Source organism: Pseudomonas sp. 20P_3.2_Bac5, from assembly GCF_025466035.1.
In the GTDB taxonomy this organism is placed as follows: Bacteria; Pseudomonadota; Gammaproteobacteria; order Pseudomonadales; family Pseudomonadaceae; genus Aquipseudomonas.
On sequence record NZ_JANLOA010000063.1, the window covers coordinates 1 to 57,671 of the forward strand.

Annotated in this window: 44 protein-coding genes and 1 pseudogene (1 of these 45 running past the window's edge); 24 read left to right on the top strand and 21 right to left on the bottom strand. The window is 64.9% G+C overall.

The window, feature by feature from the left end:
* The 5 genes and pseudogenes from NTD88_RS10575 to cpaB all read right to left on the bottom strand — a co-directional run.
* A pseudogene (locus NTD88_RS10575) lies at nucleotides 1-222 on the bottom strand (type II secretion system protein F); the annotation flags it as partial.
* A complete protein-coding gene (locus tag NTD88_RS10580; RefSeq protein ID WP_095156058.1) occupies nucleotides 219-1,487 on the bottom strand; it encodes a CpaF family protein in 1,269 nt (422 codons plus the stop codon). The pseudogene NTD88_RS10575 and the gene NTD88_RS10580, both read right to left, overlap by 4 nt.
* Nucleotides 1,477-2,676 carry a pilus assembly protein gene (locus NTD88_RS10585; RefSeq protein ID WP_262156530.1) on the bottom strand — a complete coding sequence of 400 codons (1,200 nt, stop codon included), beginning with the start codon at nucleotides 2,674-2,676 and terminating at the stop codon, nucleotides 1,477-1,479. The genes NTD88_RS10580 and NTD88_RS10585 overlap by 11 nt, the downstream gene beginning before the upstream one ends.
* Nucleotides 2,673-3,923 carry a type II and III secretion system protein family protein gene (locus NTD88_RS10590; RefSeq protein WP_410017270.1) on the bottom strand — a complete coding sequence of 417 codons (1,251 nt, stop codon included), beginning with the start codon at nucleotides 3,921-3,923 and terminating at the stop codon, nucleotides 2,673-2,675. The genes NTD88_RS10585 and NTD88_RS10590 overlap by 4 nt, the downstream gene beginning before the upstream one ends.
* A gap of 21 nt (nucleotides 3,924-3,944) precedes the next feature.
* Nucleotides 3,945-4,874 (bottom strand): Flp pilus assembly protein CpaB, encoded by a 930-nt coding sequence (gene cpaB, locus NTD88_RS10595; RefSeq protein WP_262156531.1) that lies wholly within the window; start codon nucleotides 4,872-4,874, stop codon nucleotides 3,945-3,947.
* A 322-nt stretch (nucleotides 4,875-5,196) separates the two neighbouring features.
* Here cpaB and NTD88_RS10600 point away from each other — a divergent pair, with 322 nt between their 5' ends.
* Together NTD88_RS10600 and NTD88_RS10605 are read left to right on the top strand one after the other, a co-directional pair.
* Entirely contained in the window at nucleotides 5,197-5,382 is a 186-nt protein-coding gene (locus NTD88_RS10600) for a Flp family type IVb pilin (RefSeq protein ID WP_095156054.1), read from the top strand.
* A gap of 70 nt (nucleotides 5,383-5,452) precedes the next feature.
* Nucleotides 5,453-5,872, top strand: a complete 420-nt coding sequence (locus NTD88_RS10605; RefSeq protein ID WP_095156053.1) for a response regulator — start codon at nucleotides 5,453-5,455, stop codon at nucleotides 5,870-5,872.
* A 60-nt stretch (nucleotides 5,873-5,932) separates the two neighbouring features.
* On the opposite strand, the gene NTD88_RS10610 is transcribed toward NTD88_RS10605, so the two are convergent.
* Complete coding sequence (locus NTD88_RS10610) at nucleotides 5,933-7,603, bottom strand: ShlB/FhaC/HecB family hemolysin secretion/activation protein (protein ID WP_262156532.1); 1,671 nt, start codon at nucleotides 7,601-7,603, stop codon at nucleotides 5,933-5,935.
* Between the two features lie 106 nt (nucleotides 7,604-7,709).
* Entirely contained in the window at nucleotides 7,710-9,569 is a 1,860-nt protein-coding gene (locus NTD88_RS10615; RefSeq protein WP_315975153.1) for a collagen-like triple helix repeat-containing protein, read from the bottom strand.
* Between the two features lie 417 nt (nucleotides 9,570-9,986).
* Between NTD88_RS10615 and NTD88_RS10620 the strand changes: the two genes are divergently transcribed.
* On the top strand, nucleotides 9,987-10,436 hold the full coding sequence (locus NTD88_RS10620; RefSeq protein ID WP_262156533.1) for a DMT family transporter: 450 nt from the start codon (nucleotides 9,987-9,989) through the stop codon (nucleotides 10,434-10,436).
* On the opposite strand, the gene pbpC is transcribed toward NTD88_RS10620, so the two are convergent.
* Nucleotides 10,430-12,784 (bottom strand): peptidoglycan glycosyltransferase PbpC, encoded by a 2,355-nt coding sequence (gene pbpC / locus NTD88_RS10625; protein ID WP_262156534.1) that lies wholly within the window; start codon nucleotides 12,782-12,784, stop codon nucleotides 10,430-10,432. The two genes, NTD88_RS10620 and pbpC, sit on opposite strands and share 7 nt — an antisense overlap.
* Before the next feature lie 92 nt (nucleotides 12,785-12,876).
* Here pbpC and NTD88_RS10630 point away from each other — a divergent pair, with 92 nt between their 5' ends.
* Nucleotides 12,877-13,170 (top strand): hypothetical protein, encoded by a 294-nt coding sequence (locus NTD88_RS10630; RefSeq protein ID WP_262130213.1) that lies wholly within the window; start codon nucleotides 12,877-12,879, stop codon nucleotides 13,168-13,170.
* A gap of 34 nt (nucleotides 13,171-13,204) precedes the next feature.
* On the opposite strand, the gene NTD88_RS10635 is transcribed toward NTD88_RS10630, so the two are convergent.
* A complete protein-coding gene (locus tag NTD88_RS10635; protein ID WP_262156535.1) occupies nucleotides 13,205-18,100 on the bottom strand; it encodes an alpha-2-macroglobulin family protein in 4,896 nt (1,631 codons plus the stop codon).
* A gap of 212 nt (nucleotides 18,101-18,312) precedes the next feature.
* Between NTD88_RS10635 and NTD88_RS10640 the strand changes: the two genes are divergently transcribed.
* Both NTD88_RS10640 and NTD88_RS10645 read left to right on the top strand, forming a co-directional pair.
* Nucleotides 18,313-19,650 carry an MATE family efflux transporter gene (locus tag NTD88_RS10640; protein ID WP_262156536.1) on the top strand — a complete coding sequence of 446 codons (1,338 nt, stop codon included), beginning with the start codon at nucleotides 18,313-18,315 and terminating at the stop codon, nucleotides 19,648-19,650.
* A 163-nt stretch (nucleotides 19,651-19,813) separates the two neighbouring features.
* A complete protein-coding gene (locus tag NTD88_RS10645; protein ID WP_262156537.1) occupies nucleotides 19,814-20,242 on the top strand; it encodes a hypothetical protein in 429 nt (142 codons plus the stop codon).
* Between the two features lie 50 nt (nucleotides 20,243-20,292).
* On the opposite strand, the gene speA is transcribed toward NTD88_RS10645, so the two are convergent.
* The 4 genes from speA to NTD88_RS10665 form a co-directional block, all read right to left on the bottom strand.
* The gene (speA, locus tag NTD88_RS10650) at nucleotides 20,293-22,206 is read right to left on the bottom strand and encodes an arginine decarboxylase (RefSeq protein WP_262156538.1); all 1,914 of its coding nucleotides are present in this window, start codon (nucleotides 22,204-22,206) and stop codon (nucleotides 20,293-20,295) included.
* A 201-nt stretch (nucleotides 22,207-22,407) separates the two neighbouring features.
* Nucleotides 22,408-22,779, bottom strand: a complete 372-nt coding sequence (locus NTD88_RS10655) for a translation initiation factor Sui1 (protein WP_095156044.1) — start codon at nucleotides 22,777-22,779, stop codon at nucleotides 22,408-22,410.
* A gap of 195 nt (nucleotides 22,780-22,974) precedes the next feature.
* Complete coding sequence (locus tag NTD88_RS10660; protein WP_262156539.1) at nucleotides 22,975-23,511, bottom strand: NUDIX hydrolase; 537 nt, start codon at nucleotides 23,509-23,511, stop codon at nucleotides 22,975-22,977.
* Nucleotides 23,511-24,581, bottom strand: a complete 1,071-nt coding sequence (locus tag NTD88_RS10665) for a DUF2333 family protein (protein WP_095156119.1) — start codon at nucleotides 24,579-24,581, stop codon at nucleotides 23,511-23,513. Before NTD88_RS10665 ends, NTD88_RS10660 begins: the two co-directional genes overlap by 1 nt.
* 281 nt (nucleotides 24,582-24,862) lie before the next feature.
* Between NTD88_RS10665 and NTD88_RS10670 the strand changes: the two genes are divergently transcribed.
* The 6 genes from NTD88_RS10670 to accC all read left to right on the top strand — a co-directional run bounded on the left by NTD88_RS10670 (nucleotide 24,863) and on the right by accC (nucleotide 32,967).
* Nucleotides 24,863-26,479 (top strand): diguanylate cyclase, encoded by a 1,617-nt coding sequence (locus NTD88_RS10670; RefSeq protein ID WP_095156042.1) that lies wholly within the window; start codon nucleotides 24,863-24,865, stop codon nucleotides 26,477-26,479.
* A gap of 1,289 nt (nucleotides 26,480-27,768) precedes the next feature.
* Complete coding sequence (locus tag NTD88_RS29200; protein ID WP_410017271.1) at nucleotides 27,769-28,548, top strand: methyl-accepting chemotaxis protein; 780 nt, start codon at nucleotides 27,769-27,771, stop codon at nucleotides 28,546-28,548.
* 98 nt (nucleotides 28,549-28,646) lie between these two features.
* Nucleotides 28,647-30,425 (top strand): protein-disulfide reductase DsbD, encoded by a 1,779-nt coding sequence (locus NTD88_RS10680; RefSeq protein ID WP_262156541.1) that lies wholly within the window; start codon nucleotides 28,647-28,649, stop codon nucleotides 30,423-30,425.
* Nucleotides 30,426-30,600: 175 nt separating this feature from the next.
* On the top strand, nucleotides 30,601-31,053 hold the full coding sequence (aroQ, locus tag NTD88_RS10685; protein WP_095156039.1) for a type II 3-dehydroquinate dehydratase: 453 nt from the start codon (nucleotides 30,601-30,603) through the stop codon (nucleotides 31,051-31,053).
* An 88-nt stretch (nucleotides 31,054-31,141) separates the two neighbouring features.
* Nucleotides 31,142-31,606, top strand: coding sequence for an acetyl-CoA carboxylase biotin carboxyl carrier protein (gene accB / locus NTD88_RS10690; protein WP_095156038.1), 465 nt, complete (start codon nucleotides 31,142-31,144; stop codon nucleotides 31,604-31,606).
* A 17-nt stretch (nucleotides 31,607-31,623) separates the two neighbouring features.
* Nucleotides 31,624-32,967, top strand: coding sequence for an acetyl-CoA carboxylase biotin carboxylase subunit (accC, locus tag NTD88_RS10695; RefSeq protein WP_095156037.1), 1,344 nt, complete (start codon nucleotides 31,624-31,626; stop codon nucleotides 32,965-32,967).
* Nucleotides 32,968-33,036: 69 nt separating this feature from the next.
* Here accC and NTD88_RS10700 read toward each other — a convergent pair whose 3' ends face one another.
* Complete coding sequence (locus NTD88_RS10700; RefSeq protein ID WP_262156542.1) at nucleotides 33,037-36,942, bottom strand: dermonecrotic toxin domain-containing protein; 3,906 nt, start codon at nucleotides 36,940-36,942, stop codon at nucleotides 33,037-33,039.
* 183 nt (nucleotides 36,943-37,125) lie between these two features.
* On the opposite strand from NTD88_RS10700, the gene prmA reads away from it, so the two are divergent.
* From prmA to NTD88_RS10740, 8 genes are all read left to right on the top strand, one after another.
* A complete protein-coding gene (prmA, locus tag NTD88_RS10705; RefSeq protein WP_262156543.1) occupies nucleotides 37,126-38,004 on the top strand; it encodes a 50S ribosomal protein L11 methyltransferase in 879 nt (292 codons plus the stop codon).
* A 39-nt stretch (nucleotides 38,005-38,043) separates the two neighbouring features.
* Complete coding sequence (locus NTD88_RS10710; RefSeq protein ID WP_262156544.1) at nucleotides 38,044-39,405, top strand: DUF3426 domain-containing protein; 1,362 nt, start codon at nucleotides 38,044-38,046, stop codon at nucleotides 39,403-39,405.
* Between the two features lie 220 nt (nucleotides 39,406-39,625).
* Nucleotides 39,626-40,639, top strand: coding sequence for a tRNA dihydrouridine synthase DusB (dusB, locus tag NTD88_RS10715; RefSeq protein WP_095156033.1), 1,014 nt, complete (start codon nucleotides 39,626-39,628; stop codon nucleotides 40,637-40,639).
* The gene (fis, locus tag NTD88_RS10720) at nucleotides 40,636-40,956 is read left to right on the top strand and encodes a DNA-binding transcriptional regulator Fis (protein ID WP_003186237.1); all 321 of its coding nucleotides are present in this window, start codon (nucleotides 40,636-40,638) and stop codon (nucleotides 40,954-40,956) included. The genes dusB and fis overlap by 4 nt, the downstream gene beginning before the upstream one ends.
* A 79-nt stretch (nucleotides 40,957-41,035) precedes the next feature.
* On the top strand, nucleotides 41,036-42,637 hold the full coding sequence (gene purH, locus NTD88_RS10725; protein WP_095156032.1) for a bifunctional phosphoribosylaminoimidazolecarboxamide formyltransferase/IMP cyclohydrolase: 1,602 nt from the start codon (nucleotides 41,036-41,038) through the stop codon (nucleotides 42,635-42,637).
* Nucleotides 42,638-42,741: 104 nt separating this feature from the next.
* Complete coding sequence (gene purD / locus NTD88_RS10730) at nucleotides 42,742-44,037, top strand: phosphoribosylamine--glycine ligase (protein ID WP_110971371.1); 1,296 nt, start codon at nucleotides 42,742-42,744, stop codon at nucleotides 44,035-44,037.
* Between the two features lie 135 nt (nucleotides 44,038-44,172).
* Nucleotides 44,173-46,950: a hybrid sensor histidine kinase/response regulator gene (locus tag NTD88_RS10735; protein ID WP_095156030.1), complete on the top strand. Its 2,778-nt coding sequence runs from the start codon at nucleotides 44,173-44,175 to the stop codon at nucleotides 46,948-46,950.
* A 40-nt stretch (nucleotides 46,951-46,990) separates the two neighbouring features.
* Entirely contained in the window at nucleotides 46,991-47,587 is a 597-nt protein-coding gene (locus NTD88_RS10740) for a MarC family protein (protein ID WP_110971373.1), read from the top strand.
* 9 nt (nucleotides 47,588-47,596) lie between these two features.
* Here the strand turns inward: NTD88_RS10740 and NTD88_RS10745 are convergent, their stop codons facing one another.
* From NTD88_RS10745 to cobG, 7 genes are all read right to left on the bottom strand, one after another.
* Nucleotides 47,597-48,217, bottom strand: a complete 621-nt coding sequence (locus NTD88_RS10745; protein ID WP_262156545.1) for a hypothetical protein — start codon at nucleotides 48,215-48,217, stop codon at nucleotides 47,597-47,599.
* A 12-nt stretch (nucleotides 48,218-48,229) separates the two neighbouring features.
* Nucleotides 48,230-48,895, bottom strand: coding sequence for a hypothetical protein (locus NTD88_RS10750; RefSeq protein ID WP_262156546.1), 666 nt, complete (start codon nucleotides 48,893-48,895; stop codon nucleotides 48,230-48,232).
* Between the two features lie 38 nt (nucleotides 48,896-48,933).
* Nucleotides 48,934-49,629: a hypothetical protein gene (locus NTD88_RS10755; RefSeq protein ID WP_262156547.1), complete on the bottom strand. Its 696-nt coding sequence runs from the start codon at nucleotides 49,627-49,629 to the stop codon at nucleotides 48,934-48,936.
* Nucleotides 49,630-49,727: 98 nt separating this feature from the next.
* Nucleotides 49,728-51,428 carry a precorrin-3B C(17)-methyltransferase gene (gene cobJ / locus NTD88_RS10760; protein WP_262156548.1) on the bottom strand — a complete coding sequence of 567 codons (1,701 nt, stop codon included), beginning with the start codon at nucleotides 51,426-51,428 and terminating at the stop codon, nucleotides 49,728-49,730.
* Nucleotides 51,428-52,159, bottom strand: a complete 732-nt coding sequence (locus NTD88_RS10765; RefSeq protein ID WP_262156562.1) for a precorrin-2 C(20)-methyltransferase — start codon at nucleotides 52,157-52,159, stop codon at nucleotides 51,428-51,430. Before NTD88_RS10765 ends, cobJ begins: the two co-directional genes overlap by 1 nt.
* The gene (locus NTD88_RS10770; RefSeq protein ID WP_095156023.1) at nucleotides 52,159-52,785 is read right to left on the bottom strand and encodes a precorrin-8X methylmutase; all 627 of its coding nucleotides are present in this window, start codon (nucleotides 52,783-52,785) and stop codon (nucleotides 52,159-52,161) included. The genes NTD88_RS10765 and NTD88_RS10770 overlap by 1 nt, the downstream gene beginning before the upstream one ends.
* Nucleotides 52,782-54,122: a precorrin-3B synthase gene (cobG, locus tag NTD88_RS10775; protein WP_315975154.1), complete on the bottom strand. Its 1,341-nt coding sequence runs from the start codon at nucleotides 54,120-54,122 to the stop codon at nucleotides 52,782-52,784. The genes NTD88_RS10770 and cobG overlap by 4 nt, the downstream gene beginning before the upstream one ends.
* A 102-nt stretch (nucleotides 54,123-54,224) precedes the next feature.
* On the opposite strand from cobG, the gene cbiE reads away from it, so the two are divergent.
* The 4 genes from cbiE to NTD88_RS10795 all read left to right on the top strand — a co-directional run.
* Nucleotides 54,225-55,430, top strand: a complete 1,206-nt coding sequence (cbiE, locus tag NTD88_RS10780; RefSeq protein ID WP_262156549.1) for a precorrin-6y C5,15-methyltransferase (decarboxylating) subunit CbiE — start codon at nucleotides 54,225-54,227, stop codon at nucleotides 55,428-55,430.
* Nucleotides 55,423-56,517, top strand: a complete 1,095-nt coding sequence (locus tag NTD88_RS10785) for a cobalt-precorrin-5B (C(1))-methyltransferase (protein WP_262156550.1) — start codon at nucleotides 55,423-55,425, stop codon at nucleotides 56,515-56,517. The genes cbiE and NTD88_RS10785 overlap by 8 nt, the downstream gene beginning before the upstream one ends.
* Nucleotides 56,514-57,245, top strand: a complete 732-nt coding sequence (locus NTD88_RS10790) for a cobalt-precorrin-6A reductase (protein WP_262156551.1) — start codon at nucleotides 56,514-56,516, stop codon at nucleotides 57,243-57,245. Before NTD88_RS10785 ends, NTD88_RS10790 begins: the two co-directional genes overlap by 4 nt.
* Nucleotides 57,246-57,330: 85 nt before the next feature.
* Nucleotides 57,331-57,671, top strand: partial view of an NfeD family protein gene (locus NTD88_RS10795; RefSeq protein WP_095156018.1) — the 5' portion only. Its footprint extends 97 nt past the window's final position; 341 of the gene's 438 nt are visible here — the first part of the coding sequence; the start codon lies at nucleotides 57,331-57,333; its stop codon lies off the right edge, out of view.

Genomic DNA, 57,671 nt, shown 5'->3' on the forward strand with positions numbered 1-57,671 from the left:
CCCCCAGACCAGCGGGGGGGCGGCGCGCGGGTCGAAGCCGGCGCGCAACAGCAGCAATTCCAGCCAGCCGCGGGTCGGCGCCTCGACCGCCACTGGCTCCGGCAATTGGCCCAGCCGCTGCAAGGTGCGCTCTTGCGCCGACTTGCGCACGCCGCTGTAGAACAGGCTGACAGAAGCGCTCAGCAACAGCAGGCCGAACAGCCCCAAGACCAGGGCGATCATGGCGCGGACTCCAGCGGGTCGTGACGCAGCTTATCTCCGGCCGGGTTGACCGCGTCGCGCACGAAGGCCGTGCCGCCTCGCCGATCAAGGCGGAACAGAGTGTTGGTGACGTACACGTCATCGCGCAGGCCAACCACTTCCAGCACCTCGCTGACACAACGGCGCCCATCGGGCAGGCGGGTCAACTGGATCACCACATCAAGGGCGGCGCAGATCATCTGCCGCAGGGTCTTCTCCGCCACCTGGAGCCCGGTCAGGCCGACCAGGGTTTCCAGACGCAACAGCGCGTCCTGCGCGGTGTTGGCGTGGACGGTGCTCATGGAGCCGTCGTGGCCGGTGTTCATTGCGGTCAGCACGTCGATGACCTCCACCCCGCGAATCTCCCCGAGCAGGATGCGGTCCGGGCGCATCCGCAGGGCGTTGCGGATCAGTTCGCTGGCCTTGATCTCGCCATGGCCTTCGGCATTCGGCGGCCGGGTTTCCAGACGCACGACGTGAGGGTGGTCCAATTGCAGCTCGGCCACGTCCTCGATGGTCACCAGTCGCTCGTGCGGGCTGATCAACTGGCTGAGGATGTTCAGCAACGTGGTCTTGCCGGTGCCGGTGCCGCCGCTGACCAGCACGTTGCAACGCTTGCTCACCGCCAGTTCGAAGAACGCCATGATCCCCGGATCGATGGCGCGGGTCGCCAGCAGATCGGCGCTCTTGAGCATGTCCTTGCGGAATTTGCGGATCGACAGGCAAGGCCCGTCCAGCGCCACCGGCGGAATGATCGCGTTGACCCGGCTGCCGTCGGGCATGCGCGCATCGACCATCGGCGACGACTCATCCAGACGCCGGCCAAGCGGCGCGAGGATGCGTTGCATCACCCGCTCGACATGGTGCGAGTCGATGAAGCGCAGGTCGGTCTGATGCAACACCCCGGCGCGCTCGACGAACACGCGGTACGGGCCGTTGACGAGGATTTCGGTGACGCTGGTGTCGCGCAGCAGAACTTCCAGCGGGCCGAAGCCGGTGAGTTCGTCCACCAGTTCCTCGGCCAGCCGCTCCATTTCATAGCGCGACAGCGCCAGGTGCAGGCGGGCGATGTAATCGCCGACCTGCTCGGTGACGAATTGCGCCAGCGCCGGTCGCGAGCCTTCCAGCAGGTTGCGGCCGGAGTCTTCGATGGCATCGATGATGTGTCGGTGCAGCGCACGCTTGAGTGCCTGGGGATCACTGCCGAGGTTGGCCCGGGGTCCGCCGAACAGCTCGTCACTGCTCATTTTTGTTGCCCCAGAGCCGGGTCAGCCAGTTGTTGGCCTTGGGCTTGAGGTTTTCCGAACGGCGCGCGAGGCGCTCGCCCAGGGTTTTGAGGGCATGGGTGAGGTTGTCGCGCGGGGCCAGCTCGAACAGGCTCAGGCCCTGGTTCCGCGAGTTGAGCCGCACTTCGGGGCTGGAGGGCAATTCAGTCAGCACCGGCAAGGCGAAGCGTTTGCCGAGGGCCTCGGCATCCGGCACCACGCCGCGCAGATAACGATCGACCAGCAGTTTGGCGTGCTCCAGGTTCATGCCCTTTTCGCGCCAGGTGTTCAGCACTTCCAGGTTGCGCCGGCACTCGATGACATTCTGGTCGGTGTACCAGATCAGCTTGTCGCAGTGGCTGACAAAGGTGCGCAGCGCCTCGCTGTCAGATTGTCCGGTGAGGTTGACGATGATGTGCTGGAAGTGTTGTCGCAGCGCGCTGAGCAGCATGTACAGCTCGGCGGCGCTGGTGCGCTCCAGTGCTTCGTCGCCCGCGGCGTAGGCCAATAGGCGCAGGCCGCTGGGTTCGCGGGCGAAGGCGCTGTCGATCAGGGTGCTGTCGAGGCGGCGCAGGTGGCGCAGGGCGTCACCGAAATGGAAGGACGATTCCAAGCCCAGCAACGCCAGGCTGTCGCCGCGCGGCAGGCCGAGGTCAAGCAACAGGGTCTGCTGGCCGCTTTTCTGCACCACCTCCCCCAGGTGCAGGGCAAGCAGCGCGCCATCGGAACCACACTGGGTGCCATAGAGCACAGTGAGGCCGCCCAGGTGCGGGTTGGTGGTCACTGGCGGCAGGCGCTTGCCCAGGCGCCGGACCAGCCCGGCCACCTCGCTCGAGCGCGAACCGTAGGCGACGAAGTCCCGCGCGCCGGCGCGCATCGCATTGAGCACAAGCTGGTTGTCCATGCCATCGCCGAGGGCGACGATGGCCAGCATCGGCTTGGCCTCCAGCACCCCTTCGATGAGTGCGCACTGGTTGACCACATGGTCGCGGTCCAGGCCGATGAACACCAGATTGGCGAAGGTCACGTCGACCAGCGCCAGCATTTCATCGAGGCTGCCGCTGCCGGCGCCGACCACCTGCCCCAGCGGCGCCAGCGCGGTCTGCAGCCATTGCAGATCACCCTCGTTGCGGGTGATGGCAAGGAAGGTCTGGCTCAGGCTTTCGCTCATTGGGATAACCCGCTGCGACGTTCGAAGTCGCCGTTTTCCAGGAAGAAAAGCCGCCCCCAGCTCGGGTCGTAGGTGCGCAGGCGCTCACCGGGAAGTTCCGGCAGCTTCGCGTTGACGGCCAGCGGCCTGACCAGATGCGGCGTGACGACCATCAGCAGTTCGGTTTCTTCGCTCTGCACGTTTGACTGACGGAAGAACGCGCCAAGGATCGGCACATCGCCGAGGCCCGGGAATTTGTCCACGTCGGAACGGTTAGTGGTGCTGATGAGGCCGCTGATGATGAAGCTCTCACCATCGGCGAGGGAGATGCTGGTATCGGTGCGCCGGACTTTAAGACCGGGAACCGTGGTGCCGGCAATATTGACCGTTCGGGAGTAATCCAACTCGCTGACTTCAGGGGCGACCTTGAGCATGATGCGGTCGCGGCTCACCACCGTTGGCGTCAACGCCAGGCGAATGCCGAACTCCTTGAACTCGATCGACACGTTGTCGCTGCCGCTGCTGGGCACCGGGATCGGGATTTCTCCACCGGCGAGGAAGCTTGCGGTCGTGCCGCTGAGCACCACCAGGCTGGGCCGTGCCAGGGTGTAGGCGAAGCCGCTGCTCTCCAGGGCGTTGATCGCTGCGAGGAAGCGACTGCTGCCGCCGCCCCAGACAATGTTGAACATATCGTTGCCAAGCGGGATCAACGGGTTGACCACCGGCACATTGCCCGGCGTCACGTTGGTATTCGGCACGGTGCCGGGCGAGCCGATCAGCGAGTTGTTCGAACCTTTGAAGAACAAGCGCGCACCGGCTTCCTTGAGCTTGGTGCGGCTGACTTCGACGAAGCGTATATCGGCCTGCACCTGGCTGGGCGTTTCCGCATCCAGCGAGGCCGGCACTTGCGTGGAAACCATGTCCGCCGTCGCCCGCCCACGCACGAACACCATGGTCTGGCGCGGTGTGCTGGTGCAATGGGTCCACAGACTGAGGCTGGTAGCGCCGGGCCCCATGGCCGTGAGCAGCACCGCGTCATTGCCCACGGGATGCACATCGGCGACTTTCGGATCGCCCACCGCCGCACGGCTGATGCCGACCGGCAGGCGGACCTCCTGTTGCAGACCCTGGTCGATTTCGATCACTGCCGGCACCTGCGGCAGTGCCGAACAGCCCTTGTTTGCGGCATGCGCTTGGGACAACGGCAGCAGCCCCGCCAGCATGGCCATCAAGGTGTAGCCAGGGATCCGTGAAGAACGGCTGCTCATTGAAGGACATCCTTGCTGGGTTCAATGGGATTGTTCGGAAGACTGCGTGCCGCGAATGATTTCCATGGCCCGTGGTGGCGCCGGACTACCACGGACAGGCGCCGGGGCCTGGACCATGGCCAGTTGGCTGAAGCGATAGAGTTCGCGATTGGCGTTGGCCAGGGTGCTGTCCGCGGCTTTCGGGTCGGCCCAGTAGCGGGCCAGGCGTTTTTCTTCGGCGCTGCGCACGGCCAGGCGCAGGCTGCCGGCCTGGGCCGCCAGCACCAATCGACTCGCCAGCCCTTCGGGAACCGCCACCACTACGGTGCGCGGTGCATCGCGGCGTTTTTGCTCGCGGACCTTGGGATCGACCTCGACCGGCTCGGCCGGTTTGCCGTCACTGGCCAGCCCCATCTGCTGGCCGACACTGAGCAGGCGCAAGGCCGGAATCACCACTTGGGCGCTGGCCAGGGGATTGTCGGTTTCATCTTTCAGATAGAGCAGCACGTCGACGTAGTCGCCAGGGCGGATCTGCCCGGCTGCGCCGCTGACCTCATCCACTGCGAGCGTCAGGGCCCGCTCGCCCGGCTGGATCATTCGCGCCAGCGGACCACCGGCCTCGAAGCTGCTTTCTTCCAGCCAGGTGCCTGCGGGCAGATCGCGCCACGGCGTGCGTCCGGCAACTTGCTCGGGGGTCTGGAAACTGCCGGCCGGCGCCACCAGCAGGCGCTCCACGGCGAGATCGTCGGTGCTCAATGGCATATTGGCGGCAACATCCCGGCGCAACACCACCACCGGTTTGCGCAATTCATCCTGGACGTTGTTGACGGCTTGCGTCACCGGCTGGGCTGCCGGCGCGGGTGGCGGCGTTTCTGTCGCGGGCTTCCTGCCCAGGGTCAGTCCCCAGTAGCCGGCGACGATGGCCCCCAGCAAAAACAGTCCGGCGAGTATCAACGTGATGCGACTGCTCATGTCCGGCCCCTCCCTGCCCTGCGCCCCATCAGCCCGTACGTCTTGTTAACGGGCTCACAAATACTCAATTGGAAGTAACTATTTCGCTATTTGACGGTAGCGCAGGTAGGCCAAAACGCCATTACACCGTCAGATTATTTTCGGTGGCATTTCTGTCACCCTCATAAAACAACAGCTTATTGGCGGCAATTTTCCATTATCACTTTGGTGTTAATGCTTTCTTACATTTGCCGAAGGGTTAACTCTTGGCGATGCTCTGGTTGCAAAGGGGAATCACCAAAGCCCCGTGTTACCAGCGCTTCCAGCGCTAAGGAGCAACATCATGCATCTTTCCAAAATCATCCAGTCCATCCGGGGATTCTTCAAAAGCACCGACGGCGCGTCGGGTATCGAATATGCGCTGGTCGCCTGCATGGTCGCCGTTGCCCTGGTGGCATTTGTGCCAACCATTTCCGAGGGTGTGACCAACATCTTCACAACGATCGAGGCAGCTCTGCCCGCTTCATAATCACCGTGTCCCGGCAAGGCCTCGAACGTTTCTCCCACGAGCCCAACGTAACCCGTGACAGGACTACGCCATGCCTGCTTCCCCCCCACGCGAACAGTTGCTGTTAGTGGATGATGAAGAGGAAGCGTTGAACGAACTGGCTGAACTGCTGGACGGCGAAGGCTTTTGTTGCCACACGGCGACATCGGTGAAGCTCGCCCTCCAGCAGTTGACCCGGCACCCGGATATCGCCCTGGTCATCACCGACCTGAACATGCCGGAAGAGTCCGGCATCTCCCTGATCAAACGCCTGCGCGACCACACGGCCCGGGAGTATCTGCCGGTGATCGTCTGCAGTGGACAGATCGACCCCGTTGTCGCCGACGAACTGGAACGCTTGCAGGTACAGGGGGTCTTTCGCAAACCGATCTATCACACCCGCTTGCTGGATACGCTGAGCAGCCTGTTTCCGCTGGAGAGCATGCACGACAGACTGCACGCTGTTCCCTAGCGCATACGGAAAAGCCCCGGGGTTGCTTTGCAGCCCCGGGGCTTTTCCATTACGGCTCACTCACAACTGATAACTGAAGCTCACGGTGAACCGCGGCCGGCGGTTGAAACTGTCCAGTGCCATGTCCGACATCGGCTTGGCTGCCTCCAGCGAGATGTTGTAGTAATGCGCATCGCCAAAGCGCAGGCCGAGGGCCAGCGATGACATTCGTGAGTCCTGCACCTGTAGTTCGTTGAACCAGGTCCGCGCCGCATCCAGCACCACATAGGGCTGCAGCATCTTCACCCACTCACCGTCGCGCTTGAAGCTGTAGTTGACCTCATAGGCCGCGCCCCAGCCCTTGTCGCCTGACGCCTGGTCCACAGGGTAACCGCGCCCGAAGTTCTGCCCACCGAACACCGCCCGCTCGCTGTCGGGCAGGCTGTCATCGGTCCAGTACAGCGCGGCGGAAGCCACGCCCTGCCAGTTGTCGAAGAAGCGGTCGCTCTGTACGCCGGACAGGCGCAGGCGGAAGAAATCCAGGTCGTAGCCCGCGTTGGTATTGGCGCCGAAATGATCGAGGCCCTGGTAGACACCCGCACTGATGATCCGTAGCTGCTTTTCAGTCGCCTTGCGCCAATCGCCTTCGAAGGCCAGGGCACGGATGTCGGTGTTGGTGCTGACTTTCAGCGGGAAGCCGATGACCCGGTAATCGGTGGTGTCGTCCACGGCGTAGAAGCGTGCTGACAGGCTCAGCCACTCGTTGGGCGAGGCGATCAGCGGATGGGTCAGGCCGATGGAGTAGCGGTCGTTTTCGCGGTGCTGCTTGAGGTTGATGTTATCCGTCAGCCGCACCACCGCGCTGGGGTCGCTGCGGTAGCGGGATGCCGACAGGATCAGTTGGGTGCCTTCGCTGTCCAGGGACTGCGAATAGTCGGCGCGGAAGTAGTGTTCCTTGTCCTCGCCGGGAGGAAACAGGGCGCTGATACTCAATTGCTCGGCTACCGCGGTATGCGCGTTGCTGTTGGCGCCGAACAGGGCCTGGATATCGTCGCGACTACCGTCGGTGAGGTTCATCGTGGTGGTGAACGGCTTGCGGGAAGCCTGCACCATCAGCTTGCTCGCCCCGTCGGTGGTGCCGGGCGGAGGCACACTGGCCTGCAAGGTGATCCCGGGCACGCGGCTCATCAGCGAGGTGTAGCGTTCGAATGCCTTGCGCGTCAGCGGTCGTACGGCCTTGAGCTTGGTCACCAGTTTGTCCAGGTAGCCCGAGACACGACCAACATCGCCCTGCAGTTCGTAATCACTGATATAGCCTTCGACCAGCACGACCCGCAGCCGGCCTTCGGCGAAATCCTGTACGGGGAGAAACGCGTAGGACAACAGGTAGCCGTCCTGCTGGTACCGCTGGGTGAGACGCCGGGTTGCCTCGATCAGCTCGCCGACCGTCACCTCGCGATCGAGCAGCCCTTGGTAGTTCTCACGCAATTCACTCAGCGGGTAAACCGTCCCGCCTTCGATGCGAATCTTGTGGATCAGCACCTTGGTATTCATCATCAGCGGCTGGGGTTGAGCGGTTGCCGGACTCGGCACTTGCAGCTTGGGAGTTGTCGGCCTGAAAGCATCAGCCGGCAAGTTGGGCGCCGGCAGGTTGCGTTCGGTTTCGTTGCTGTTCAGATAGCTTGGGAGCGGCTCGGCCTGAAGCACACTGACCCAGGACAAACCCACTAACGCGACTGCCATCGATCGCATAGGACACTCCATGATCCTGAAAAGTACGAGGGAACCAAGGCGGTTCCCTCGTCAGACTCAAGCGTAGGTGTTGCCCGTAAGATCGTCTAACAACAGTGATGGCTTTTTATTTTTTGAGGCCCCCGGTCAGGCCGTTGAGCAGGCCGCCAACGCCGCCGGTAGCTCCGGCACCGGCCCCCACGGAACCACCGACACTGGCCCCGACGGTGCCATTCAAGGTTCCTGTCACGGTACTGACCACGGTACCCAGCCCTGCACCGGCACCGCCCGTTCCGCCAGTCGCGCCGCCCAAGGTATTGGTTACTGTGTTGACCACGCCACTAAGCCCTGCGCCTGCACCACCCGTTCCGCCAGTCGCGCCGCCCAAGGTATTGGTTACCGTGTTGACCACGCCACTAAGCCCTGCGCCTGCACCACCCGTTCCGCCAGTCGCACCGCTCAAGGTATTGGTTACCGTGTTGACCACGCCACTGAGCCCTGCGCCGACACCACCACCGCTGGCTTGGCCGTTGACCAGGCCGCCCGTTTGGGTAACCGTTGCCCCGACTGCATTAAGCGTTGCGCCAACCTGATCCACTACCGGGTTGTTAGTAGCATTGGCCAGTTGGGTCCCAAGCCCGCTGACTGCACCGCCGACCTGACCGACCAGACCGCTCACCGGAGCGCCCAGGCCAGTAGCAGCCCCGACCTGCTGGGTCACGCCAGCGACAGTGTTGACGACCGGCGTAACCGCCGAGCTCACCGAGCTGGTCAGTGCCGCAGCCGGTGCGGCCGCGCCGCTGCTGGCGACACCGTTACCGCCAAGCAGCGTTCCCAGCGAAGCCACCGTGCCGCCAACACCGGTCGTGGCATTGCCGCCAGCGCTCACCACACCATTATTGCTGCCTGCATCGAGGCCGGTTCCGACACCTGCAACGACGCCGCCCACGGTTTCCAGCAAGCCCGTCGAACCACCCGCCTTGCCGTCGCCAACCAGGCCACCGGCGGTAGAGGTGCCACCACCGACATTACTCAGCAAGCCACCCACCGCAGTAGTAAGGGGGTTACCGTTGCCGGCGGCGGTGATGCTGTCGCCTACCTTGTCGACCAGGCCACCGACTTTCTGTACCACACCATCAACCGGGGTGCCCAGCCCGGTCACCTTGCCCAGGTTGCCGGTGGTGTTCTCCACCAACGACACGACTTGCACAGCGGTGTTGCTGAGTTGCTGGTTGAGACTGCCGAGCGGGCCAGTCGTGCTCTGAGTGTCGAGAGTGTTGCCCAGCATGGTGACCGCTTGGCCAACCTGGCCGACCAGGCCACCAACCACAGGTACCTGCTCGATGACATTGCTACCGGCGAGTGCCTGTACTCCACTGCCAAGGTTCGCGACACCAGCGCCGACCCCGGAAAGGGTCTTGCCAACGGCATTACCGCCAGTGCCCAGTTCGCCGAGGCCGTTGCTCACCCCAGTACCGATACTGGTGACTGCTTGACCCGCGGAGTTCACCAGGCCACCGGCATTGACGTTGCCCAGCACCGGCAACGCGTTGACAGTCGTACCAAGGCTGCTGACAGCCGTTCCAACCCCGGAGACCCCGGTGCCGACCTGATCCAGAACCTGGCCGGTAATGAGAGGTGTGGTGGTGTTGCCACCACCGCCGGCGTTACCGCCACCGGTGCCGCCACCGCCAGTGCCACCGCCGCCCGTACCGCCACCGCCGGTGCCGCCTCCGCCGGTTCCACCATCACCACCGCCCGTACCGCCGCCACCGGTTCCGCCACCGCCGGTTCCACCATCACCGCCGCCCGTGCCGCCACCGGTTCCACCATCGCCTCCGCCGGCAGCACCGCCGCCGTCAGTTTGCGAAGAACCGTCCACTGAGCTGTGATGGCCACCGCCACCACTGCTGCAACCCGCCGATGCGGTTACAGCCAGAACCAATGCCAGTGCTGTGCTTGCCTTAATCCACGCTTGAGTATTCATGATGGCGACTCCATAGCTTTCGCTGCCGCTGCTTGGTGTTTACGGACGGTCCCAGAGCGGAACCTCCACTTCCGTAACGCCATATCAGCCCCCCAAGCGAGGAGTCACAATTCTGAACTTGGTATTAACCGTTTATATACGCCGGCGATGGCCAAAAAAGTTCTTTTAGTTCAATGGCTTGAAAACCTCTTTCAGCTCAGGTGATAGCACTTCGACTTTCGCGCTATATCCATTTGACGGGTAGCTGGCGCCAATTTCTGATGCCTGGCACACGCATTGGCAGCCCGGCGGCGATGCATGAAAAGCGATTCGGGAAAGCCCGTTGACTACAGTAAACTCCGCGCCCCCTTGCGGGTTTTCACTTGACCGGGAGCTTCTCCGGCGAGTTTCGTAGCACTTTGTTCCTGGAGATTTTCCATGCCTGCCCCTGTCTGGTGGCTGCTTTGCCTGCCTTTTATCGCCGGTGCTTTCCTGCCCTTGCAGGCCGGTATCAATGGCCAGTTGGCCAAACAGGTGTCCAGCGTGCTGGCCGCCGCCCTTATTTCATTTGCGGTGGGCACCGTCGCCCTGCTGGCGCTGGTTCTGAGCCAACGTGAGATGCCCGGGCTCACCGCGCTGAAAGGCCTGACCTGGTGGCACTGGAGCGGCGGACTGCTGGGGGCGTTCTTCATCACCACCGCCGCCTTCGCCGGCCCGCGCATCGGCGCCATGCTGTTCATGGCGCTGGTGCTGGCCGGGCAACTGGCGATGGCCATGGCCCTCGACCATTTCGGCTGGGCGGGCTTTCGTGAAGCGCCGGCCAGCCTCGGCAAGATCGCCGGGCTGGTGTTGATCCTCGGCGGGGTGTGGTTGATTCGCCGCTACTGAGTGACCTGGAAAGTCAGCCGCGCGGTCTGGCCGCTGGCATCGAGCACGCTCAGTTCGTACTGGCCCGCCTCGTCGAGGTTGGCCTTCAACAGGCTCTGGCCGGCGGTTTCACCCAGCGGCGCACCGTTGAGGAACCACCAGCGCTGACCATCGCCACCCAGCGCGGACACATCCACATGCAGTGTCTCGCGACTGGTGGCCGGGCGCCGTAGCTGGTCGCCCTGGCGCACGCCGACGATGGACAGCGGCGGTGCCGTTGCTGGCACCTGTGGCGGGCAAGCGGAATCGGTCGCCGGTAGCCGCGCATCGCGCCGCTCCACGCGCGACAGCCACGGTTCCAACGGCGCGGGCCAGAGCGCGATATCCCGCGACTGCGCGCCGGGGCACGCCGCATCGACCCGCAAACCCCGATCATTGACCCAGACCCGCTCCAGCAACCCGACACTCAGTGGCTGGTCCTGCGCCATCAGTGTCGGCGGGGTGGTGCCGTCCAGCGTCCAGGCAAACCGCTGGCGTCGACAATTGGGATCGCTGCGCGTCAGCGGCTGGCCCAGCGGCCAGCAGATCGCTGCCACCCCGACATTGGCCGGCACTGCCGGCACAGGGGCGGCAATGCCACGCTGGCTGTCGCGGTTGCTCAACACATCGTGCACTTGCAGCATCAACGGCGCGGCCGAGGCCAGGCCAAACTGCCCCGGCACCGGCGTGCCGTCAGGACGACCGATCCAGACGCCAATCAGGTAACGCGGCCCGACCCCGATCGACCAGGCATCGCGAAAGCCGTAGCTGGTGCCGGTCTTCCAGGCCAGCGTCGGACGCTGCACCAGTTCGGCATGCGGATCACGGTCAGGGCGGGCCTGACCGCTGAGAATACGCCGCACGATCCACGCCGCGCCCGGCGACAGCAGGCGCCGTTCCAGCAGCGGCGCATCCGGTTGCAGGCGCAGGCTGGCACTCATGCCGTCGCGGGCGAAGGTGCTGTAGCCAGCGACCAGATCTTCCAGACGGCTGCCACCCCCACCAAGGATCAGCGACAGGTTCGGCTCGGCCAACGCCGGCAGCGCCAGCGGAACACCTGCGGCGCGCAGTTGCGCGGCGAAGCGCTTCGGCCCGTAGGCTTCCAGCAATTGCACCGCCGGCAGGTTGAGCGATAGCGACAACGCCGAGCTAGCCGCCACCGGACCACTGAAGCCCATGGAGAAATTGCCGGGGCGATAGTCGCCATAACGCCGCGGCACATCCTGCAACAGCGATTCGGAGTGGATCAGGCCGTCGTCCATGGCCATGCCGTAGAGAAACGGTTTGAGGGTCGAGCCCGGCGAGCGCCAGGCGCTGATCATGTCGACGTGACCAAAACGACGCTCGTCATTGAGGTCCACCGAACCGAGGTAAGCGCGGACCGCCATGGTCTGCGACTCGACCACCAGGATCGCCGCCGAAGTCCGCTCGGGAAGCCGCGCACGCCAGCCGATCAGCAGGTCTTCCAGGCGCCGTTGCAACACGGCATCGAGGGTGGTGCGAATCAGCGGCGGGCTGTCTGCACGGTTCAGGCGTCGCGCCAACAAGGGTGCCAGTGCCGGCTCCTGGCGCGGGGCGAGCAGCAGTGGTTCTTCCATGGCTTCGTGGATCTGCTGGCTCGGCCACACCTGATATTCATCGAGACGCTGCAGCACCTTGTCGCGGGCGGCGGTGGCGCGCTGCGGATGGCGATCCGGGCGCAGGCGGCTGGGCGCTTGCGGCAGTACCGCGAGCAGCGCCGCCTCGGCGGGCGTCAGGTGCAGCGGTGACTTGCCCAGGTACGCCCAACTTGCCGCCGCCACGCCTTGCAGGGTGCCGCCGAAGGGCGCGCGATTGAGATAAATCTCGAGGATCTCGCGCTTGGACAAATGCCACTCCAGTTGCAACGTGCGCCAGAGCTGGCGCAGCTTGCCGGGCAAGGTGCGCGAGTGTGGATCGAGCAGGCGCGCCACCTGCATCGACAAGGTGCTGCCGCCCGACAACACCCGGCCTCCACTGAGGTTTTGCCAGGCCGCACGCCCGAGTGCCAGCGGGTTGACCCCGGGATGGCGATAGAACCAACGGTCCTCATAGGTGAGCAGGGCCTGCAGGTACAACGGCGAGACTTCCTCGACACCGACCGGGTAACGCCAGACGCCTTCGGCATCGGCGAAGCGCCACAACGGCGTACCGTCCTCGGCCAGCACCACCCGGGCCAGATCATCCTCGGGCAGCGGCAACGGCCAGATCCGGTCGGCCAACCACAGCAGCGCCACCAGCCCCAGTCCCGCCAGCAGCACCAGGGTTGCCAAGCGGGCCTTGCGACCACGCGGCAGGGCTACGCTGAACATCGGAAGCACTCCATCAGGGAACCGTAATGGCCTGGCGATAGCCAAAGGCTGGTAGGCAGCGTGAACGCTGTGACGATCATCAGGACACAACCATGCATGTAGAAGGTTTTTTCGAGTGGCTGGGACAAGCGATAGGCGCCGTCATCCACTTCGTGGTGGACGCCCTAAGCGGGCTGTTTGCGCTGCTGGCCAACGCCGGAACGAAGTTCATCGACGGCCTGGCAAGCACCTTGGGCATGGACACGTCGCTCATCAGCATCCTGATTCTGATCATCGGGTTGCTGCTGTTGTATTCAGCGGTCAGGGCGTTCATGCGGGCATCGGTGATTGCCGGAATCATCTGGGCATTGTTGGGGTTGTGGGTGTTGAGTTGGGTAGTGCATTGAACAGTGGGGGCCGCGCTTGCGGCCCCCATTGATTTCAACGGCCCTTGATGACCATCTCTCCAGCGCCATCGCCCACAGCCTGCCAGTCCGGCCGGTACATCGACTCCACTTGCGGCGGCGGAATCCGGTAACTGCCCGGGGTTACCGCCCGCGCCAGATACAGCAGGTGGGTGGTGCCATAACCATCGAGGTTCAACGCCGCCACATAGCGGTCATCACGGAACTCCTGGTGAACCACGTTGGCGTTCTCCATCGCCTCACGCCATTGCTTGACCGCGCTGCTGGCGTTTTCCAGGCTGGCGGCGCTTTGCGCGAGGTTCTGGTTTTCCAGTTCCAGTCCCGCCGGCAGCAGATCCACCACCAGCGCATCCGGCACCCGGGCCTTGGCCTGAATCGCCAGGTGCACCAGCACCAGGTCGCCGCTTTCCAGCGAACGCAAATCCAGCGCCTGGCCATTCATGCCCAGGTACTCGCGACGGATGCTCATGTTGTTGCCACTGGCTGCCGGTGCCTGACGCGGGTAACCAGATAAGGTCAGGCGCTGGTAAAGCGTCTGCTCGCCTTCGTTGTGCACGGTCAGCGGCGAAACCAGTAACGCGCCCTCAAGGTGCAGGCCGGATTGCGTCGGGCTCAGCTCGCGGGTTTCGCCGGCGCTGTCCAGTTGTGCTTTCCACTGCCCTTCGGGTTGTTGCGCCAGACCACGACCGGCGAGGAACAGGGCGTTGCGCTCCTGGGTAGACAGCCACGGACTGGCGGCCAACTGATCGGAGAGCTGGAACAGGCGATCCGGAATCACCTTGCTGGCGAGCTTGTACTCGTCGAGTAAGGCGAGGATCAGCGCCTGGTCCCGCAACGGGCTGCCGTAGTCAGCCATCCACGCGTTGTCGCGGGTGACCGCCAGCCCGGCCTGCAAGGCCTGCTCGCCACGAGGCTTGTCGCCCATGGTGTCGAGGGCGATCGCCAGTTGCACCAGCGGCAGACCGGAACGGGCATCGGCGCGACGCTCGAACAGACTGCGCAGGGCGCCCAACGGCGCCTGCTGGCTACGGGACAACACCAGCGCGGCGTAAGCCTGCACGGCAAAGCGGCTGTGCTCGGCGTTCTCGCTGTAGTTGACCTCGATCAGGTTGCGCTCCTGCACATATCGCAGCAGTCGCTCGCTGGCCTTCTTCAAGGCCTCGGGCGGTACGGCGAAGCCCTGATCCCGGGCGCGCAGGAGGAAGTCGGTGACATACGCAGTCAGCCAATACTCCTCGTCACCATCGGAACTCCACAGGCCGAAGCTGCCGTTGTAACGCTGCATGCCCAGCAAGTGCTCGATGCCCATCTCTATCTTGCGCTGGCGATCCGCGGCCGGCTCGCCGGTCAGGCCGAGGCGCTTGAGGGTGGCGGCATCGGCGTAGAGCGATGGGTACAAGCCGCTGGTGGTCTGCTCCAGGCAGCCATAGGGATAGGCTTTCAGCGCGCGGATCTGTTCGGCGAGGTTCAGCGGCGGCCGGCTCGACAACGCCAGGGTCGCTTCCAGTCCCGCCTGCTCGAACAGCGCCAGATCCTGCTCCGGCAAGCTCCATGGCTCGTCCTTGAGCGCCACGCGGTAGTGCTTGAGTTGCGCCGGATACGCCGGGCGCACACCGAGGGTCCAGTCACGGGAGAAGCCGGTGTCGGTCTCGCCCGGCAGCACCAGGCCATCGACGCGCACGGTGACGCGGCCCTGGCCGAAGCCGCCCTTGGCCTGCACCGGCACCTGCAGCGTGACGCGCTGGCCGGGCTTGAGCTTGAGCGTCTGATGGGACGAGCCCAGCAGGTCCAACTGGCCTTCGGTGGCGAGCGCCACCGCGAGGGTCTGCGGTTGTTCGGTGAGGTTGGACAGGTCCAGCGCCAGGCTGGTGCGGTCGCCACCGGCGAGGAAACGCGGCGCCGACAGTTCGGCGATCAGCGGCGCGGCAACCACGGTCTTGCCCTCGGCCACGCCGAAGCGGTCTTCGCTCCAGGCCTGAGCCATCAGGCGCAATTCACCGTTGAAGTCGGGAATCTCCACGGTCGCCTGACCTTTGCCCTGCGCGTCGAGGGTCACCGGCGCGCTTTGCAGGGCGACGATGGTCACGCTGGTGTCCGGACGCTTGCCGCCCTTGGCCATGCCGGCGTCACCACCGAAGGCGAGGCTGGCGAGACGGCCCTGGCCGGCTTCGATCAGTTGCCCGTAGATATCCAGTTGGTCAGCGCCGTAGGCCTTGCGGCCGAACATGCCGGTGAACGGATCAGGGGTGACGTAGCTGGTGATATTGAGAATGCCGACGTCCACTGCCGCCAGCAGCACCTGGACCTGCTTCGGCACGCTGCCATCGGCATTGCGCGCTTCGATGTTGACGGTCAGCGGGTGCTTGGGCCGCATCTTCGCGGGTGCGTCGAGGGTCAGCGCCAGCTTGCGCTGGGCACGATCCAGCGGCAGGTGCAGCACGCCCACGGCGCGCTTCGGTGTGACGTTGGCCTTGCGCTCGCCCGGGCGGATCACCAGCGCGCTGACATAGAGGTCATGCCGCGCCCATTTCGGGTCGAGCTTCACCTCGAAGGCCTTGCCCTCGGCGGGGACGTCGATCTCCTGCCACCACAACGGGCCGTCATTGCCTTCCACCATCAGGTAGCCCTTGCCCGCAGCGGGCGGGGTGACCGTCACGGTGGCGGTGTCGCCATCGTTATAGGCCGGCTTGTCGAGGGCCAGACGCACTTGGTCAGGGCGCACCGCGCCGCCGTCGGCGTTGTCCTGGGCGCGGTAGCCGGCCCAGAAGCGCAGGCTGCTGGTGATGCCGGTATCCGGGTCTTCCACTTCGACACGGTAAGGGCCCCACTCCACCGGGAAACTGAGCTTGGTGGTGCTGCCGGCGGGAACGTTGATGCTCTGTTCACTTTCGGTGAGCTGTTTCTCGTTGAAGTTGTAGCTCCAACCGTCGCTCTGCGAGTAGTTCCAGTAGTAGTCGCGGCGCTCACGCACCAGGCGCACGCGCAGGTTTTCTGCGGCGAGCTTGTTGCCGTCGCGGTCGGCCATCAGCAGTTCGATTTCCACCGGGGCATCGCCATCGGTTTCCTCGCCCTCGAACAAACCGCGCAGGCCCGGCAGACGTTCCGCTGGCCAGATCGGTTGTTCCAGGCGCCGGGTGATCGGCCGGCCACCGGACTCCTGCAAGCTGGCCTGCACCGTCAGTTGCAGCGGCGAGCGGGCCTCGGCCCATTCGCTGGCGATACTGATCGTCGCCTCGCCATTGGCATCAAGGGTGCTTTCTTCCAGCTCCAGGTCGTGGCTCAACTCGCCTTCGGTGACCGAACCGAACTGGTAGCCGGGCAATGCCGGTACCGCCTCGCGCAGCGGCCGCACATAGACCTGGCCGCTGAGCCGGTTGCCCGCCGCCGGCGCGCCATACAGGTAGCGGCCGTTGACGCTGACTTCGGCGGTCTCATCGGGGCTCAGCGGCGTATCGCTGCCCTTGAGTTCCAGCGCAAGGCGCTCGGGCAGGAAGTCTTCGACGAGGAATTCGTGAACCTGGCGCTTGCCGCCGCCGAGGTCGAACAGCAATTGCCAACGCCCGGTCGGCGCTTCGCCGGCCAGTTGCAGTGGGTACTGATAGAAACCGTTGGCATCGGCTTCCCAGACGAACTTGCGACTGACCTGCTCGTCCGGCCGACGCACTTCCACGTTGATCGGCTGGGCGTTGACCGGCTTGCCGTCCTGGTCGCGCAGCAGGCCATTGAGCAGCACGGTTTCGCCGGGACGATAGAGGTCGCGCGGGCCGAAGACGAAGAACTGCAACGGGTTGGCCTGCGGGCCGGTGACGGTGAATTCGGAAAGATCCAGCGCGGCACTGTTCAAGCGCAAGAGCGTGGTGTGCTCGCCCTGGCGCGCCAGCAGCACGTCGGCCTTGGGTGGCAGCGGCAGTTGCGCGTGGCCACTGCTGTCGGTCTTGCCCTGGCCGAGCAGTTTGCCCTCGTTGTCGAGCAGGTCCAGCTCGACGCCACTCAGGGCCTTGCCACCCTCCAGCGCCTGGGTGAAGACATCGAGGCGATTGCTGTAGCGGTGCACCGACAGGCCGATGTCGCTGAGGGTGAACAGGGTCGCCGGCTGCGAATAGTTGTAGGTGCCGGAAGCACGCATCACCGCCAGGTAGACGCCGGCTTCCTGCAATGGCTTGATCCCGGCCATGGGCAGCAGCAGGGTTTCGCGGGTGTTGGCTGCCGGGTTCAGGTCGAAGCGACCGGCGTAGACCAGATCGGCCATGGGCAGCAGTTCATTGGCCTCGTAGCTCTGCAACGCGCTGTTGCGGCCCCACGAACCGAGGAAGGTCGGCAGGGACTCGGACTTGATGCGGAAGAATTCGACATCGACCTTGGCGACGTTCAGGGCGATCACCGGCAGGCCCTCGGCCAGGCGAGTCGGCAGCAGCGAACCGCGACTGGCGAAACCGATGCTCGGCTCCATGTCACGCGTCTCCAGGCGGCTGACATATTCACCGGCCAGGCGCTGGCCGTTGACGCTGAGCAGACCGGCATCGATGGTCAGCACCAGCTTGCGCTTTGGTTCCAGGTGGCGCAGGCGCAACTCCATGCGGTTGTTGGACAGCTCCCAGGCGCCATCCACCTTGCCCTTGACCGTATCCACCAGGTGCAGGCGCTCGGCGAACGGCTGGTCGGCGTCCAGCGGCGCGGAGAATGTCACCGACAGCGCACTGGCGCCGTCGAGCTGCACCTCCGAGACGTCCACCACGTTCAGCTCACGGCCGGCGTAGCGCTGGGCCAGCGCGGCGACATCGACGGTGGTCGGCGTAGCCGCAGGAGCGGTTGCGGCGGCCTTCTCGGCGGGCGCGGGTTTATCGACGGATGACGAATCACAGGCGCTGAGCAGCGCCAGCGCGCAGGCCAGCCACAGTCCTTTGTTGAGCATGGGGATAACTCTTTGGCAGCAGGATCAGACGGGAAACTATATATCAAGGCTGGCGGCTTCACCGGCCAATGCCCGCGGGATGAGACAGGGTTCACCCGGCAAAGTGCGGCGAGGTGGGTAGAATGTGCCGATTCAGGCTGCTGCGCTGCCCTTCTGTAGGAGCGAACCTGCTCACAACGAGGACTGTGCCTCAGTCACATCAAGGACTTTTCATGCCCTCATTCTTCGCCGACTGGCGCCACCGCCCCACCCACCACAAGGTCTGGGCCTTGGCTGCGCCGATGATCCTGTCCAACATCTCGGTGCCACTGGTGGCCCTGGTCGACAGCACGGTGATTGGCCACCTGCCCCACGCCCACCAGCTCGGCTCCGTGGCGGTGGGCGCCAGCCTGTACACCCTGCTGGTGTCGGTGCTGGGTTTCCTGCGCATGGGCTCGACCGGTTTCGCCGCCCAGGCCGCCGGGCGATCCGACGGCGCGGCGCTGCGCCAGGTGCTGGTTCAGGGTCTGTTGCTGGCGCTGTTTTTCGCCCTGTTGCTCGGTCTGCTGGCCATCCCGTTGAGCCACCTCGCGGTGGGCCTGATGCAGCCCGGCGCGGAACTGGAACAAGGCACTCTGCAGTTTTTCCAGATCCGCCTGCTGGGGCTGCCGGCGGCGCTGGCCAGCTTCGCCCTAGTCGGCTGGTTCCTCGGCACCCAGAACGCCCGCGCGCCGCTGATCATCCTGCTGACCACCAACCTGCTGAACATCGTTCTCAATCTGTGGTTCGTCCTCGGGCTGGACTGGGGCGTCGCCGGATCGGCGCGGGCCTCGGTGATCGCCGAATGGGCCGGGGCCTTGATCGGGCTGGCGCTGACCCGGCCCTCGTTACGCGCGTTTCCCGGTCACATCATCTGGCCGCTGCTCGCACGCTGGCAGAGCTGGCGCCCGATGCTCAGCGTCAACCGCGACATCTTTATCCGCAGCCTGGCGCTGCAAGGGGTGTTCTTCCTCATCACTGTGCAGGGCGCGCGCATGGGCGAAGCGACCGTGGCCGCCAACGCCCTGCTGCTCAACGGCCTGCTCCTGACCGCCTACGCACTGGACGGTCTGGCCCACGCCGTCGAAGCCCTGTGCGGCCACGCCATCGGCGCCCACGACCGTCCGGCGTTACGCCGTTCACTGGTGATCGCCGGTGGCTGGTCACTGATCGCCAGCGTGGGGTTTGCCGTGCTGTTCCTGCTCGGCGGGCACCTGTTTATCCAGATGCAGACCGACATTCCGAGCGTGCGTGAAACCGCGTTCGAATACCTGCCGTACCTGGCGCTGCTGCCGTTGATTGCCGTCTGGAGCTACCTGCTCGATGGCCTGTTCATCGGCGCTACCCGCGCTCGCGAGATGCGCGATGCCATGTTGCTCAGCGTCGTCATCGCCCTGCCCTTCGCCTGGTTCGCCAGCGACCTGGGGAATCATGGGTTGTGGTTGGCGTTTCTGTTGTTCATGGCCTTGCGCGGGGTGACGCTGGGGGCAATGGGGTGGTGGTTGCAGCGGCGGGACGGGTGGTTTGAGTAAAGGCCCGACCGGAAAACAAAGTGTCATACATCTTCCTTTGACTCCTCAGCCGCTTCGATAGAGAAAGCCAGATCCCAAAGACGGGGACAGCGCGATCCTCTAGGTGAAATGCCTTACGGTGACGAGCCACAAGATCAGGAATGGATCAAGGCAGGTATCAGGTATGCGAAATCCTTTGGTTACTAAATCGTTATTGGCAGGCCTGCTGCTAGTGGTCTTCGCTCAAGGCGCATGGATTCTGATGCCCGCTTCGAGACCAGAGTTGAGCCAGGTCGTGAGCGCGACACCGATAGGCGAAAGCAGTGCGGTGTATGAGGTGTTGAGCAATGCCGGAGGTGCAACGGTACCGCTGACTTACCTGTATTTCATTGCGCCGCGAAATGAGGATGAACGCCAGACGCTCAAGGCGCTGGAACAGCTCAGTCCGTTTCTGGTGACAAAACAGTCAGGCGCCGTTACAAGCGTGGAAGGATTGAGGGTAGTTGCCCGCACGCACGATCAGGTCTACAGCTATGTCAGTACGGCGGTGCTGCGGGAAGCGGGAGAGGTGAAGGCGGTGGATATCGAACTGACCGCAACCCGCAGAAACTGAAACGGCCCGCCCCCGGAATCCCGAGGGCGGGCCGTTTCACACCAGCGATATTACGACGACAGGTACGAAGACCGCGTCAGCCCCAACCGCAGTGCGTCGAGGAACTGGGTCCGCTCCCGCGCCGTGATGCGTGCACTGGCGACTTTGTCGCGGTAGTGGGTCATCAGTTCTTCCGGCGACAGGTGCACGTAGCGCAGCATGTCTTCGATGGTGTCGTGGGTTTCGATACCGGCGTGGTACACGCTGCCGTTCGGGTTCTGGTAGATGTTCACCGAGTCGGTGTCACCGAACAGGTTGTGCATGTCGCCGAGGATTTCCTGGTAGGCGCCGACCAGGAAGATCCCCAGCAGGTAGTCCTCGCCCTCGTTGACCGCATGCACCGGCAGGCTGGTCTCGATGCTCTGCTCATCGACGTATTGGTTGATCTTGCCGTCGGAGTCGCAAGTCAGGTCCTGCAGCACCGCGCGGCGCAGCGGTTCTTCATCCAGGCGATGCAGCGGCAGGATCGGCAGGACCTGGCCGATGGCCCAGGTGTCCGGCAGGCTCTGGAATACCGAGAAGTTGCAGATGTATTTGTCGGCGAGCTTGTCGTTGAGTTCGTCGAGCACCTGGCGGTGCGAACGCTGACGCGCCTTGAGCGAGTTGTGCAGGCGCCGGCAGACGGCGAAGTAGCACTGCTCGGCCAGGGCTTTCTCGGCCAGGGTGATCTTGCCGTCGGCGTACTGCGCAGCCACGTCGCTCATGTAGTGGGTGGCGCGCCAGTAGGTCTCGGTGACCATCTCGATATCGGTCGGGCCAAGCAGGTCGACCAGCCATTGCACGGTTTCCGGCAGGCTTTCCTTGTTCTCGATTTCCGGCACGTCGTCGTTGTGACGCTCGACGTCGGTCACCTGCACCACCAGCACGGCGTGGTGCGCGGTCAGCGAGCGACCGCTTTCCGAGAAGATGTGCGGATGCGGCAGACCCTGGGCGTCGCAGAATTCCTTGAGCATGCCGACCACTACACCGGCGTAGTCGTCCATGTCGTAGTTGATCGAGCTGGCATTGCGCGAGTGGGTACCGTCGTAGTCCACGCCCAGACCGCCGCCGACGTCGATGTGATCGACCGGCAGGCCCAGCGCGCGCAGTTCGCCGTAGTAACGGATGGCTTCCTTGAAGCCGTGCTGGTAGTCCGCCAGGTTGGCGATCTGCGAGCCCATGTGGAAGTGCAGCAGGCGAATGCCCTGGTCGAGCCCGGCATCACGGAAGCGCTGGACCACGGAGATCAGTTGCGCCGCGGACAGGCCGAACTTGGATTTCTCGCCACCGGTGTCAGCCCATTTGCTCGACGCCAGCGACGACAGGCGCACACGCAGGCCGACCTGCGGCTTGACCTTGAGCTCGGCGGCCTCTTCGATCACCAGGCCCACTTCCGACTCTTTCTCGATGACGATGAAGACGTTGTGGCCGAGCTTCTGGCCCATCAGCGCCAGGCGAATGAACTCGCGGTCCTTGTAGCCGTTGCAGACGATGGTACCGCCCTTCGGCGCCAGCGCCAGCACCGCCAGCAGCTCCGGCTTGGAGCCGGCTTCCAGGCCGATGGAAACATTCTGGGTGGCGATGATGTTCTCGATCACCGCCTCCTGCTGGTTGACCTTGATCGGGTACAGCGCGGTGTACTCGCTCTGGTATTCCAGGCGCGCGATGTTGGCGTCGAAGGCGCCGGTCAGTTGGCGAACGCGGTCTTGCAGGATATCGGGGAAGCGAACCAGCAGTGGCAGCGACAGGCCGCTCTTGCGCAGTTCGTCGACCTGTTCGAACAGGTCGATCGGCGCACTGCCCGGGCCATTGGGGCGAACTTCGACACGCCCCGCTTCATTGATCGCGAAATATCCCGCGCCCCAATGGCGAATCCCATAAACACTGCGGCTATCGGCCACGGTCCATTGGCTGCCATCGTCTTTGCGTGTGCGTCGTACGGACATCGAAGTCCCCTATTCAAGAAAGTCAGGTAACACCGGCCAAGCGGGATGGCGCAGTGTAAAAAATGAAAATGACGATTTTCCCTGTTCAGGCATAGACCCCTCACAAGGCAACGAGTTTAGACGCTGGACGAAAAGTCCCGGGGGCCTCGGCCCTGCGCCCGCCCTGCACAAGCTGCGGACACGCAAGAGCGAGGCAGGCGATCAGCCGCCGGATTTTTTCGCTTTGAAACCCTGCTTGATCAGCTCGGCCAGCAACAACTCGACATGGTCGCCCTGGATTTCGATGACGCCGTCTTTCAACGCGCCGCCTGTGCCGCAACGCCGTTTCAGCGTGGTGGCGAGGTCCTTGAGCTGTTCAGCTGGCAGCGGGACGCCGCTGATGGTGGTCACCGTCTTGCCGCCGCGACCTTTGCTTTCGCGGCGCACACGGGCGATGCCATCACCTTCGGGGATGACCGTCTGCTTGCAGATGCAGGCATCGATGGGTTTGCTGCAGTCCGGACAGTGCCGACCTGCATCAGTGGAGAACACCAGGCCGCCGAGGGCGGAAAATGATGAGGCTTTCTTGGCCACTTTTGATCCTCTGTGTTGAGGACAAAAACTGGTCGCTGTCCCTGGCAGGACATCGACCGCGAAGCCCCACTCTGGCAGGGGCAGCGCACCTGCCGTGAGCGGGTCGCGGCAGGGTGAAAAAGGCCGCGCAGTGTAACGGCAAATGCGCCGGTTGCTAAGTACAGAACTGCGCCATTTTGGGCGATTTTCGCGACGTCAGGCTTGACGGTCGAAAACCCGGTTCAGGGCAGCCAGGGAGTCGGGGCAATACGGCAGGTGGCGGGACTCTTCGCGGATCACTTCGAGATTGACGAAACGGGCTTCGCTGACCTCTTCCGGCTGCAGTTGCAAAGGCCCGCCCCAGACGGCCGAGAACACCGAACACCAGAGCCGGTTGCCCGGCTGGTCGAAGAAAAAGTGGTCATGGGCGCGCAGCTCGACGCCACTCACCCCAAGCTCTTCCGCCAGTTCCCGCGCCGCCGAGTCGGCGTATTCCTCGCCCGCCGCAACCATGCCGCCAGCGGCCACATCCCAGTAGCCGGGATAAATGGCCTTGCTCAGCGTGCGCTTGTGCACGCACAACTGACCGGCGCCGTTGAACAGCAGGATGAAGGTGCAGCGGCCGATGAGGCCACGCTCGCGCAACTCGGCGCGCGGCAACTCGCCGAGCAGGCGGTCATCCTCATCGACCCAGGCAACCCGTTCCAGGTCCGAGGCGGCCCGATGCGCCGCCTCCGCTTCGCTGATGCTCATCAGCCCTGGGACAGCAACTGGCGCAGGTCGATGACTGCGGCGTTGGCCCGGGAAATGTAGTTGGCCATGACCAGCGAGTGGTTGGCCCACATGCCGAAGCCGCTGCCGTTCAGCACCATCGGGCTCCACAGCGCTTCCTGCGAAGCTTCCAGCTCGCGGATGATCTGCCGCACGCTGACGGTTGCGTTCTTCTTCGCCAATACATCGGCGAAGTCCACCTCGATGGCACGCAGCAGGTGCGACAGCGCCCAGGCCTGACCGCGGGCCTCGTAGAACACGTTGTCGATCTGCATCCACGGGGTTTCAACCAGCTCTTCATCCAGCTGCGGTGCCTGACCCGCGACCACCGCCTCGGTTTTCAGGGTGCTGTTGAGCTTGACCCGGCCAACGCTGGCCGACAGGCGCTGCGACAACGAGCCCAGACGGGTGGCGACATCGCCCAGCCAGTTGTTCAGGTTGTCGGCGCGGGTGTAGAAGATCGCGCCCTTGTCAGCGGCGGCCAGGCGAGCCTGATAGCGGCTCAGGGACTTGATGCCTTCTTCGAACTCGGACTCGCTCGACGGCAGGATCCAGCTCTTGTTGTCGAAGTTGAAGCGCGGCTCGGCCTTGGCCAGATCGGCGTCTTCGGTCGATTGCGACTGCGAGCGGGCGAAGTCCTTGCGCAGGGCGCGGGACAGATCGCGGACCTGGACCAGCACGCCGTATTCCCAGCTCGGCATGTTGTCCATCCACAGTCCCGGCGGGAAGCGGTCGTTGGAGATGTAGCCGCCCGGCTTGTTCAGCAGGGTGCCGGCGACAGTCTTGAGGGTTTCGATGGTGGTGTAGCCGATCACCATCTGCTGGCCGCTCTGCTCGGCGGCGATCTGGGCGTTCTGCTGCACGGGGAACAGCGCCGGCTCCTCGCTCCAGTACCAACCCAGGCCGACCGTCACCAACAGGTACAGGCCGATCACTACCGCCAGCGAACGGCTGAGCAGGCCGCGGAAATAGCTGTCTTTCGGCGTGGAACGACCAGCGCTGCGCTCCTCGCGCGCTTCGGCGCTGCCCGTACGGTTTTTCCAGTCAAGCATGGCGTTGTCCTTATCGGTCAGGGGCATTTCCAGGGTTCGACCGCAACCTCCGGGCATTGGTGCCGACGCATCGACGATTGTCGGAAAATGCGCGGGCGCCGGGGCGGCCTGAGTGTCAGCACTATAAAGCAAGGGCAGAGGATCGCATAAACGACTCACGGGTCAGGAACTGAATTGTTCTCCGGCGTCAAAAAATTGATGCAGGGCACTCGTTTGCTCAGAAAGTGGTGCTAGCATAGAGCCATCACTCGAACTGCCTCACCTTTATAAGTAGTCAGGACATGACCGAGCCAGAAGACCCGAATCGCGAGCGACTAAAGCAACACTTTGCCCAGCGGGTCATTCATCAGGCCCGGCAGATCCTCGAGATCTGGCAGCGACTGCAACGCAGCGAATGGTCCACCGGCGACCTGGGCGAACTGTGCGAGGCCAATCTGCGCCTGCAACGTTACGCCGTACGTTTCGAGCAACCGGAACACAGCCTGCTGGCCGACGCCATCGGCGAGGTGCTGGACGCGGTCGAAGCCAACAGCGCGCGGCTGAGCAGCAACCTGATCAGCGAACTCAACCGCTTGATGCAGCGCCTGTCGCGCACCGGCCTGCGTCAGGGCGACCGCCTTGAACAGACGCCGCTGCCACCGCTGCGCAAGCCGGTCTACATCATGCTTCAGGACCATGACCGGGCCGAGCGCCTGGTCAAGCAACTGGAGTTCTTCGGCCTGGGCGTGGAAGCGCTGGACTGTGCCAACGCCTTCAACGCGTCGATGAGCGAGCGCCTGCCCTCGGCGATCGTCATGGACGTGGATTTCGGCGGTCCCGGCCAGGGCCTGAAGCTCGCGGAACAAGCCCAGCAAGGTCTGGAACAGCGCGTGCCGCTGCTGTTCTTCAGCCTGCATGAAACCGATACCCCGACCCGCCTCGCGGCAGTGCGCGCCGGCGGCCAGGAATTTCTCACCGGCACCCTCGAAGCGTCGAGCCTGCTGGAGAAAGTCGAACTGCTCACCAGCGTCGCCCAGTACGAGCCGTTTCGCGTCCTCATCATCGACGACTCCCGCGCCCAGGGCCTGCACACCGAGCGCCTGCTGAACAATGCCGGCATCGTCACCCGCACGCTCACCGATCCGATCCAGACCATGGCCGAGCTGGCCGATTTCCAGCCCGACCTGATCATCCTCGACATGTACATGCCGGCCTGCACCGGCGCCGAGCTGGCCAAGGTGATCCGCCACAACGACCGCTACGTCAGCGTGCCGATCATCTACCTCTCCGCCGAAGACGACCTGGACAAGCAACTCGACGCCATGAGCGAAGGCGGCGACGACTTCCTGACCAAGCCGATCCGCTCGCGCCACCTGATCACCACCGTGCGCAACCGCGCCGCCCGCGCCCGCAATCTGAAATCGCGGATGGTTCGTGACAGCCTCACCGGCCTCTACAACCACACCCACATCCTGCAACTGCTCGAAGACTGCAGCTTCCGCGCCCGCCGCGAGAGCCTGCCGCTGAGCTTCGCCATGCTCGATATCGACCACTTCAAGAAGGTCAACGACAGCCACGGGCACCCCATGGGCGACCGGGTGATCAAGAGCCTGGCGCTGTTTCTCAAGCAACGCCTGCGCAAGACCGACTTCATCGGCCGCTACGGCGGTGAAGAGTTCGCCATCGTCATGCCTAACACCGACGTCGGCTCCGCGCACAAAGTGCTCGACGAGATCCGCCGGCGCTTCGCCGAGATCCACTACCCCGCCCAGCCGCAGGACCTGTTCTGCACCTTCAGCGCCGGCGTGGTGGAACTGAATGACGAACTCGACGCCCTGAGCATGGCCACCGCCGCCGACGAAGCGCTGTACCGCGCCAAGGCCGCCGGGCGCAATCGGGTGCTGCGGGTCGAGACATGAAATCAAATGGCCACTTTTTTTGACCGAACGGCCCGCCTCGTCATAACCCCGTCATAAAAACGCAATAAGTTCAGTGGCTTGCCATCCAGCCGTTGGTAGTCACGCACATGCGCCTCAAGCTGCTCACCAATCTGAACACCCTGTTACTGGTCCTGGTCTGCCTCGCCCTGGGCGCCACCTTGTGGTGGTCGCAACGCGCGCTGGAGCGACCCTATCTGCTGATGGAGCGTTACCTGGGCCTGTCCCAGCAGTTCCAGAACGGGGTGGCGCGCAACATCCAGACCTACCTCGCCAGCGGCGACGCCCTGCAACATGCCACGGCCCTGCAGGCCACCCAGCAGTTGCAGGAAGAACTGGGCCAACTGCCGGCCGAACTGGCGCAAAGCGTGCGCCCGAGCCTGGACAGCCTGGCGACCTTCACCAGCAATGAACTGCTGGCCGCCGGCAAGCTGGCCGGGGATCCGCAGGCCCTGCTGTTGCAGGCCGAACGCGAACTGGGCGCCAACCTGGAACAGTGGCTGCGCTACAGCCAGAACAGCCAGAACAGCGAAGCGGCGCGCTATACCACGCCGCTGTTCGAAGCCGGGCTGCACCTGAGTCGCCTGTCCCTGGCCCGCGACAAGCTGGTCAGCAGCGGCCGCAGCGAGCTGGCCGAGGAAGTCGAACGGGAACTCAACCTGATTGCCGGGCAGGCGCGCATTCTCGATGGCCTGCCGCTGCTGGGGGTCAAGGAAGCCAGTGCCTCGGGTTCCGACGATTTCGCTTCCATGATGGGCCTGGAAAGCGAGAGCAAGAGCGAGGCCGAAGACACCGCCGTCGGCCTGCGCCGCGAACTCAACAGCCTGATCACTCGCTACCCTGCGGAACTGCAACGCACCCGCGAGCAGATCCAGCGCCGCGGTGAGCTGGCGGCTACCACTCAATCGCGCATCGCCGCTGTGCAGCAGGCCATCGCTGATCTGGAGCCCGGCGTACGCAGCCAGCACGCCCAGATCCAGAGCGAAGTGCGCCTGATGCAAGGCGTCATGATCGCTCTGATTCTGCTGATCGCCCTGGTGATCGACCGCCTGCAGCGGCGTCTGGCGCGGGTACTGACCAACCTCGACCCGGCGCTGTCGGACTGGGCCAGCGGCGACTTCAGCAAGCCGATCGCCCTGCCGCCCAGCAACCGCGAGATGCACGACATTCAGGATTCCCTGAACCGCCTGCGCGACTACCTGGTGGAACTGGTGGGGACCATCCGTCATAACGCCGAACAGGTCGCCGGCAGCAGCCACGCCCTGGCCGGCATGAGCAGCGCGCTGCACGACGGCGCCGAGCGCCAGGCCGGCGATACCGCGCAGATTCGCGATGCGCTGGGTGAACTGGAAGCCACGATCGTCCAGGTCGCAGGCGATGCCAGCCAGGCCGCCGACGCCAGCCGTCAGGCCGGTGAAGCAGTGGAACAGGGCCAGGCCGTGATCGGCCAGAGCCTGACCGGGCTGCGCAAACTGGTGGACGAAGTGCAAGGCAACGCGCAGATGATCGAAGAACTGGCTCAGGAGTCGGCGACCATCGGTGGCGTCCTGACGGTAATTCGCGCTATCGCCGAGCAGACCAACCTGCTGGCCCTGAATGCCGCGATCGAAGCGGCGCGGGCCGGCGAAATGGGCCGCGGCTTTGCCGTGGTGGCCGAGGAAGTCCGCTCACTGGCGCAGCGCACCACAGGCGCCACGGGGGAGATCCAGACCCTCATCACCCGCCTGCAACAAGCCGCGCGCGATTCGGTGGAAGGCATGCGCAACCAACTCGAACACGCCGAAACCACCGCCAACCAGGCCCAGGCCGCCGATGGCGCGCTGGATGAAATCGTCACCGCCATCCAGACCATCGCTGACACTGCCGGGCGCATCGCCGATGTCACCGCGCAGCAGAGCGGCGCGGTCAGCGAGATCCGCGATCACAGTGAACGGATTCATGGTCTGGGTGAGGACAATTTGCAGCGGATCGGCGAAGGACGGGATCAGGGTGAGCAGTTGTTAAGGCTTGGTGGAGAGCTGAATACGGCGGTTCGGGCGTTCCGTTTGTAGGTGGCTTTCGGGCCTAATCGCTGCGGTTCGGCCCTCAACAACACAGCAATCCCCAGACTCCGCTATCATGCGACCACCTCCGCACCCGCGAGACCATCATGCGTCGTCTGCTCTGCCTCCTGCTGCTGGTCCTGGCCATGCCCGCCGTGGCCACCGGCCTTTTCGACAGCCGCCCCAGCGCCACACTGGGCGCTTCTTCCCTGAACAACAGCGCCGATTTCCTACCGGTGCGCGAAGCCTTCAAGCTCAACCTGATCCAGGGCGACGCCCAAGGGATCAAGCTGCGCTTCGTCGCCAGCGAGGGCTATTACCTCTACCGCCACCGCTTCCAGTTCCGCACCGAACCCGCCGACATCGTTCTGGGCAGCGCCCAATTGCCGCAGGGCGAGGCCAAGCACGATGAGTTCTTCGGCGATGTCGAGGTCTACCACGGCATCCTCGATATCGACCTGCCGCGCACCGGCGATAAACGCCCGTTCACCCTGCTGGTGACCTACCAGGGCTGCGCCGACAAGGGCCTGTGCTATCCGCCGGAAACGGAGCGCCTGAGCATCGCCGGCGTCGGCGCGGCAACACCGGTTACCAGCGGCGCCCCGGTCGCAACCGAGAGCAACTGGAAAAGCCTGCTGCTGTTCTTCCTCGCCGGCGTCGGCCTGACCTTCACCCCCTGCGTGCTGCCCATGCTGCCGATCCTCTCCGGCGTGGTGCTGCGCGGTCAGGTCGGCGGCTGGCGCGGCCTTGCGCTGTCGCTGGCCTACGTGCTGCCGATGGCCGCCTGCTTCGCCCTGCTCGGCGCTTTGATGGGCCTATTCGGCGCCGGCCTCAACCTGCAGGCACGCCTGCAATCGGTCTGGGTGCTGGTGCCGTTCTCGCTGTTCTTCGTGGCGTTCGCCCTGGCCATGTTCGGCCTGTTCGAACTGAAACTGCCGCAAGCCGTGAGCAACCGTCTGGACCGTCTCGCCGGGAATACCAAAGGCGGCTCGCTGGTGGGCGCGGCGGTTCTCGGCGTGGTCTCCAGCCTGCTGGTCTCGCCGTGCGTGTCTGCACCACTGGCGGGCGCCCTGCTCTATATCAGCGCCAGCGGCGACGCCGTCGGCGGTGCGCTGAAACTCTTTGCCCTGGGCTTGGGCATGGGTGCCCCGCTGCTGCTGGTGGCGACGGGCGGCGCGGCCTGGCTGCCGAAAAGCGGGCCTTGGCTGGTCACGGTGAAAAACGCCATCGGCGTGCTGTTGCTGGGCCTGGCGATCGGCCTGCTCAGCCGTGTTTTGCCCGGCCAGATCACGCTGTTGCTGGTGGGCTTGCTGGCCGCGGGTGTGGCGCTGTTCCTCGGCGCCCTCGAGTTCATCCCGAAAACCCCGCGCCAGCGTCTGGCACAACTGCTCGGTCTGGTGCTGATGGTCTATGCCCTGGCCTGCTGGTATGGCGCGCTCAGCGGCCAGAGCGATCCGCTGCGACCACTTCCGGTCAGCGGCAACGCCGTGACCGCGCAGCCAACAGCGAGCGACACCTGGCAAACCATCAGCAGCCCCGCCGAACTGGACCGGGTGCTGGCCGAGGCGAAAGCCGCTGGCCAACCGCTGGTGCTGGACTGGTACGCCGACTGGTGCATCAGTTGCAAGGTGATCGAGCATGAGGTGCTGAATGCGCCGAACGTGCTGCCATTACTCAAGGACTATCGACTGATTCGCTTCGATATCACCCAGAGCAGCGCCGAACAACGCGCCCTGCTGGATCGCTATCAACTGTTCGGCCCGCCCGCGCTGTTGTTCTTTGCGGCGAACGGCAGCGAAAAAACCGAGGCAAGGGTGGTCGGGGAGACAAACGCCGGCGAATTCGCCGAGCATCTGCAGCGCATCCGCGCCGATCTGCGTCTATAACTGCTGGGGCCATTAAAAAACCGCTACCAATGACCGGACTTAACAAAATAGTCACATATTTTGCGTGAATCTCGGTCATCGTGCTGGCTATTGCAGTTAACTGGACAGTGCTCGGTTCTTTGCGGCATAGTCGCCGCGCTTGTATTTATGTCCGACAAAATCAAAGGATGCGCAGATGGCGACACTACTGGTGCTGCACGGCCCCAACCTGAACCTGCTCGGGACTCGCGAACCCGGTGTCTACGGTGCCGTGACCCTGGCGCAGATCAACCAGGACCTGGAGCAGCGCGCCCGCGCCGCCGGCCATCATCTGCAATACCTGCAAAGCAACGCCGAATACGAACTGATCGACCGGATCCACGCCGCGCGCAACGAAGGCGTGGACTTCATCCTGATCAATCCGGCTGCTTTTACTCACACCAGCGTCGCATTACGTGACGCATTGCTGGCGGTGAGCATCCCATTCATCGAAGTGCACTTGTCCAACGTGCACAAGCGCGAGCCGTTCCGTCACCACTCCTACTTTTCGGATGTCGCCGTAGGAGTGATCTGCGGTCTGGGCGCCAGCGGTTACCGACTGGCCCTGGAATCCGCCCTGGAACAACTGGCCGCCGCCGCAAAATCCTGAATAACGCGAGCCTGGCCATCGCCAGGCTTACAAGAACGTTTGAATCACGTTCATACGCCCCTGACCGAACCTTGGGAGTTGATGATTAATGGATATTCGTAAAGTCAAGAAACTGATCGAGCTGCTGGAAGAATCTGGCATCGACGAGCTGGAAATCAAGGAAGGCGAAGAGTCCGTGCGCATCAGCCGCCACAGCAAGACTCCAGCCCAGCAGTACTACGCGCCGGCTCCAATGGCCGCCGCTCCTGCACCGGCTCCTGTCGCTGCCGCTGCCGCAGCTCCGGCTGCCGAAGCTGCCGCTGCCGCGCCAACCCTGAAAGGCACCGTGATCCGCTCGCCAATGGTCGGCACCTTCTACCGCAAAGGTTCGCCAACCTCGCCTGCCTTCGTTGAAGTCGGCCAGAGCGTGAAGAAAGGCGACACCCTGTGCATCGTCGAAGCGATGAAAATGATGAACCACATCGAAGCCGAAATCGGCGGTGTCATTGACGCCGTTCTGGTAGAAGACGGCCAGCCGGTTGAATACGACCAGCCTCTGTTCACCATCGTTTGAACCGCGGAGAGCCTGCGATGTTGGAAAAAGTTCTGATCGCCAACCGCGGCGAAATTGCCCTGCGTATCCTGCGAGCCTGCAAGGAACTGGGCATCAAGACCGTCGCCGTACACTCCACGGCCGACCGCGAGCTGATGCACCTGGGCCTGGCTGACGAGTCCGTGTGCATTGGCCCGGCGTCGTCCAAGGATTCCTACCTGCACATCCCCGCGATCATCGCCGCGGCCGAAGTGACCGGCGCCACCGCCATTCACCCTGGCTATGGCTTCCTCGCGGAAAACGCCGACTTCGCCGAGCAGGTCGAGAAATCCGGATTTGCCTTCATCGGCCCGAAAGCCGACACCATTCGCCTGATGGGCGACAAGGTATCGGCCAAGCACGCCATGATCCAGGCCGGCGTTCCGACCGTACCGGGCTCCGACGGCCCGCTGCCGGAAGACGAAGAAACCGCGCTGGCAATCGCCCGCGAGGTTGGCTACCCGGTGATCATCAAGGCCGCCGGTGGCGGTGGTGGTCGCGGCATGCGCGTTGTGCACAAGGAAGAAGACCTGATTTCCTCGGCCAAGCTGACCCGCACCGAAGCCGGTGCAGCGTTCGGCAACCCGATGGTCTACCTGGAGAAGTTCCTGACCAACCCACGTCACGTGGAAGTTCAGGTCTTGTCCGATGGTCAGGGCAACGCCGTACACCTGGGCGACCGTGACTGCTCCCTGCAGCGCCGTCACCAGAAAGTACTGGAAGAAGCGCCGGCTCCAGGCATCGACGAAAAAGCCCGTCAGGAAGTCTTCGCCCGCTGCGTCCAGGCGTGCGTCGAGATCGGCTACCGTGGCGCTGGCACCTTCGAGTTCCTCTACGAGAACGGTAGCTTCTACTTCATCGAGATGAACACCCGCGTGCAGGTTGAGCACCCGGTTTCGGAGATGGTCACTGGCATCGACATCGTCAAGGAGATGCTCAGCATCGCCGCTGGCAACAAGCTGTCGTTCACCCAGGATGACGTGGTGATCCGCGGTCACGCCCTGGAGTGCCGGATCAACGCCGAAGACCCGAAGAAGTTCATTCCGAGCCCAGGCAAGGTCAAGCACTTCCACGCTCCGGGCGGCAACGGCGTTCGCGTCGATTCGCACCTGTACAGCGGCTACACCGTACCGCCGAACTACGATTCGCTGATCGGCAAGCTGATCACCTACGGCAAAGACCGCGACGAAGCCATGGCGCGCATGCGCAATGCCCTGGACGAAATCGTGGTTGACGGGATCAAGACCAACATCCCGCTGCACCGTGATCTGGTACGTGACGAGGCCTTCTGCAAGGGCGGCGTCAACATTCACTACCTGGAACACAAGCTGGCCTCGGAATAACGAGCCAGCCGCCTCCAGCGGTCGAATGGAAAAAGCCCCGCACGTATTCCGTGCGGGGCTTTTTCGTTTTCAGCGGGTCAGTGTGGTCAGCAGCAAGGCCTGGGCATCGACCAGGGCGGAGCTTGCGAGCGCGCCGTCCAGATTACGCACCGAACCGTCGGAGCGCTGCACCAGCGGCTCCTGACGGAAGCGCGCCATGAAGCGTTGGCCACGCCGGGCCATCATCCCCCTGCCGCCCTGGCTGGCCTCGCGCAGGATCGGCTCGACCACCTCTTGCACCGCATTGCGGGTGGTGGTGAACACCGTGGTCGCACCCTCGGCCAGATCGAGCCGGACCCCGTAAATGTTGCCCATGCACGACGAATAGGACCAGTGATCCCAGTCCGCCTGGATGCCCTTTCGCAGCAGTGCCGACCTGAGCGGCCCGCCGATATCCGCACCACCGGACAACCAATCGCCGCCTACCAGCGTGGCCCTGACCGGCTCGTGTCCTGCGCCGCGGCCTATGCGCGCCAGCGCGCTGGACAAGGCGTCATCGACCAGGGCGCGGATGTTGTGATCGACGTGGATCACCGCCCCCGTCCGTGTCGTCGGGTTATACAGGCACGCCACCACGCAGCTTTGGGCATTCAATGAATACAGGTAGTTGTCGCTCGCGCCCGCATCAAACCGGGCGATCACGCCCTCGCCCTGAAGCGCCCCGCGAGCTGGCAGCGGGCGGGTCCGCGCGGGGAACGCATCGGCGATACGCCGTATCTGCCCCAGGTTGTGAACATCGTTGCCGCCACCCCGAAGCCCGACCTGCGGATTGAACGACCAGCGCCCCCGAACATCCCGGCGAATCGGCATTTTGTACTGTGCCGCCGGGTAGCGCGGATCGACCAGGCGCAGCGTCTGGTTATCCAGATCCGCCACCACCTCGAAGTACTTGCCCTTGTGGAGAATATGCAGCCGTCCCCCGTCGGGCCCGGTTGACGGGCCTTGGTACAGGCCGCCCAGCAAACCGTCCTGCTCCAGGCGGCGCAGGTTTCCGGGGTTGCTCTTCAAAGCCTGATGCAGATCCAGAACGTCGAACACTCCACGCCCGGCATGCTCACTCGACCTGATGCCCCCAAGTCTTGTTTTCCGCACCGCCACCCAGGCGCCCGGCAGCGCGACGCCCCACAGCCCCAGGGCAACATCGAGCCAATGTTGCAGGGCGCCCGCCGCATCATCGTCGCGGTGCGCAGTAATCGCCTTGCTCGCACCGAGCACCACAAAGACCGCATCAAGGACGAACCCCAGCGGCGGAAACACCAGGCTCAACGGCAGGGCGGCATACACCAGCCCCTTGGCGACCAGTTCGGCGATAACGTCGTGACGGCTGGTGGTCACCGCCTCGACATCATCGATGTGGCGCTGCAGGTAATCGTCGTATTCGTCGAGAAAGTCTTCGACCCGGCTCGCCTCACGCAGCGCATCACGCGCCGCCTCGCCCTTGGCCAATTGAGTGAGCCGGCGGGAAGCGGCCGGATGGTCGGCATAGCGCAGGTGCGAGAGGAAGTAATCCTGCAAGGCGCCAGGACCGGCGCCGGTAAAACGCCCGTAGTCGCGCAGGACGATGCCATCCGGCGCTTGCGGCGTGTACAGCCAGTCCTGCGCCACGCCGCCATCGACCTCCCGGAACACGTAAAGGCCAACGGCCTGCCGCCCATTGATCGCGAGCCTGAACACGCCGCTGCTGGTCGCAACGTCCTCCGCGGCCCCGCGCCCCCGCGCAGGCTGGCGCCGTGAGAGCCCCTCGACAGCACTCGCCAGGCGTTGCAACTGCAAGGGCGTCAGCCGACCCTTGGCATGCGCGACGTGAACATCCCGCCGCATCGTTGCCTGGACCAGTGCTAGACGTAATGCCCGACGCTCGGCGTAGATCGGCTGTGACGAATCGAGGAACCCTGCGCGAATCGACTGCACGAAACGATCCCCCAGAAAAGCCCCGCGCAGATACGGCGCCAACTCCGCTGCCCGCAATTGGCTCAGGTCCTGCCCGACCGAAGAACGGACCGGCATGTGTGGGTTATCCAGTCCCCAGTTGTCGTCGTAGCCATACATGGCCAGATCCAGCAGCGAGCGAGTGATGCCGGGCGTCGAATCGGCAAGGCCGGGTTTGAAATCGAACAGGATGGTTTGCGGATCAACCTCGCCCTCCATCTGGTGCCCGCGCAGATACGCATCGATGTCAGCCGTGATGGCGCGCTTGGCAAACGCCTGAAAAGTCTCCTGCCCGGCAACCGCCTGCTGCAGCGCATCGTTGAGCAGGTGCAGGTCTTCGTTGAGGCCGGCGATTACCTGACGCTGTGCCAGGGGCAACGCACCGAACCAGGCGGGCGCCTCCTGCGTTTCCACACGGGAAAGATCATGAGCCTTGCGCAAGGCAACGAGCGCCTCGCAGGATTCCCGGTAGCCAAACGGTGCACGGCGATGATCGCGTTGAACATCCCAGTGGTCGGCACGCTCCACGACCTTGTCGAAAAACACCTCGGCCCGCTGCTTCTGAACGCCATCGACCAGTCCCAGCAGATACTCACGCCCGGCTTCATCGCCCAGCCAGCCACCCAGCTCGATAGCCACCGCCCGCAGGGAAGGCAGCTCGATCCACACCTGCCCATCGGGCTTGCCGGGCGCATACAGCACCAGCGACTCCGGTGCTTGATCGCCCTTTTGCACATGAAACAGCAGGAGATCCGCCAACGGCAGATCCGGCAGCAACGAAACGCCGACCACCTTCTCGCCCGGCTCCGCCGCAGCGACACCGTTGGACTCCCGAATACGCAGCACCCGCTCCAGACCCTCGGCACTCAGGTGCCCTCGGCAGCGCGCGACAAACGCGGTCTGCTGCAAGCGCGCATCGTAGAGATCGAGGAGCGCCACCGTCAGTTCAGGGTGGTCATGGCGCTCGCTGAGTCGCGCCCGGTATTCCCCGCGCGGATCGACGGTTTGCAGCAAGGATTCCAGAAATGCCTGGGCGAGCGGCGCGTGAGACGCCTTGGGGTCGTGGTGTAGCGTTCTGGTTTTTTGCGGGCCCGGCGCAAAGGGGCCCTCGGCCACCAGCGCCGTCAGCGAAGTGACTCGAGTCACGGGAGAAGACGCCGCGTTGCCACGGGTTTCCACCTGCAGGCGATCCGGCTCGATATCGATACCCAGCGTGGCGCGCGCGTGGTCGATGATCGCTCGCCGGGCAAAGGCGTGCAGCGAGGTGACGTCATCCAGCAAGTGCTGGACTTGCCCCTCCAGAAACAGGCTGCGTTGCTGAAACGCGCGCAAGATCGAAAGGTCGGCCTCGCCCAGCGCGGCGAACCAGTCACCGAAGGCGGAACGGGTCAGGCGCCGAACCATCGAGCGCTCGGCATCGGGCAGTCCGTCACCGGCCTCGAACGACGCCTGCCAATGCTCCTCAAGCGCCTCGATACGCTGCGCCAGGGTCACGCCATCCAGTTGCTCCAGGCTCTCCGGCAGAAACAACGCATCAATGCTGGCGCAGTGAGCCTCCAGCCGTTGCAGGAAAAGACTGCCGACAGACGAGGTTGGCTCGAGGTCGTCCGGGCGTGCCGCCCAGCGCTGCCGCAGCGCACGCTGGTAATCGTCGACCACCCCGCCCGCGACACCTTCGATCACCTGCACCAGCACCTCGTAGGGTTCGGCATCCGCTTCACTGTCCGCTGCTTGCGGCCAGCGCAGCGGCCCTCGCAGGTTGCCGTCGTAAGTGGCCACCTGCCCATCAATCAGGCGTTGCAGCAACGCCTCGAACAGCGCCTCGAGAAACGACGGCGCAACATCACCTTCCGGGTAATAGGTACGCAGATGCACCCTCAGGTGATCACCCGCGATTTCGGCGAAGGTCAGCCGGCCCGCCCAGAAACCTTCGGTCCAGGTCGCCCAGCGGGTTACCTGCACCAGCGACGCTCCGGCCACCGCAGACGATTGCAGATTGTTTTCCATTGTCTGGCTCCTCACGAAGGAAAGGAGGGAGCGTGCGGCAGGGGTAAAGGCGCCGGGTAATAGATAGTTAGGACGCAATCGATCCACGCCACCCGCCGCCTGTTATCCACTTTGCGGCCTAGCTGGCGTACACTGCCCGGCTTTCACAGCACTACGCTGAACCACCCTGGTGAAGGTACCCCAATGCCCTGGTTACAAGTTCGTCTGGCCATCACTCCGGAACAGGCCGAAACCTATGAAGACGCCCTGCTGGAAGTGGGCGCGGTTTCCGTGACCTTCATGGACGCCGAAGACCAGCCGATCTTCGAGCCAGACCTGAACACCACGCCGCTGTGGTCCAACACCCACCTGCTGGCGCTGTTCGAAGCCGACGCCGAGCCGGAAGCAGTGTTCGCCCACCTGCAACTGCTGACCGGCGCCGAGTTGCCCGAGCACCATGCTGAGGTCATCGAAGACCAGGACTGGGAACGCAGCTGGATGGACAACTTCCACCCAATGCGTTTCGGCCAGCGCCTGTGGATCGTGCCGAGCTGGCACGCCGCGCCGGAACCTGGAGCAGTCAACCTGCTGCTGGATCCGGGCCTGGCGTTCGGCACCGGCACCCACCCGACCACCGCGCTGTGCCTTGAATGGCTCGACGGTCAGGACCTGAAAGACACCCAGGTCCTGGACTTCGGCTGCGGCTCCGGCATTCTCGCCATCGCCGCACTGCTGCTGGGCGCTCGCCGTGCCGTCGGTACCGACATCGACGTGCAGGCCCTCGAAGCCTCGCGTGACAACGCCGGGCGCAACGGTGTTGCCGAAGCAGACTTCGAGCTGTACCTGCCCGAGCACATGCCGGCCCAACAGGCCGACGTGCTGGTGGCCAACATCCTCGCCGGCCCGCTGGTTTCGCTGGCGCCGCAACTCAGCGGCCTGGTGCGTCCGGGCGGCCTGCTGGCGCTCTCCGGCATCCTCGCCGAGCAAGGCCAGGAAGTGGCCGCGGCCTACGCAGCAGACTTCGACCTGGACCCGATTGCCGAGCGCGATGGCTGGGTACGTATCAGTGGTCGCCGCCGTTAACTGCACTAGACTGGTTCTCATCCCACCCCGGATCGCCGCATGACCGACAGTTTCGTCACCCAGTGCCCGCATTGCCAGACCAGCTTTCGCGTCAGCCACAATCAACTGAGCGTGGCCCGCGGTGTCGTGCGTTGCGGCAACTGCCTGCAGGTGTTCAACGCCGCCCGCCAGTTGCTTGAGCAGAGCGCCGCCCAGCAACCGCCGGTCGCTCCTGCGCCCGTCGATGAACCGCAGGCGGTCGAGCCTGAGCGGGTAGTGCCGGTCGAAACCGTCGAAGCCCCCGCCCTTCCCGTCGAAGAACCTGTGCCCGCTCCCGAGCCGGCGCCGGCCCCGTCGGCGAAGAGCTGGAGCAACGTCGATCTGGACCTCGACCACCTCGATCTGGACCGCGAACTGGCCCGCCTGGAGCAGCGCGAGATCCAGCCGAGCGTCGACTTCCACGCCGCCCCACGCCGGGAAGACAGCCTCAGCGCCAAGCGCGACGATGCCAACAACGACGATCTGCTGGAGGCTGGCCTGTTCAGCACCCCGGCGTCGGAGCGCGAGCCGGACGAGCCGTCCCTGGACGAGCCGCTACTGCAACTCGAAACCCGTGAGCCGGACGAGCAGCCATCGCCGGGCGACCGCACCGAGCCTTCGTTGTCGCTGGACCTGCCCGAGCCGGAAGAAACCCCGCCCGTGCGCAGTCACGTGATCGCGGACGAAGACGACGACCTGCCGGATGCCGGCACCCGTCTGTCGGCCCGGGATGACGACGACCTCGACCAACGCAACGATCACGACGACGAGCCCACGCTTAGCGAGCGGCGCGACCCGGAACTCGGCGCCATCGCCGAGCCCGACCGTCCGGCACGCAAGGAATCACTGGTCGATCTGGTCGACGACCCGCTGCAACTGGACTGGCAGAAGCCGCGTAGCAACCTGGGCCGGCGCCTGCTGTGGCTGTTCCTGATCCTGCTGGCCGCCGCCGCGCTGGCCGGCCAGTACATCGCCTATCACTTCGACGAACTGGCCCGCCAGGACCAGTACCGCCCGTGGTTCCAGCAGGTCTGCCCGACACTGGGCTGCGAGGTGCCGTCCAAGGTCGACATCGCCCGAATCAAGAGCAGCAACCTGGTGGTGCGCAGCCATCCGGACTTCAAGGGTGCACTGGTGGTGGACGCGATCATCTACAACCGCGCGCCCTTCTCCCAGCCGTTCCCGCTGCTGGAACTGCGCTTCGCCGACCTCAACGGCCAACTGATCGCCAGTCGTCGCTTCAAGCCCGCCGAGTATCTCAGCGGCGAGCTGGCCGGCAAGGCCGAGATGCCCAGCCAGACGCCGATCCACATCGCCCTGGATATCCTCGATCCGGGCCCGAAGGCCGTCAATTACAGCCTCAGCTTCCGCTCCCCGGAGTAAAAGCAGCCGCAAGTTGCAAGCTTAAAGCGGCAAGAAAGAGCCGATCGCACGCGATCCTGCTGCCTTTTGTCGCTTGAAGCTTGCCACTTGAAGCAGGTCGCGCCAGCGGCCGAGTTGTTCAGATTTTATCCAGATTCATCTTTATCCGGTCATCGAGAGCGGGTATCATGCCCACCCTTTTTCGAACTCTAATGATCCGGCCCCACAACAGGGAACTCCTATGTCGGCGGTACGCATCGGCCCATACACACTGCAAAACAACCTGATCCTTGCCCCCATGGCCGGGGTTACGGACCAGCCTTTTCGTCAGCTCTGCCGACGAATGGGCGCAGGCCTGGTGGTGTCGGAAATGGTCAGCAGCGACATGAGCCTGTGGAACAGCCGAAAGTCGCGCCTGCGCATGATCCACGAAGGCGATCCCGAGCCACGCTCGGTACAGATCGCCGGCGGCGACGCGCAGATGCTCGCTGCGGCGGCCAGGGCCAATGTCGAACTGGGCGCCCAGATCATCGACATCAACATGGGTTGCCCGGCAAAAAAAGTCTGCAACAAGGCCGCAGGCTCTGCTTTATTGAAGGATGAAGCATTGGTCAGCGAGATTCTCCACGCGGTGGTCGCCGCCGTGGATGTCCCGGTGACCCTGAAGATCCGCACCGGCTGGGACCGGGCAAACAAGAACGGCCTGACCGTGGCGAAGATCGCCGAGCAGGCCGGGATCCAGGCGCTGGCCGTCCATGGCCGCACCCGCGCCGACCTGTACACCGGCGAAGCCGAGTACGACACCATCGCTGCCATCAAGCAGGCGGTGTCTATCCCGGTTTTTGCCAATGGCGACATCACGTCGCCGCAAAAGGCCCGGACCGTGCTCGATAGCACCGGCGTCGACGGCCTGTTGATCGGCCGCGCCGCCCAGGGCCGGCCATGGCTCTTTCGCGAGATCGAGCACTACCTGCGCACAGGCGAAACACTGCCCGCGCCGGGGCTGGAGGAAGTGGAACGGATTCTGCTGGAGCACCTGGCAGCGCTGCATGCCTTCTATGGCGATGTGATGGGCGTGCGAATCGCCCGCAAGCACGTTGGCTGGTACCTGGCAACGTTACCGGGGGCCAAGGAGTTTCGCGCCCGGTTCAATCGTTTGGAAGACACACACGCGCAATGCGCCGACGTTCGCCTTTTCTTCAGCGAACGTGAACAGAGCCTTGAGACAGAGGACGGACAAGGGGTGGCCGCATGACGATGATGACCGAGACTTTAGTGAGTGGAACAACGCCCGTGAGCGACAACGTCAACCTGAAACAGCACCTCAATACCCCCAGCGAAGAGGGACAGACCCTTCGCGGAAGTGTGGAAAAGGCGCTGCACAACTATTTCGCCCACCTCGAGGGCGCTGCTGTCACGGACGTGTACAACCTGGTGCTCTCTGAAGTCGAGGCGCCCCTGCTCGAAAGCGTGATGAACTACGTCAAGGGCAACCAGACCAAGGCCAGCGAGCTGCTTGGACTGAACCGAGGCACCTTGCGCAAGAAACTCAAGCAGTACGACCTGCTGTAAGCATGAATCCCAACCAAAAAGGCGACTCCCACAGTGAGGTCGCCTTTTTTGCTGACTCCACCGCGTTATGGAATCTGAAATGACCGACCAGACTACTCGCCTGCCGATCCGCCGTGCCTTGATCAGCGTTTCCGACAAGACCGGGATCCTCGAATTCGCCCGTGAGCTGCAAACGCTCGGCGTCGAGATCCTGTCTACCGGCGGCACCTTCAAGCTGCTCCAGGACAACGGCGTCGCCGCGGTCGAAGTCGCCGACTACACCGGCTTCGCGGAAATGATGGACGGCCGGGTCAAGACCCTGCACCCGAAAATCCACGGTGGCATCCTCGGCCGTCGCGGCACCGATGACGCCATCATGCAGGAGCACGGGATCAAGCCGATCGATCTGGTCGCCGTCAACCTGTACCCGTTCGAAGCCACCATCTCCAAGCCGGGTTGCGACCTGCCGACCGCTATCGAGAACATCGACATCGGCGGCCCGACCATGGTCCGTTCCGCGGCCAAGAACCACAAAGACGTCGCCATCGTGGTCAACGCCAGCGACTACGCGAACGTGCTGGAAAGCCTCAAGGCCGGTGGCCTGACCTACGCCCAGCGCTTCGACCTGATGCTCAAGGCCTTCGAGCACACCGCGGCCTATGACGGCATGATCGCCAACTACATGGGCACCGTGAACCAGTCCGCCGAGACCCTGAGCACCGAAGGCCGCAGCGAATTCCCGCGCACCTTCAACAGCCAGTTCATCAAGGCCCAGGAAATGCGCTACGGCGAGAACCCGCACCAGAGCGCGGCGTTCTATGTCGAGGCCAAGCCGTCCGAGACGGGCATCGCCACCGCGGTGCAACTGCAAGGCAAGGAACTGTCGTACAACAACGTGGCCGACACCGACGCCGCGCTGGAATGCGTGAAGAGCTTCGTCAAGCCGGCCTGCGTCATCGTCAAGCACGCCAACCCGTGCGGCGTTGCCGTCAGCCCTGAAGGCGGTATCCGCCAGGCCTACGAACTGGCCTACGCCACCGACACCGAGTCGGCCTTCGGCGGCATCATCGCCTTCAACCGCGAGCTGGACGGCGAAACCGCCAAGGCCATCGTCGAGCGTCAGTTCGTCGAAGTCATCATCGCCCCGAGCGTCAGCGAAGAGGCCCGCGCCGTAGTCGCCGCCAAGGCCAACGTGCGCCTGCTGACCTGCGGCGAGTGGTCGACCGAGCGCGCCGCTGCCTGGGACTTCAAGCGTGTGACCGGCGGCCTGCTGGTACAGAGCCGCGACATCGGCATGATCACCGACGCCGACCTGAAAGTCGTGACCAAGCGTGCGCCGACCGAACAGGAAATCCATGACCTGATCTTCGCCTGGAAAGTGGCCAAGTTCGTCAAGTCCAACGCCATTGTCTACGCCAAGAACCGCCAGACCATCGGCGTCGGCGCCGGCCAGATGAGCCGCGTCAACTCCGCGCGCATTGCTGCAATCAAGGCCGAGCATGCTGGCCTGCAGGTGCAGGGCGCGGTCATGGCGTCGGACGCGTTCTTCCCGTTCCGTGACGGCATCGACAACGCAGCCAAGGTCGGTATCACTGCCGTGATCCAGCCAGGCGGCTCGATGCGCGACGCCGAAGTCATTGCCGCCGCCGACGAAGCCGGCATCGCAATGGTGTTCACCGGCATGCGCCACTTCCGTCACTGATTTACGGCAATCGGCCGCACTGAAGCAGGCATCTGCTTCAGTGCGACCCCGTACAGCGAATACAAAACGAAGGCATGCCCTTCGGAAACCACTGAGGTTTTGACATGAACGTTTTGATCATCGGTAGCGGCGGACGTGAACACGCCCTGGCCTGGAAAGTTGCCCAGGACCCGCGTGTCGAGAAAATCTTCGTCGCCCCCGGCAACGCCGGTACCGCCACCGAAGCCAAGTGCGAGAACGTCGCCATCGAAGTGACCGCGCTGGAACAACTGGCCGACTTCGCCGAGAAGAACGTCTCGCTGACCATCGTCGGCCCGGAAGCCCCGCTGGTTGCCGGCGTGGTCGATCTGTTCCGCAGCCGCGGCCTGGATTGCTTCGGTCCGACCGCTGGCGCCGCCCAGCTTGAAGGCTCCAAGGCCTTCACCAAGGATTTCCTGGCGCGCCACAAGATCCCGACCGCCGACTACCAGAACTTCACCGAGATCGAGCCAGCCCTGGCTTATCTGCGTGAAAAAGGCGCGCCGATCGTGATCAAGGCCGACGGCCTGGCCGCCGGCAAGGGCGTTATCGTCGCCATGACCCTGGCCGAAGCCGAAGACGCCGTGCGCGACATGCTCGCCGGCAATGCCTTTGGCGCAGCCGGTTCGCGCGTGGTCATCGAGGAATTCCTCGACGGCGAAGAAGCCAGCTTCATCGTCATGGTCGACGGCGCCAACGTGCTGCCTATGGCAACCAGCCAGGACCACAAGCGCGTCGGCGACGCCGACACCGGCCCGAACACCGGTGGCATGGGCGCCTATTCGCCAGCGCCAGTGGTCACCGCTGATGTCCATCAGCGCGTGATGGACCTGGTGATCTACCCGACCGTGCGCGGCATGGCCGAGGAAGGCAACGTCTACACCGGCTTCCTTTACGCCGGTCTGATGATCGACAAGGCCGGTAACCCGAAGGTCATCGAGTTCAACTGCCGCTTCGGCGACCCGGAAACCCAGCCCATCATGCTGCGCCTGGAGTCGAGCCTGATCCTGCTGATCGAGGCCGCACTGGCCAAGGCGCTGGACAAGGTCGAAGCCGTCTGGGATCCGCGTCCGAGCCTGGGCGTGGTGCTGGCCGCCGGCGGCTATCCTGGCGACTACGCCAAGGACGCACCGATCAAGGGACTGGATGCCGCCGCCGCACTGCAAGGCAAGGTGTTCCATGCCGGTACCGCGCTGAAAGACGGCCAGGTCGTGACCAGCGGCGGCCGCGTGCTCTGCGCCACCGCCCTGGGCGACACGGTCGAAGCCGCACAGCAACAGGCCTACCGTCTGGCAGCCGAAATCGACTGGGAAGGCGCGTTCTATCGCAAGGACATCGGCTACCGTGCCATTGCCCGCGAGCGTGGCGAGCATCAGGAGTAACCTGCCTGAGCGGGAGCGCGGCGCCTTTGCGCCGCGGCTCCCGGCTCGTCGTCAGGGCCCGGGCAAAACCTTGCCTTCGGCTTGGCACGCCGCGCATAGTGGTACACCGGCACTCAGCTAGGAAGGGAAATCGTCGTGCGTTGGCTCAGGATTGCCATTGGAACCATCGTCAGCCTGCTGACCCTGCTCTGCCTTTTTCCGGCCATGGCCGAATCGAGCAGCGGCTGGGCGGTCCTGCTCGACGGCCAGGCCAATCTGCAATTGGGCGACATCCGTTCCGAACGCTACCGCAACCAGTTCAGCCCCATCGAACTCAACCAGCTCAACGCCGCCGAGCCCAACCAGGCGCTCTGGCTGCACTACCGGCTGCCTCCCGGCCAGCATGAGCAGGTCATTCGGGTGTTCGCGCCCGACCTCTCGCGTCTCGATCTTTATGTTCTCGACGGCAACAACCTGCTGCAGCAATCGCACAACGGTCGTCGCAGCGACAGCGGCCTGCTGACCCTGAGCAGCAGCGATCACCTGCTTTCACTTCCCGCCAGCCCCGTGGCGCTGGACGTTTACCTGCGGCTGGTGTCCGAACACCAGCTGCGCCCCGGCATCAGCCTGTTGCCCGCGGTCGAAGCCGCCGCCGACCAGCGTCGCCCGCTGTTGTTCGGCCTGCTGTTCGGCTGTCTCGGCATGCTGGCGCTGCACAACCTCACCCGCTTCGCCTATTCGCGCTCCACCGCCAGCCTGTGGCTGGCCGGCTACCACCTGCTGATGATGCTCAGCGCGCTGATCCTGCTCAACCTCAGTGGCCCGTGGAACCTGTGGCACTCGGCGCAGACACCCGCGGCCTACCTGACCGTGCTGCTCGCCACCCTCTGCGGGCTAGTGTTCACCCAGCGCTTCTTCGCCCCGCTTGGCCAACCCCGCCTGACCCGCTTGCTGCAGGGCCAGATGCTGTTGGTGGTGTTCTGCGGCCTGCTGCTGTTGTTCGTCGATACCCTGCCGCTGAACCTGATGACCTACGCGCTGGTAGCGCTGGGTTGCCTGAGCATGCTCGGCGTCTCGCTCTATCACTGGTACAAGGGCTTCTCCCCGGCGCGCCTGCTCAGCCTCGGCATGCTGATCTTCACGGTCGGCTGCCTGGTGGTCTTGCCGGCCCTGCTCGGCCTTACCCGCACGCCGACCCAGTGGTTGCTGTTCATCCTGCTCGGCCTTACCGCGTTCAGCGGCCTGCTGCTCAACCTTTCGGTCAGCGAACGCCTGCGCTACATGAACGAAGCGCGCTTCAGCGCCAGCCGCGAGCTGGCCGCGAGCACGGCCGAGATCAACGCCAAGGCCGAATTCCTGGCCAAGATCAGCCACGAGATCCGCACCCCCATGAACGGTGTGCTGGGCATGACCGAACTGCTGCTGGGCACACCGCTGTCGGTCAAGCAGCGCGACTATGTGCAAACCATTCATAGCGCCGGCAACGAACTGCTGACGTTGATCAACGAGATTCTCGACATCTCCAAACTCGAATCCGGGCAGATCGAGCTGGACGACGTGCAGTTCGACCTCAACGCCTTGATCGAGGATTGCCTGGGCATCTTCCGCGCCAAAGCCGAGCAGCAGAACATCGAGCTCATCAGCTTCACCCAGCCGCAAGTGCCGCGGGTGATCAGCGGCGACCCGACCCGTCTGCGCCAGGCCATGCTCAGCCTGCTGGACAACGCCTTGAAGAAAACCGACCACGGCGAAATCCTGCTGGTGGTGGCCCTCGATCAGCGTGGCAGCAGCCCACGCCTGCGCATCGCCGTGCAAGACTGCGGCGAAGCCATGCAGCCCGCCGAACGCGACGCCCTGTTGCAGGCCGAGCTGCACAGCAAGCACTTCCTTTCCAGCAACAAACTCGGCGGCCACCTGGGCCTGGTGATCGCCAAGCAACTGATCACGCTCATGCAGGGCGAATTCGGCATCAAGACCAGCCACAACCAGGGCAACACCCTGTGGCTGACCCTGCCGCTGGACCCACAGCGCCTGGAGCAGCCGGCCACCGACCTCGATGCTTCGCTGCGCGGCGCCCGAGTGCTGGTGGTGGACGACAACGATACGTGCCGCAAGGTGCTGGTCCAGCAGTGCGGCGCCTGGGGCATGAACGTCAGCGCCGTGCCGTCGGGCAAGGAAGCGCTGGCCCTGCTGCGGACCAAGGCGCACCTGCGTGACTACTTCGACGCAGTCCTGCTCGACCAGAACATGCCTGGCATGACCGGCATGCAACTGGCGGCGAAGATCAAGGAAGACCCGAGCCTGAACCACGACATCCTGCTGGTGATGCTCACCGGCATCAGCAATGCGCCGAGCAAGATCATCGCGCGCAACGCCGGGGTCAAACGCATCCTCGCCAAGCCGGTGGCCGGCTACACCCTCAAGACCACCCTGGCCGAAGAACTCTCCCAGCGCAGCAAGGTGCCGCCACCGGGCTTCATGCCTGCCCAGCGCCCGGCCCCCATCGAGCTGCCCGCCGACTTCCGCATTCTGGTTGCCGAAGACAACAGCATCTCCACCAAGGTCATCCGCGGCATGCTCGGCAAGCTCAACCTGGAGCCGGACACCGCGAGCAACGGCGAAGAAGCGCTCAAGGCCATGAAGGCGCAGCACTACGACCTGGTGCTGATGGACTGCGAAATGCCGATCCTCGACGGCTTCTCCGCGACCCAGCAACTGCGTGCCTGGGAAGCCAGCACCCAGAGCCCGCACACGCCGGTGGTGGCGCTGACCGCGCACATCCTCGCCGAGCACAAGGAGCGTGCGCGCCTGTCCGGCATGGACGGGCACATGTCCAAGCCGGTGGAACTGTCGCAATTGCGTGAGCTGATCGAGCATTGGGTAGCCCGCCGCGAGCAGTCGCGGCCACCCGCCGATGCACCGCTGTCGCACTGATACACTTGCCCGGCCTTTTCTTCTTTCGCGAGCCCAGACCATGCTTCATGAGTTGTTCAGCGTTTACCTGAAAATGCTCGTGCTCTACAGCCCGTTCTTCGTCCTGTCCTGCTTCATCAGCCTGACCCGCGGTTATTCCAGCAAGGAGCGCAAGCACCTGGCCTGGAAGGTGGCCATGGGCGTGCTGATCGCCAGCGTGCTGCTGTACCTGTTCGGTCGGGTGATCTTCGGCGTCTTCGGGATTACCGCCGATGCCTTCCGCATCGGTGCCGGCAGCGTGCTGTTCATTTCCGCGCTGGGCATGGCCCAGGGCAAATCGGCGGTGCAGACCGACAACGTGCAGCAGGACGTCACCATCGTGCCGCTGACCATCCCCCTGACCGTCGGCCCCGGCACCATCGGTGCGCTGTTGGTGATGGGCGTCGGCCAGCCGCATTGGGACGACAAGTTGCTGGCCATCGTCAGTATCGCGCTGGCCAGCTTCACCGTCGGCCTGGTGCTCTACCTCTCCAACCGCATCGAGCGGATCCTCGGCGACCAGGGCCTGCAGATCGTCAGTCGATTGATGGGCCTGTTCGTCTGCGCCCTTGCCGCGCAGATCATTTTCACCGGGATCAAGGGCTACCTGATTTCCTGAGCCGCCCCCTCAAAGCTCGTAGACATCCTGCTGAAGAGCCTGCTCCAGGCTCTTCCCGATCCGCGCACCAAACTTCTGCTCGAACAGACGCACATTGAAACGCACCAGCTCGATGCGTGACCCGGTCACCACCCGTTCTCGGTAGAGAAACCCGTTGAGTCGCTCCTCGCGCGCCAGGGTTTCGTGGTACAGCACCAGATCCACGTAACCTGGCTTGATGATCCGGCAGGGCAACAACTGGAAAGACTCCTGCGCCAGCGAGCGGGCCTCGAAACGGTAGAGCGCAGCCTCACTGGCCTGCAGCGCGTCGAGGGACCAACGGGTCATCTCGGAATACTGGCTGTCGGCGGTAGCGTTGATCTGCCCCAAAACGTCGTTCAGCACTCTGCGTCGCTGTTGATTGGGGACGAAGGATTCCCTCGGCGACCTGGCGTCCCAGCCGAGAAACATCAGTTGTCGTCGGTAAAAGCTGTAGCCGTCGCTCACCAACTGGTTATCCAGGGCGTCCTGCGTCGCGCGCTGGGCAAAGAGCATCGCCATCTGCACACGCTCGCGGACGTCTTTGTGAATATCGGGAAAAAAGGACATCAGGGCATTACCGACGACGGCTGCCCGCGGTTGATCGGTCATAGCATTCTTGCCTCAGTGAAGGGTGCAACTGGTTGCCGCATCGAGCATCAGGCGGGCGAAACGGTCGTGTCCGGTTTCAAGCAGCTCCGGGGCGGGCTCGGCCATCAGGCTCTGGAACGACAGATCGCCACGCAACGCAGCGCCATCCAGCGCGGCCACCAGCCAGTCGCGGCCAGGCGTCTCGCTGGTTTCCAGGGCGATGCTGCACAGGCTGAGTCGTAACCCGGGCCGCAGCACGCCCATTTCCAGCACCAGTTGCGCCCCGCCCCGTGGCGAGCGCCGCAGCACCGAACAGCTCAGCCGCTCGACACCCGGCTGCACCGGGTCTAGCGCATCGACGCAACGCTCCAGCACTGCGCCCAGTTCCGGGTGCTGGCAACTCAGCCACAACACCAGCGGCTGCATCGGCGCCAACACCGTCCGGCACTGCGCGGCGTCGACGCTCTGGCAACTGTGGGTCACCCGCCAGCCGCGTTTGCCGAGGGCACTGCGATAGGCGCGATACCATTGCCGGTGCTCGCCGAACCGCGAGGTCATCAGACTGTCCGCCGACCGTTGGGCATAACGCAGCGAGCCCAGCACATTCTGGCGCTCCACATCCCCGACCTGAGGGGCAACCAGCATCAGGCTGCCCTCGCTGGTCCACATCGTGTAGCCGTCGATATCCACGTCGGTCATCTCCAGAAAATGCCAATGGCCCGCTGCTTCAGCGTCGGTCAGATGTCGTAGTCCATGATCCTGGCCACGGCCCGCTCACCCAGGCGCTGCTCCACGCCCGTGCGCACGCTGGCATACACCTGGCTGTTGAACGACAGAGCCGCGGTGCTCTTGTAGGTCGCCGACGTGGAGCTGTCCCAATCGAACACCAGGGCATCGATGTCCTCCTTGCGCACCGAGCGCTGGACCGCGCCGAGCGCCATCACCACTTCGCCGCTCTCGGTTTCAGTGCAGGAGGCCAGGCCGATGACGACATGGGTGCGTTTTTCCAGATTGCGCTTGAACACGGTCAAGGCCTTTTCGTTGCTCTCAAGGCCGGTGATCGCCGCCTCGGCGAGCGCCTTGATCGCGGCGGTCACCGGCCCACCCAGCAGCAGGCTGGTGGCCGCCGACTGCACAGCCTTGACCGCGACGTTGGCGACCTTGAGCGACTGGCCGGTGGTGCTTTCCTTTTCATGGGTGCGGTGCGCCACGACCCAGCCGCAATCCCCCATGACCTGGAGGAAGGACTTGAACCAGGATTCGCTCATGGCGGTCTGGTCGTGGAGTTTATTGGCGACCAGGGTGGCGAACAGGAAGCTGTTTTTCACGTCGGTACGGCTTTGCGCGGACATGCCGGCGCCGAAGGCCACGAGGGAGTTTTCCACCACGGCGGCGGAACTGGTGTTCGAAGATGGGGTGCTGTCGTTGGTCATGGCAAAGTCCTTTTTGAGGTGTTCCCTCTCGGGGAGGGGAACGCCAAGGTACGTTGCGACGACAGCAGGGTCAGGAACGAAGCCTTTCCCCGCAGTGCTCAGTCCGCCTGGGGATACCAGCGCGGCGTGTAGACCCACTCGCCGCCATCGGCGCGGGCGAAGGTGCGGGTGGTGCTGGAACCGATCAGCACCATGGTGCGCATGTCGACCATCTCCGGCTGCAACTCGCCCAACCGAATGGCCTTGAGCGACTGCCCCGGCCGGGCGATATCGCGACCGAGCACCACCGGCGTTTGCGGCCCGCGATGGCGACGGACGATGTCCAGCGCCTGCCCCAGTTGCCAGGGCCGCGAGCGCGAGATCGGGTTGTAGAACGCCAGGGCCAGGTCCGCCTCGGCGGCCAGGTCCAGACGCTTCTCGATGATCGACCACGGCTTGAGGTTGTCCGACAGCGAGATCACGCAGAAGTCATGCCCCAGCGGCGCCCCGGCCTGGGCCGCGGTGGCCAGCGAGGCGGAAATACCCGGCAGCATTTCCAGCTCGACCCGGTGCCAGGCCGGATCGTCGGAGGCTTCCAGCGCTTCCAGCACCGCCGCGGCCATGGCGAACACGCCAGGGTCGCCGGACGACACCACCACCACCGAACGCCCTTGCGCCGCCAGCTCGAAAGCGTGACGGGCGCGTTGCAGTTCTTCGCGGTTGTCGGTGCAGTGCAGCACCTGATCGGCCCGGAATGGCCCGGCCATGCGCACGTAGGTTTCATAGCCAAGCACATCGTTGGCCCGCGCCAACTCGGCCTTGACCGCTGGCGCCATGAGTTCGGTGGAGCCCGGACCGAGGCCGATCACCGCGACGCGGCCTCGGCCCTGGCCAATGCGTTGCGGATCGATCGGCGCGTTGGCCACGGCAATCGCCAGGCCCTCGCCCACCGCCTGCGGTGCCAGCAACTGCGGCAATGCCCGCGCTGCCAGAGCGCTGACCGAGGCCTGGGCCGGCGCGAAGCGCAGCGGCACACCCAGCTCCCGCGCCGCGTCGTGCAAGGCCGGCGCGGCCATCTCGTCGTCATTGGCGAGCAGGCACGCCAGCGACGCCTCGGCGATCTTCGCCTCGTGCAAGGCCGCGCGAACCGCTTCGGCCGGTGCCGCGACCGAGGCCGAAACCGCCACCAACACGCAGCGCGGGTGGATCAGCAATTCGTTGGCCGCCGCCTCACGCTCGGCACAGCCGACATGGATGGTCAGCGACGCCTGCTCGTCCTGCGGCAAGCGCGCTTCGTCGAGCCACGGCGCGGCGCCTTCGATGCGCACGCGCTCACCGGCCAGCAAGTCGGAGACGAAGCGCTTGCCCAGCTCCAGGTCCGCCAGGGCATAGCCGCTGGGAGGATTGAGCAGGCAGGTGCCGAAGCGCAGTTCGCCACTGGTGGTGATCGCCGCGGCAACGCCCAGTCCGGCGCCGATTTCCCGGGCCATGACATTCACCCCGCCCAGCCCGCCGAGCAGCGGCACGACCGCGCTGCCGTCCTCGGCCACGGCCAGCACCGGCGGCTCCGCGCCCTTCTCCAGCAACACGCCGGCGAGGCTGCGGATCACGATGCCGGCGGCGCACAAGGCGATGATCGGCGTGTCCTGTTGATAGAGCTGGCGCAGGCTCGCGCCGAACTCCTGATAGCTGACATCGACGTCCTCGACCCGGCTAGCCAGGCCGTGGATCAGCGCGTCGGGATAAAGCTGCTGGATCTTGCGGGCCGTGGCCAGGCTGCCCTTGCCGAGGATGACAATGGCCGGTGCGCGTCGAGTCATCAGCCTTGCCACCTTTCGCCGGGAACGATGATCAGCGAGAAGTACGGCGACGACGCCGGGTCGACCTCATCCAGCGCGACGATCTTCTGGTTGCCCATGGTCGCCCGCTCCACATACAGCGCGCGGCCATCGAGACCCAGTTCGGCCAGCACCTGGCGGACCTTGGGGAAATTGCGCCCGAGCTTCATGACCACCGCCGCGTCGGCATCGGCCAGGCGGCGCTTGAGTTCGTCATGGGGCAGCACGCCGGACAGCACCGACAGGCTCTGGTTGCGGTACACCAGCGGCGCGCCGAGCACCGAAGCACCACCGAGCATCGAGCAGACACCCGGAATCACCTGGGCGTCATACCGTTCGGCCAGGCGATCGTGAAGGTACATGTAGGAGCCGTAGAAGAACGGATCGCCTTCGCAGATCACCGCCACGTCGCGGCCCGCGTCCAGGTGCGCGGCGACCTCGATGCTGGCGGCATCGTAGAAATCGCTGATGACCTGCTCGTAGGACAGCGGCGCCGGCAGCGCCTCGGTGGTCACCGGATAAACCAGTGGCAACAGGGTCTGCTCGCTTTGCAGGTACTGCTCGATGATGCCGAAGGCATTGCCGCGCTTGCCCTTGGCGACGAAGTACGCCACCACCGGCGCTTCACGCAGCAGACGCAGGGCCTTGAGGGTAATCAGCTCGGGATCGCCGGGGCCGACGCCCAGGCCGAGCAAACGTCCGCGGGCCTGCATCATTCAACCTCCGTGGCGAGGGCGTTGACCGCGGCGGCGGCCATGGCGCTGCCGCCAAGACGGCCTTCGACGATCACGAACGGCACGCCACGGCTGTCCGCCGCCAGCATCGCCTTGGACTCCGCCGCGCCGACGAAGCCCACCGGGAAGCCGAGGATCAGCGCCGGTTTCGGTGCGCCGGCGTCGATCATTTCCAGCAGGTAGAACAGCGCGGTCGGCGCGTTGCCGATCACCACCACGCTGCCTTCCAGGTGCGGGCGCCACAGCTCCAGGGCTACCGCCGAGCGGGTGTTGCCCAGTTCCTTGGCGAGGTCCGGCACGCTGTCGTCACGCAAGGTGCAGATCACCTCGTTGTTGGCCGGCAGGCGCGCGCGGGTGATGCCTTCGGCGACCATCCGCGCGTCGCAGAGAATCGGCGCGCCAGCGGCCAGGGCTTCGCGCCCGGCCTTGCCGGCGCCTTCGGAAAAGCGCAGGGCATCGACCACCTCGACCATGCCGCAGGCATGGATCACCCGTACCGCGAGCTTTTCCAGGTCGGCCGGAATCCGCTCCAGGCGGGCCTCCTGGCGAATGATGGCGAAGGAGTTGCGATAAATCTCCTGGCCGTCGCGGATGTAATCAATCATCGAGGGTTGCTCCGTGGGCGGGCGTCCAGCGTGGCGCCCGCTTCTTCCAGTGTCAGGTTGCGCCCGGCGACAGCGCCGGGGCCCGGCAGGGCCGGGTCGTGAAAATACAGGTCGTAACGACCGGGGCCGACCGCCAGCAAGGTGACCGGCGCGGTGTGCGCCATGGCGCAGGAACGGCCGCAGCCGCTCAAGTGAATGCCGGCCACCGGGACGGGCTGGCGCAGGCTGAAGGCCAGTTGCAGCGCATCGCCCTTGGTGTCGGCGAGGGCCTTGGCGCAGCCGGCCGAGCCGGTGCAGGCGACCACGCCGGCCAGCGGCTCGGCGGCGTCGGTGATCAAACCAAGGTGAAGCAAGGCGGCCAGCACCCGTTCGGCGCGGCCAACGGCAATGTTCGGCAGCAGCACGCTCTGCCAGGGGGTCATGCGCAGGCTGCCGTCGCCCAATTCTCGGGCCAGCCCGCCGACGCCGCGCAATTGCGCCGCGCTCAGGCGACCCAGCGGCGCCATCGCGCCCACTGCGACCCGCTCGGCCTGCTGCTGGGGATAGACACCCAGGTGGCGCGCGAGGTCACGTCCGGGGCGGCGCCAATCGAGCACCGCGGCGTCGCGGCGCAGCGCCAACGGCAGGCCGGCGAGGAAGGCGTCCGTGGACAGCGTCTCCAGCAATTGGCGCATCCGCGACTGACCGGCATCGGCCAGATCGAGGAATCGCTCCAGCACCACCCGCACCAGCACCAGCCCCGCCGCCAGCGGCACGGCGGCCACCGGCGCATCCTGTCCCGGACAGCCCGCCAGGCCGAAGCCCAGCCATAGCTCGCCGTCCAGGCGCAGCGGCGACAGCCAGAGGTCATGGGGGTGCCAGAGCATCGCCAGGTCTTCGCCGCCATCGAGCTGCACGGCGAACTTGGCCGACAGCGCATGGAAGCGCGGCGTGGTCTGCAGCAGGTCGAGTATCTGCGCGCCCAGCGCGCGGGTGTCGAACAGCATGGCCGGGTCGAGGCCCGCGGCGGGGCTGAGCATCAGGTTGCGCACGTCGTCACCGGCGGCGACCCGCGGGCCCAGGCCAGCCGCCAGCAGGTGCGCGATCAAACCCTGCGGGTCGCTACCAACGCCACGAATCTGCAGGTTGCTGCGGTTGGTCACCTCGATCACGCCACCGGCGAAACGCTCGGCGGCCTCGGCCACCGCTTCGGCCTGGTCGGCATCCAGGTGCCCGGCATCCAGCTTGATCCGCGAGATGCCGCCGTCGCGGGCCTGGACGATGCGCCACAACCCCGGGCAGGCCGAGGGGCGAATGGCAGGAGCGGGCTGGGATTGGTTCAAGGGTTCACCCGTCAATCGTCAAATGGGGCTGGGCACCGGAAGGCGCGGTATTATGCCTGCTTTGCCCGGCGGCGGGCCAAGCCTGCCGGTCGGATAGGCCCGGAAAAGAGGAACGGCATGGCGCCCTGGTTGACCATAGTAGGAATCGGCGAAGACGGCTTCAGCGGCCTCGGCAAGCAAGCCCGGCGCGCCCTGCTGCACGCTGCCAGGGTGTTCGGCAGCCCGCGCCAGCTCGACCTGCTGCCCCATTGCCTGAAGGCCGAGCGCCTGACCTGGCCGAGCCCGTTCTCGCTGGCGCCGGTGCTGGTGCTGCGCGGCGAGCCGGTGTGCGTGCTGGCCAGCGGCGATCCGATGTTCTACGGCGTTGGCGCCAGCCTCGCGCGGCAAGTCCCGGCCGATGAGCTGAACGTGATTTCCGCGCCCTCCTCCTGCGCCCTCGCCGCCGCCCGCCTCGGCTGGCCGTTGCAGGACGTGGTCATGGTTTCCGTGGTCGCCCGTCCGCTGGCGCAACTCAACGCCCACCTCTACAGCGGTCAGCGCCTGCTGGTGCTGAGCAACGATGGCGACAGCCCCGCCGCGATCGCCGCATTGCTGCGCGAACGCGGCTTCGGCCCGAGCCAGTTGCAGGTGCTGGAACACCTGGGCGGCAGCGCCGAACGTCACCGGCAAGGCAGCGCCAGCGACTGGAATGAGCACGCTATCGCCGACCTTAATCTGGTCGCCATCGAATGCCGCGCCGACACCGACGCGCCGCGCCTGTCGCCCCTGGCCGGGCTGCCGGACAACGCCTTCCAGCATGACGGACAGATCACCAAGCGCGATGTCCGCGCCATCACCCTCGCCCGCCTCGCCCCGCAACCGGGCGAGTTGCTCTGGGACGTCGGTGCCGGCAGCGGCTCGATTGGCATCGAGTGGATGCGCGCGCACCCGGCGTGCCGCGCGCTGGCCATCGAGGCCGACGACGGCCGCCAGCAACTGATCGAACTCAACCGCGACGCCCTCGGCGTACCCGGCCTGCATCTGGTGCGCGGACGGGCGCCGGAAGCACTGCACGGACTGGAGCGCCCGGACGCGATCTTCATCGGCGGCGGCGTCACCGTGCCCGGCGTGCTGGAGCACTGCTGGGAGCAGTTGCGCCCCGGCGGCCGGCTGGTCGCCAACGCGGTGACCCTGCAAAGCGAAGTGCGCCTGATGGACTGGCGCGAACGCCACGGCGGTGAACTGACCCGCATTCATGTCGCCCAGGCCCAGCCGCTGGGCGGCTTCGACACCTGGCGCCAGGCGCTGCCGATCACCCTGCTCGACGCCATCAAGCATGCGTGACGAAACCGCCGAACAACCGGCGCCGCTGCGCAGCGGCCTGACCACCGGCAGTTGCGCCACCGCCACCAGCCTCGCCGCCGCGCGCCTGCTGTTGACCGGGCAAGCGCACGACGCGGTGGAAATCACCCTGCCCAAAGGCAAGCAGGTGCAGATGCGCCTGGAGTTCTGCCGCCTGCACGCGGCGGGCGCCGAGGCCGGCACGCTCAAGGACGCTGGCGACGACCCCGACGTGACCCACGGCGCCCTGCTCTATAGCCGCGTGCGCCTGCTGGACGAACCCGGCGTGCGCTTCGTCGCCGGCCAAGGCGTCGGCACCGTGACACGTCCCGGACTGGTGTTGACCGTGGGCGAGCCGGCGATCAACCCAGTGCCGCGGCGGATGATGACGGAGCACCTGACCCGCCTCGCGCAGGAATACAATTACCCCGGCGGTTTCGAGGTCACGGTGAACGTGCGAGACGGCGAAAACCTCGCGCTGAAAACCATGAACCCGCGCCTGGGCATTCTCGGCGGGCTGTCGATCCTCGGCACCAGCGGCATTGTCCGGCCCTTCTCCTGCTCGGCCTACATCGCCTCGATCCACCAAGGCATCGACGTCGCCAAGACCAACGGCTACGAACACATCGCCGCCTGCACCGGCAACGCCAGCGAAGACACCATGCGCCGTGTCTACGGCATGCCGGAAATCGCCCTGATCGAGATGGGCGACTTCGTCGGCGCGGTGCTCAAGCACCTGCGCAAGGTGCCGGTGGCGCGCCTGAGCCTGTGCGGTGGCTTCGGCAAGATCAGCAAACTGGCCGCCGGGCACATGGACCTGCACAGCCGCCATTCCAGCATCGACCTGCCGCAACTGGCGCAATGGGCCGCGGCGGTGGGCGCCGATGCGGCGCTGCAAGCGACCATCATTCAGGCCAATACCAGCCAGCAGGCCCTGGCCCTGGCCCACGCCGCCGGCGTGCCGCTGGGCGATGCGGTCTGCGCCCATGCCCTGGCTTTCGCCCGCAGCGTGGTGCCGGCGCAGGTGCAGGTCGAAGTGTTCGCCATCGACCGCCAGGGCGACATCGTCGGCAAGGCGGGTGTGCAATGAGCCGGCGCATCCTGCTGCTCGGCGGCGTCACCGAGGCCCTGCGCATCGCCCGCCAATTGGGGCCCGAGCACGTCTACAGCCTGGCCGGGATCGGCCGGGTGCCGGATGACCTGGCCTGCCAGGTGCGCGTCGGCGGTTATGGCGGCGCGGACGGCCTGGCCGCCTACCTGCGCGCCGAAGGCATCGACCTGCTGATCGACGCCACCCACCCCTACGCCGCGCAAATCAGCGCCAACGCCGCCCGCGCCGCGACCCTCGCCAGCATTCCCTGCTGGGCCCTGCGCCGCCCCGCCTGGCAGGCCCAGGCCGGCGACGATTGGCGCGAGGTCGCCGACTGGGCCGAACTGATCGCCGCACTGCACACCTTCCGCCGCCCGCTGTTCACCCTCGGCCGCGAACCGCTGCAACATCTGGATGAAATACCCGACCATCAGTTCTGGACCCTGCGCGCCCTCGACGCCTGCCCCGGCAACGACCGCTGCGAAGTAATCGGCGCCCGTGGGCCGTTCCTGCTGGACGACGAGCGGCAGCTGTTCGAACGCCGCCAGATCGATGTGCTGATCAGCAAGAACAGCGGCAGCGGCGCCACCGAACCGAAGTTGCAGGTGGCCCGCGAGCGCGGCGTGCCGGTGCTGATTCTCGGCCGTCCGGCACTGCCCGAGGTCGACCGTCACTTCACCGACCCGGCCGCGCTGCTCGCCGCGCTGGCTGACGGACACCTCCTGTAATAGGCCAGTGCACCACTCGGGTATTGCCAACACACCAGCAAGCGATTCCAATGCCTCATCCTTTTCCCTACGCAAGGCTGCGACTATGGAACTGCAATGGTGGATCTGGCTCGTTCTGGGCTTTGGCCTGATCTTGCTGGAACTGGTACTGCCCACCTTCTTCATCATCTGGTTCGGCATCGGCGCCGTGGCGGTCGGCGTGATCGCCGGGCTGGTGCCGGGCCTGTCCCTGGCCAGCGAGCTGATGATCTGGGTGGTGCTCTCGTCCCTCACCGTCGCCCTCTGGTTCAAGGTGTTCAAACCCCGCAAGGCGGACAACCGCTGGACCGCCGACGAAGTGATCGGCGAAGTCGGCCTGCTGACCGCGCCCGTCTCGGAATTCCAGAAAGGCCGCGTCCGTTTCCAGAAGCCGATCCTCGGCAATGA

Coding starts and splice junctions, on each gene's coding strand:
- accC (WP_095156037.1), top strand. CDS start 31,624: ATGTTGGAAAAAGTTCTGATCGCCAACCGCGGCGAAATTGCCCTGCGT.
- NTD88_RS10765 (WP_262156562.1), bottom strand. CDS start 52,159: ATGCAGGCCCGCGGACGTTTGCTCGGCCTGGGCGTCGGCCCCGGCGAT.
- NTD88_RS10755 (WP_262156547.1), bottom strand. CDS start 49,629: ATGACCAACGACAGCACCCCATCTTCGAACACCAGTTCCGCCGCCGTG.
- NTD88_RS10665 (WP_095156119.1), bottom strand. CDS start 24,581: ATGCTTGACTGGAAAAACCGTACGGGCAGCGCCGAAGCGCGCGAGGAG.
- NTD88_RS10740 (WP_110971373.1), top strand. CDS start 46,991: ATGCTTCATGAGTTGTTCAGCGTTTACCTGAAAATGCTCGTGCTCTAC.
- NTD88_RS10745 (WP_262156545.1), bottom strand. CDS start 48,217: ATGACCGATCAACCGCGGGCAGCCGTCGTCGGTAATGCCCTGATGTCC.
- speA (WP_262156538.1), bottom strand. CDS start 22,206: ATGTCCGTACGACGCACACGCAAAGACGATGGCAGCCAATGGACCGTG.
- NTD88_RS10790 (WP_262156551.1), top strand. CDS start 56,514: ATGAGCCGGCGCATCCTGCTGCTCGGCGGCGTCACCGAGGCCCTGCGC.
- cpaB (WP_262156531.1), bottom strand. CDS start 4,874: ATGAGCAGTCGCATCACGTTGATACTCGCCGGACTGTTTTTGCTGGGG.
- NTD88_RS10610 (WP_262156532.1), bottom strand. CDS start 7,603: ATGCGATCGATGGCAGTCGCGTTAGTGGGTTTGTCCTGGGTCAGTGTG.
- purH (WP_095156032.1), top strand. CDS start 41,036: ATGACCGACCAGACTACTCGCCTGCCGATCCGCCGTGCCTTGATCAGC.
- NTD88_RS10620 (WP_262156533.1), top strand. CDS start 9,987: ATGCCTGCCCCTGTCTGGTGGCTGCTTTGCCTGCCTTTTATCGCCGGT.
- cobJ (WP_262156548.1), bottom strand. CDS start 51,428: ATGACTCGACGCGCACCGGCCATTGTCATCCTCGGCAAGGGCAGCCTG.
- NTD88_RS10700 (WP_262156542.1), bottom strand. CDS start 36,942: ATGGAAAACAATCTGCAATCGTCTGCGGTGGCCGGAGCGTCGCTGGTG.
- NTD88_RS10600 (WP_095156054.1), top strand. CDS start 5,197: ATGCATCTTTCCAAAATCATCCAGTCCATCCGGGGATTCTTCAAAAGC.
- fis (WP_003186237.1), top strand. CDS start 40,636: ATGACGATGATGACCGAGACTTTAGTGAGTGGAACAACGCCCGTGAGC.
- NTD88_RS10680 (WP_262156541.1), top strand. CDS start 28,647: ATGCGTCGTCTGCTCTGCCTCCTGCTGCTGGTCCTGGCCATGCCCGCC.
- NTD88_RS10770 (WP_095156023.1), bottom strand. CDS start 52,785: ATGATTGATTACATCCGCGACGGCCAGGAGATTTATCGCAACTCCTTC.
- purD (WP_110971371.1), top strand. CDS start 42,742: ATGAACGTTTTGATCATCGGTAGCGGCGGACGTGAACACGCCCTGGCC.
- NTD88_RS10585 (WP_262156530.1), bottom strand. CDS start 2,676: ATGAGCGAAAGCCTGAGCCAGACCTTCCTTGCCATCACCCGCAACGAG.
- NTD88_RS10590 (WP_410017270.1), bottom strand. CDS start 3,923: ATGAGCAGCCGTTCTTCACGGATCCCTGGCTACACCTTGATGGCCATG.
- dusB (WP_095156033.1), top strand. CDS start 39,626: ATGTCGGCGGTACGCATCGGCCCATACACACTGCAAAACAACCTGATC.
- NTD88_RS10710 (WP_262156544.1), top strand. CDS start 38,044: ATGACCGACAGTTTCGTCACCCAGTGCCCGCATTGCCAGACCAGCTTT.
- NTD88_RS10670 (WP_095156042.1), top strand. CDS start 24,863: ATGACCGAGCCAGAAGACCCGAATCGCGAGCGACTAAAGCAACACTTT.
- NTD88_RS10580 (WP_095156058.1), bottom strand. CDS start 1,487: ATGAGCAGTGACGAGCTGTTCGGCGGACCCCGGGCCAACCTCGGCAGT.
- aroQ (WP_095156039.1), top strand. CDS start 30,601: ATGGCGACACTACTGGTGCTGCACGGCCCCAACCTGAACCTGCTCGGG.
- cbiE (WP_262156549.1), top strand. CDS start 54,225: ATGGCGCCCTGGTTGACCATAGTAGGAATCGGCGAAGACGGCTTCAGC.
- NTD88_RS10640 (WP_262156536.1), top strand. CDS start 18,313: ATGCCCTCATTCTTCGCCGACTGGCGCCACCGCCCCACCCACCACAAG.
- prmA (WP_262156543.1), top strand. CDS start 37,126: ATGCCCTGGTTACAAGTTCGTCTGGCCATCACTCCGGAACAGGCCGAA.
- pbpC (WP_262156534.1), bottom strand. CDS start 12,784: ATGTTCAGCGTAGCCCTGCCGCGTGGTCGCAAGGCCCGCTTGGCAACC.
- NTD88_RS10630 (WP_262130213.1), top strand. CDS start 12,877: ATGCATGTAGAAGGTTTTTTCGAGTGGCTGGGACAAGCGATAGGCGCC.
- NTD88_RS10645 (WP_262156537.1), top strand. CDS start 19,814: ATGCGAAATCCTTTGGTTACTAAATCGTTATTGGCAGGCCTGCTGCTA.
- NTD88_RS10660 (WP_262156539.1), bottom strand. CDS start 23,511: ATGAGCATCAGCGAAGCGGAGGCGGCGCATCGGGCCGCCTCGGACCTG.
- NTD88_RS10605 (WP_095156053.1), top strand. CDS start 5,453: ATGCCTGCTTCCCCCCCACGCGAACAGTTGCTGTTAGTGGATGATGAA.
- NTD88_RS10750 (WP_262156546.1), bottom strand. CDS start 48,895: ATGACCGACGTGGATATCGACGGCTACACGATGTGGACCAGCGAGGGC.
- NTD88_RS10635 (WP_262156535.1), bottom strand. CDS start 18,100: ATGCTCAACAAAGGACTGTGGCTGGCCTGCGCGCTGGCGCTGCTCAGC.
- NTD88_RS29200 (WP_410017271.1), top strand. CDS start 27,769: ATGAGCAGCGCGCTGCACGACGGCGCCGAGCGCCAGGCCGGCGATACC.
- NTD88_RS10785 (WP_262156550.1), top strand. CDS start 55,423: ATGCGTGACGAAACCGCCGAACAACCGGCGCCGCTGCGCAGCGGCCTG.
- NTD88_RS10615 (WP_315975153.1), bottom strand. CDS start 9,569: ATGAATACTCAAGCGTGGATTAAGGCAAGCACAGCACTGGCATTGGTT.
- accB (WP_095156038.1), top strand. CDS start 31,142: ATGGATATTCGTAAAGTCAAGAAACTGATCGAGCTGCTGGAAGAATCT.